This is a genomic window from Serratia sp. M24T3 (genome assembly GCF_000257645.1).
Lineage (GTDB): Bacteria > Pseudomonadota > Gammaproteobacteria > Enterobacterales > Enterobacteriaceae > Rouxiella.
The window spans coordinates 112,717-170,387 of sequence record NZ_AJHJ01000005.1; the positions used below are offsets into that span (position 1 = coordinate 112,717).

The following is a 57,671-nucleotide window of genomic DNA, read 5'->3' on the forward strand; positions in this document are numbered from 1 at the left end:
ACTCCGAGTGGATCGAGTATCACATCAAAAAATGTGACGTTGTGTTGCCGCTGGTGGCTATCGCCACGCCTATCGAATACACCCGCAATCCGCTGCGCGTGTTCGAGCTGGATTTTGAAGAGAATCTTAAAATCGTTCGCGATTGCGTGAAATACAAAAAACGCATTATTTTCCCTTCAACCTCTGAAGTTTACGGCATGTGTGATGACAAAGAGTTTGATGAAGATACTTCAAATCTGATCGTCGGCCCTATCAACAAACAGCGTTGGATCTATTCAGTTTCCAAGCAGCTGCTTGACCGCGTTATTTGGGCCTATGGTGCCAAAGAAGGGCTGCGTTTCACGTTATTCCGTCCGTTTAACTGGATGGGCCCGCGTCTGGACAACCTTGATGCTGCGCGCGTCGGCAGTTCTCGTGCCATTACCCAGCTGATCCTCAACCTGGTTGAAGGTTCGCCGATCAAGTTGATTGACGGCGGAGAGCAGAAACGCTGCTTTACCGATATCAACGATGGGATCGAAGCGCTGTTCCGCATCATTGAAAACCGTGACAATCTTTGCGATGGCGAGATTATCAATATCGGTAATCCAACCAACGAGGCAAGCATTCGCGAGCTGGCAGAAATGCTGCTCAAGAGCTTTGATGCACATCCGCTACGCGACCAGTTCCCACCGTTTGCCGGTATGAAGCTCATCGAAAGCAGCAGCTATTACGGTAAAGGCTATCAAGACGTTGCTCACCGTACGCCGAGCATCAAAAATGCCCGCAAGCTGCTGAACTGGACACCGGAAGTGAAAATGGACAAGACCATTGATGCGACTCTGGACTTCTTCCTGCGCTCGGTAGAATTGCCTGCTAACAAAGGATAATGCCTTGAGCGGAATGAAAAAAGTAGGCTTGAGAATTGATGTCGATACCTGGAGTGGCACCCGCAAGGGTGTCCCCGAGTTGTTAAGACTTTTGGATAAACACCAAATCAAGGGCAGTTTCTTTTTCAGCGTTGGGCCGGACAACATGGGGCGCCATTTATGGCGCCTTTTGCGTCCCAAATTTCTATGGAAAATGCTGCGATCCAACGCTGCTTCACTGTATGGGCTGGATATTCTGGTGGCCGGCACGGCGTGGCCAGGCAAGATAATCGCTAAAGATTTCGGCCCGCTGATGAGAAAAACCGCCGATGCCGGACACGAAATCGGTTTGCATGCCTGGGATCATCAGGGCTGGCAGGCGAAAGTTGAAAAATGGACCCCTGAACAGCTCGAACAGCAGGTGCGCAAAGGGTTAGTGGCGCTGGAAAACAGTATTGGTCGCCCGATTGATTGTTCTGCTGTTGCAGGCTGGCGCGGCGATCAGCGCGTCATCGATGTTAAAGAGAAATTCAATTTCCGCTACAACAGCGACTGCCGCGGGGTGGCAATCTTTCGTCCTCTGCTCAGCAGCGGTCAGCTTGGCACAGTGCAAATACCGGTGACCTTGCCGACCTACGACGAGGTTATTGGCACCGAGGTTAAGGTGGAAGGTTTTAACGATTTTATTCTTGATGCCATAGCCCAGGATAACGATCTGTCGGTTTACACCATACATGCCGAAGTGGAAGGTATGTCACTGTCCGCCATGTTTGATGAATTACTGACGCGCGCGGCAAAAGCGGGCATTGAGTTTTGCCCGCTGGGAAGCTTACTGCCCGCCGATCAGCAAACGCTGCCCGTGGGGCGAGTTGTCCGTGCGCCGTTCCCCGGTAGGGAAGGGTGGTTGGGTTGTCAGGAAATGGGATTGAATTAAATGCAAAACACCATTAAACGCGCCTGCGGCTTTATGCTGCTGGTGTTTTTTGCACTGGTTTATCTAATACCGTTAAATTTACGTGCGTTATGGATGCCCGATGAGACTCGCTATGCAGAAATCAGTCGTGAAATGCTGCAACGCGGAGACTGGATAGTTCCACATTTTTTAGGTTTAAGATATTTCGAAAAACCGGATGCAGGTTATTGGATCAACAATATTAGCCAGATGATATTTGGTCATTCAAACTTCGCAGTGCGATTTGGATCCGTATTTTCTACCGCTATGAGCGCACTGCTGGTGCTGTGGCTGGCTAACCTGATGTGGCGTAACCGCCAAAAGTCCTATACGGCCGTGCTGATTTACCTTTCATGCACCCTAGTATTCAGTATCGGCACCTACAGCGTTCTCGATCCGATGATTACGCTGTGGGTGAATGCTGCAATGCTGTGCTCTTATTTTTGTTTGCGAGTCAGTGGAAATCGTCAGAAAGCCTTGAGCTGGATTGCGCTGGGCCTTGCCTGCGGCATGGGTTTCATGACCAAAGGTTTTCTCGCGCTCGCCGTACCCGTGATTGCCGTTTTGCCGATAGTCTGGCAAGAGAAGCGTTTCAAGACCCTGCTAGGCTGGGGGCCATTGGCAATTGTCAGCGCATTGTTGCTGAGCCTGCCATGGGTGATTGCCATCGGCGAGCGGGAACCTGACTTTTGGCGCTACTTCTTCTGGGTTGAGCATATTCAGCGCTTTGCTGAAAAAAATGCGCAACACAGCGCGCCTTTTTGGTTTTACATACCGGTATTGTGTCTGGGCGTGTTGCCGTGGCTGGGATTATTGCCAGGTTCATTGGTTGCCGGATGGAAGAAAAGGGCACTGCGACCAGAGCTGTTCTTCCTGCTAAGCTGGGCCATTATGCCGCTGATTTTCTTTAGTATTGCCAAGGGAAAACTGCCAACTTATATTTTGCCATGCTTCGCACCATTGGCATTGCTGATGGCTGATTATTTCGAGCAGGTGCGTCAGTCAGCCAACCCGCGCGCGCTTAAAATAAATGGCGTAATCAATATCATTTTTGGATCGCTGGTGGTGATCGCATTGGTGGTGATTTCCGGTATTTTGCCTACTCATCTCAAACCGGTTTTTGCCCAGAATGAATTGTATAAGGTCCTGATTGCTATCGTCTGTTTCGCCGCCTGGGCACTGGCGGGAGCATTAAGCCTGACTCTGCCGCGTCGCTGGTATTGGTCCGCTGCGTGTCCGCTGGTCTTGGCACTTTTGGTCGGACAGGCGATTCCGCAAAAAATCATCGATTCAAAACAACCGCAGGAATTTATTCAGCAAAACTTTTCGCTGTTGAAACAAAGTCGATTTGTGCTCAGCGATGATGTGGGTATTGCCGCCGGATTGGGCTGGGAACTAAAACGCAGCGATATTATGATGTTTGATGAAAAAGGCGAGCTCGAATACGGGCTTGACTATCCCGATGCCGAGGGGCGTTTTATCAATACCCAAGGGTTCGCCAAATGGTTGAGCAACGCCCGTCAGCAAGGCGATGTCTCAATGGTATTGAAAGTCAGAAACGATGCACAAAGCTTTGCCGATCTCCCAGCGCCGGACAACCAGGTCAGGGGAAAACGCCTGATATTACTGTTCTATAAAAAACTGCCATGATGGGTTACTTATTGGTGCTGATAGTCAGCATTCTGACCTGCGCGGGGCAACTTTGCCAAAAAAAAGCCGCGCAGGCAGGCGCACACCAGGTTGCTGGTAATCTGGGGTCGATTTTACGCTGGATGATAGCAGCCGTGTTTTTTATGGGCTGTGGGCTGCTGCTCTGGCTGCGCGTATTGCAAATTTTACCTCTGAGTATTGCCTATCCCATGCTCAGCGTGAATTTTGTGTTAATCACCTTTAGCGCGCGCTGGTTTTTTGATGAGTTTATCGATCGCCGCCATTGGCTGGGCGTAGGGTTTATCATGTTAGGAATACTATTAATGGGAATTAGCCGTTGAAGGGCTATGCCTGGGGGGTTGCTAGCCTAATGCTGGTTAGCGCGGCGCAGCTGCTGATGAAATGGGGCATGAGTCAAATGCCGACGCTTTCACTGGATGCCCTGCTTTACTCTTTAATAATGAACCATTTAGTAGCGGTATTCATCGTCTGTTGTGGCATTGCCGGTTATGCACTGTCGATGGTGTGCTGGTTTTTCGCCTTACGTGAACTGCCGTTGAATCGTGCCTACAGTCTGCTAAGCCTGAGCTATGCAGTGGTTTATCTCGCCGCTGTGTGGTTACCGTGGTTCCACGAAAACATGCTTCCATTGAAGTCTTTAGGTGCTTTGTCGATCCTTTTGGGCGTGTGGCTTATCAACAGTAAGTCGGGAAAAGCGGCGATAAAATAGCCGCTGCGCTTGCCGTTTTTATTATTAACTTTCAATTTTCTTTCGTAAACCCAGTCGATTTTTGTTGGATGGCAGATAAAATAGCGCTAGATTCTTTTAATCCTTAGATAACGGCAAGTTATCCTATCCGGCGAGTTTTGCGCACGCGGGAACATTTCAGGATGTCAGCCAGGGAACGAAAGTAATGCAAAAATACTCCAGATTTTTTTATTCTCTGTTGGTATTAACAACATTGATCCTCAGCGGTTGTAGTAGCCATGCACCGATGCCAAGCGGAAACTTGTCAGATTCCCGTGTTGTTAAGGCACAGCTAAACTATCAGCTTAGTGAATGGCACGGCACGCCTTATCGCTACGGTGGCTTGGCACGCAGCGGTATAGACTGCTCTGGCTTTGTCTTCCGCACCTTCCGCGACAGATTTGGCGTTATTCTTCCTCGCTCAACCGCTGAACAGACTGAAATTGGTACCCGAGTTTCCCGCAAGGAGTTATTACCTGGAGATTTAGTGTTCTTCAAAACGGGTGCCGGTGAAAATGGCCTGCATGTCGGTATCTACGACAGTGGGGATGAGTTTATCCATGCTTCGACTTCTCGCGGTGTGATCCGCTCTTCTCTGGATAACGCTTATTGGCGTAAAACGTATTGGCAAGCACGACGAATCTAATTTCATTGTGATAAGTAAATAAAAATCAATGAGTTAAATTATTTTCAATAACAAATCATCAATGTTAAGTGATAATTATGTTAATAATAACTAAATGGAGTTTATTTATTTAGTTATTATTAACATTGTGCTTTGGCTCGATAAATAGCAGCCAAGTTATAGTAATTAATTGATAATAAATATATTTCAATAGTATCCCCCTCGGATGGATCTCACTGTTCCCCAAAGCTAGTTAAATAATTATTCTATTAATTTCAATATCCTGATTCGTATTCCTCGCCAAACGCGCCGAGTTTATCTTATTATCATACATTCCTATTTTTCTGATTTTACATTAAATTTTCAATCCCAATTTTAACTATTAACTATAATTTGATAATTATGAGCCTATTTATCTGGCCCGTTATTGGGAGGCGGTGTAAATCACCCTATTTATCTAAAGCAGTATCCACGAACAACAAAAAACAAAGTGCAGCATTGGAAAGCCGTACTTATACAGGCCGGGGGAGTAAGGCTAAAAATAAATAAACTTTAAGAGACTTTTTATGACTTTAATTTCAATGATTTACGCTACATCACAAGACAATGTTCTCGGCCTGAAAAATAGTATTCCCTGGCATGTTAAAGGTGAGCAGGAGCGTTTCAAGGCCGTCACCAATAACAAACTCGTTGTCGTGGGCCGCCAGACCTATGAAATCCTACCTTGCTCTATCCCTCAAAAAGACATTATCGTTTTAAGTTCCAATCCACTAAAAGATACTAATGTTCGCAGAGTCTCATCGTTGGAAGAGGCGATACAAATAGCTCAGCATGAGGAGCGATTAGAGCTGGTTATAGCTGGAGGGGCGAAACTTTTTGAGCAAGCAATAGATATTTGCCACGTGATATATAAATCGACGGTGCTGGTTAATGCAATCGGCGATGTTTTCGGCCCGAAAATACCCACGTCTCGATATAAGCTGGTGTGGGTCAAAAATATTAAAGAATCACCTTCTTATTCTTACCAAACCTTTGTGGTGAAAGAACTTGAAAATAAAAAAATCACCCCTGATTTTGGCTTACTCATCCTCTAGGCAGGGGAGTTTGTGAATCTTGATGGGTTGACGACTAAGAGAGTTCTCAGGACTCTTCGGAACAGGCAGGAGAGGGTTGCGGATTGTAGGAAACAGCCCAGAAAAGTGCAGCAATCCAACCAATGACTGTCCAGCCAAGAACCAGATTCAGCCCGAAAATGGCCGGTAAGTTTTTATGTTTTTTATGATCGGCAATCAAGAAAGGCAGGAAATATCCCGCACACGCCAAAATTACGGCAACCGGGATTAGCATTTGGCCAGTAGTCATGAGTAATTCACTGAAAATAATGTGGTAATGCGGCTACTTTAAAATTCTTATTGATGGATTTCAATGGCTAACGCATTTGCTGACAAAATTGTTTATTTTCAGCATGCTCACTGAATTAGCGGAAAATTTTGTACAATCAGGGTAAAACTAGTGTTTTACCCTGATGCCTATTTCAGTGTCTCAAGACTGCCAGCCGAGACCCAAACTTTTCTGTAATGCGACATAATCCAGCGCCAGATCGGTCTGTGACTGGATCCTGTTTTGACTGGCAGTCAGCTCGGTGCGCTGCGTATCCAGCACATCAATCAGGCTGGCAACCCCTGCGCCATAGCGCTGTTGCATCAACTTCTGGTCCCTGCCTGCCGTTTGTTCAACGTTAAGATAGTTAGCCAAGGTTTGCCGCTGTTCGCCGTAGCGTGACAGTGAGCTATTGGCATCGCGCAACGCATCCAGCACGGTTTTATGCCACTGAGCTTCCGCTTCATCGCGCTGCGCCTTGGCGACGTTGATTTGTGAACGAATGCGCCCAAAATCGAGAATATTCCACTGTAACATCGGGATCAGCAACCACGACTGATTGGCGTGATCGAATACCTGACTGCTGCTGTCACTGCTGAATCCAAGGATCCCGCGCAGGGTGACTTTAGGATAAAGGTCGGCTACGTGTTCGCCCACCGTTGCAGTACTGGCTGCCAGTTTCCGCTCAGCATTGCGGACATCTGGGCGACGGCGCAGTAAATCCAGCGGATCGCCTACATCGACCTTTTCAGGTTGTGCAGGCAGCTGAACGGCTCCTGACAATAGCTTATCCAGACTGCCCGGCGTTAAGCCGGATAAAAATGCCAACTGGTCTTTATAGCCATTGATTTCAGCCCGTTGATTAGGAATTTCCGCCTGACTGTTTTCGAATTGAGTTTCGAGTCGATTCACATCGCTATCGTTTGACGCACCACGAGCTTGACGCTGGCGTGTCAAGGTGAGCATCTGCTGCTGAAGCTCGAGGTTTTGTTGCAGATTGGCTAGCTTTTCCTGAGCACCGCAGAGCTGCAAATAATTATTTGCAACCTCTGCGGCTATGGCCACCTGAGTGTCTGCCAGGCTGGCCTCGCTCGCCTGTTGCTGTGCCTGTCCCGCCTCCGTGGTGCGTCGCTGCTGGCCAAATAAATCCAGCTCCCAGCTGGCGTCCAGGCCGCTACTGTAAAGATTTATTGGGTTATCCGTCGACAATCCGGCGCTGTCCGGCAATTTGGCGCGGACCAGAGCGCCGCTGGCATCCAGTTTTGGCAGCTGCTGCGCACGGTCACCGGCCAGAGAGGCCCGGGATTCCAGTAAACGAGCACGAGCGATATCCAGGTCGGGGTTGTGCTCCATCGCTTTCGTAATCAACTGATTAAGGCGATCGTCATTGAAAGCCAGCCACCAGTGCGATTGAACCTGCCCGGTGCTGACGCCAGTATTTGGCAGACGGGCAAATTTGGCGCTTACCGGAAGGGGCGGGGCACCGTGATAGTCTGGGCCAACGCTACAGCCCGCCAGCAGCAACGCCAGGCAGCTTAAAGGCGCGTAATGCATTAATTTGTTGTTCATTATCTGTCACTTATTAGTTAAACGTGGCGCGCGCAACAGCAGCGCCAGTGGAATACAACACACCAGCGCAAGTCCCAGGACATAAAAAGCTTCTGAATAGGTCATCACCAGTGCCTGCTGGGAGATTTCATTTGCCAATTGCCCCATGGCCTGCATTTTTGCATGTACCAGGTCGCCACTCTGACTGAAAAACTGCCCGGTACTGGCCGATATTCGGCTTTCTGCCAGCGGAGAATTGGCGGTCACCGATTCTCTGATCACGTCGTCATGCATTTTTCGCTGCCGATCGATAAAGATCCCCAGCACGGCCAGCCCAACCGAGCCTCCGAGGTTGCGCATCATGTTATAAATGCCCGCTGCATCGGCGACCTCATCGTCGTTGACCGCGGCCATCGACGCCTGATTCAGTGGCATCATCGCCATGATTTGGCCCGCGCCGCGCAGCAGCTGTGACCAGAAGAAATCGTCACCAGTACTTTGCGCCGTCAGTGAGATATCGAGGAAACAGCTGACGGCAAAAAGGACTACCCCGGCGATGACCAGAAAACGGGTGTCAACGCTGCGCAACATTCGCGGCAGGATCGGCATCATCAACAGGCTGGGGATGCCGGAAACCAGCAACACCATACCCGACTGCTGCGCGTTGTAACCGGCGACTCCGCTCAGGAACTGCGGCAGCAGATACAACACACAGTAAAGCCCCATGCCGACTACAAAGACGATCACCAATACGCTGACATATCGCGGGTTGCGCAGCAGTGAGAGTCTGATGACCGGTTTTTTTACGGTAATTTGCGCGATGCTAAGCAAGATAAATCCCATTACCATGGCGATGGTAAGCCAGATAATCAGTGTCGAATCAAACCAGTTGTCGCGCTGGCCTTCTTCCAGCACCACAGTCAGGCAGCTCAGACCCACGCTGAGCCCGATAATGCCCAGCCAGTCGGCTTCGCGGAAGCCTTCCCAATGAGGTTTCTCTTTCGGTAATCCAGTTAGCAGCAAAGTTATCAGGCCGATGCCGACCGGTAAATTGAGGAAGAAACACCAGTTCCAGCTGACGTTTTCGGCGAGCCACCCGCCCAGAACCGGGCCCATAACCGGCCCGAGGATCACGATAACGCCAAATATCGACATCCCGAGGGGGAGTTGTCGTCGCGGCAGACGAGTACGAATAATCATCTGAGCTGTAGGAATCATCGCGCCTCCGGCAAAACCTTGGCCGACGCGGCCAATAATCATCTGGGTCAGGCTGTCTGAAATACCGCAGATCACCGAAAATACGATAAACATCAAGGCGCACCACAGCAGGAAATTTCGCAGTCCCAGCAAGCGGCTAAGCCATGCTGCCAGCGGGATCATCACAATTTCCGACAGCAGATAGCCGGTTGAAATCCAGGTGCCTTCCGTACCCGTCGCGCCAATTTCCCCTTGAATTTGCGGCAGCGCCGAGTTGGTAATGGAAATATCCAGCGTTGCCATCAGCGCTCCCAGCGCGCCGGCAAATACCGCAATCCAGTCCGTTACCGAGGCACTGGCCTGAGTTTCGGGTACAGTTGTGGTGCTCATGGCTGTGCCTGAGTCTGATCAGGATGAGTGTTTACGTCTACCGTGACCGACATTCCTGCCAGCAGGCGTTTTACCTGATTGCTGTGATCGGTAATGCGGATTCGCACCGGGACGCGCTGCACGATTTTGGTAAAGTTGCCGGTGGCGTTATCAGGTGGCAGCAGGGCGAACAGTGAACCGGTGCCCGGCGCGAAGCTGTCTACCACGCCGCTGAAATCGTGGCCCGGGAATGCATCAACGTGCAGCGTCGCGCTCTGGCCGGGAAGCATGTGGGTCAGCTGTGTTTCTTTGAAATTGGCAACGAGATACAAGTCGTTTTCAGGGACTACGGTCAGTAATCGAGTGCCGGGCTGAACGTATTGACCCACGCGAACCGCGCGGTCGCCAACTCTGCCCTCCAGCGTGCTGTAAATCACGGTGCCGCGATAGTCGATAGCCGACTGCGCGCGATTGGCCTGTGCAGAAGCGAGCTGGGCTTTAGCCTGCTCAATTTGCGCATGCATTGAAAGGATTTGTGCCGAAGCTGATTTTACCGCAGCGACATTGGCGTCGAAATCGGCCTGAGCCTGATCGCGGCTGCGGCGCAGTTCGGCCAGTTTTTCCTGATTCTCTGCACCGCTGGCTGCCAGCGGCAGATAGCGTTGATATTCATGATTTGAATAATTGAGCTGCACCTGAGCCGATCGCTGCTGCGCCTGCGCCTGTTCAATCTGCGCATTCTGGCGGTTAATCTCGGCATTGGCCTGATCGATGGCTGCCTGGTCAGCCAAAATATTGGCCGTGGCCTGATTGACCCGAGCCTGATACTGGTCGTCTTCAAGCTGCACCACCGGCTCGCCGGCTTTTACCCACTGGTTGTCTTTAACCAGTACTTTTGTCACATAGCCCGAAACTTTTGGAGCCAGCGTCACACTATCGGCCTGAATGTAGGCATCATCTGTGGATTCGTTAAAGCGGGCGATAAAAAACCAATATAAAAAAGCCAGCAGTAATACCACAGCAACGCCGATGGCCAGTCGCACCAAAATGCGACGTTTTTTCCTGGACTGAGGTTGAACATTTACTGCGGGCGCGGCCTCTGAGGACGCCGTCATGGAGGCTAGTAGCACTGAGTGAACCTTGTGAGTGAAATTATTCCGATTGATATATTTATTCCGAATGAGACATTTATGTCAAGTGATATACTTTTATTATGCAATTTGACTGTTATAATTCGCATGTTTTGCTATTGGAAGAGAGCCATGACTGATAACGCCCTAACTAAACAGCTGCGCCATCCTGATTCCGGGGGCTATGCCCGTGGTGATGAAACGCGGCAACGTATTATCGACAGTGCGATTGTCCTGTTTGGCGAGTTGGGTTTTGAAGGCGCTTCAACCCGCGCTATTGCCAAACATGCAGGGGTCAACACTCCGGCATTGCAGTATTATTTTGAAAATAAAGAAGGGTTGTATGTCACTTGTGCAGAGTTTCTGGCGGATGAGAGCTATGAATGGTTTGAGCCGCTGCTGGAGCGGATGGCGCAAGTTAAAAATCCTGAACCAGAAGCCTGTATCGAGATGTTTTGCCTAATGCTGGATACCGTTCTTGAACGGGTATTGAACAATAATACTGCGCACCAACGTCGCCTGTTTCACGTGCGAATCAAGATGGGGCAGGGGCCGGAAAAAGCAGCCAGCCGTTTCAACGAAAAATTAATCTGCCACATCCATGATGCGGGTGCCAGACTGGTCGCTCGCATCTCGGACACCTCGGTCGATGATGAGCGCACGCAAATCAGATCGCTTTCTCTGTTTGGCCTGGCGACCACGTTTTATACAATGAAACATCCGGTCTACAGCCCAGCCGAAGATGCGAGCCAGTTTCCTGCCGCAAGAATGGCATTGATTAAAAGTACCGTCCGCGAACAGTGTCAGGTTTTGATGCGCAGTTGGATGGTCTAAAGAGGGCGCTATGCCGCAATTCGAACACCAGTATTTCGACCAGTTACCCGGTTTTTATACCGAACTTCAACCAACGCCGTTGCAGGGCGCACGTTTGCTGTATCACAGCGCGCCGCTGGCCGAAGAATTGGGACTTGAATCTTCTCTGTTTACCGTCGAAAACTCGGCTTACTGGAGCGGGGAAAAACTTTTCCCCGGTATGAGGCCGTTAGCGCAGGTCTACAGCGGCCATCAGTTTGGTCAATGGGCCGGGCAACTCGGTGACGGTCGCGGTTTATTATTGGGTGAGCAAAAACTGGCAGACGGCAGTTCTCTTGACTGGCATCTCAAGGGCGCCGGACTGACACCGTATTCGCGCATGGGCGATGGCCGAGCCGTATTACGTTCTGTAGTTCGTGAATTTCTGGCCTCTGAAGCCCTGCATTATCTCGGTGTGCCAACCACTCGTGCGCTGAGCATTGTGACCAGCAATGAGCCGGTTTATCGCGAGCAGGCTGAGCGCGGTGCCATGCTTGTTCGCGTCGCGCCGAGCCATATCCGTTTTGGTCATTTTGAGCATTTTTACTATCGCAAGCAGCCTGAACAGGTGGCGATGCTGGCTGACTATTGCATTGAACATTTTTGGCCGCAGCTGCGCGATGGCGCCGACCGCTATCTGCAATGGTTTACCGATGTCGTGGAACGCACTGCAAGGCTAATGGCTCAATGGCAAAGCGTGGGCTTTGCTCACGGGGTCATGAATACCGACAATATGTCGATTCTTGGCCTGACCATCGATTACGGCCCTTACGGTTTTCTCGATGACTATAAGCCGGATTTTATCTGTAATCATACCGACAGTCAGGGGCGCTACAGCTTTGATAATCAGCCTTCAGTGGCCTATTGGAATTTGCATCGGTTGGCACAATCGCTTTCCGGGCTGCTGTCTACAGAAGAATTACAACAGGCTCTGGCTGCCTATGAGCCGGCGCTAATGATCGAATACGGTAAACTGATGCGTGCCAAGCTGGGCTTCTTTACCGAGAACAAGCAAGACAATAGCGTGCTGACCGGGCTGTTGAGCCTGATGGCCAACGAAGGTCGTGATTACACCCGCACCTTCCGCCTGTTAAGCGAAATTAGGCTTGATGAAGAACGCAGTGCAATGCGCGATGAATTTATCGACCGCGAGGCGTTTGACCTTTGGTATCAAAGTTATCGCCAACGGTTGCTGTTGGAACAGCAGGATGATGCGACTCGCCAACAGGCGATGAAAAAGAGTAATCCGCGTATTATCCTGCGAAATTATTTGGCTCAGCAGGCGATTGAAGGGGCTGAGGCTGACGATATCACCCGTTTGCAGGCGTTGCATCAGGCGTTGCAAGATCCATACAGCGACGACAGCCGTTTTGATGAGTTTGCAGCGCTGCCGCCGGATTGGGGTAAACATCTCGAGGTTTCCTGTTCCAGCTAAGCTAGTTAGAGTCAGCCCAGTTGTTCTAATTCAGGGCAAAAGGGCTGATTGAAACCTGATTATTATCTGATTTTTTCCTGAACTTCTGCGTCTTAATGGCGTAAAAAAACCTGTGGGACGGGGCTTTCAGGATGGGTATTTACGCCAAGGTCGGCACGATACCAGCGCTGTAAAATATCCGCCCGCAGTACTTCTTTGGGCGTTCCCGCCGCAACCAGCTCACCTTGGTGCAACAGTAAGATCCGGTCGGCATAAAGCGCGGCAAGATTAAGGTCGTGCAACACACAGCAAACTGCAAGCGGCGACTGGCGTGTCAACTGATGTAGCAGGCGTAGACTGTGTTGCTGGTGGTAAAGGTCTAGAGCCGAAGTGGGTTCATCGAGAAACAGCCAGCGTGGTACAGGTTGAGTGCTCCACAGTTGAATCAACACGCGTGCAAGCTGCACCCGTTGTTGTTCACCGCCGGAGAGTTGGCGATAATCGCAGTCGGCCAACGTCAGGCAGTCAGTCTGTTCAAGTACCTGCTGCAACGCGTGTTGTAGCTGGGCATTGTTGTGCGCGGAACGACCCAGGCTGATAACTTCTTTGACGCTGTAACCAAAGGCCAGTTCACTGTTTTGCCTCATCACCGCCCTGGTGCGGGCCAGCTCAAGCGGTTCCCAGCTCTGCAATGGTCGCCCCTGCAGATGGCAGCCGCCTGACTCCGGGGTTAAATACCCGGTAAGTAGCCTGAGCAACGTTGATTTGCCTGCTCCGTTAGGGCCGATTAGCGCCACCAATTCACCGCTTTTAAGTTGAAGCGAAATATCATTAATCAGCTTTTTATTGCCCACCGAGTAACTGAGATTATTGGCCTGAAGCAAATTTTTTGTTTGTACTTCGGTGAAATCTGATGCGCTGTCAGTCACGGCGTTGCCCTCCAGCGCATAAAATCAACCACAGGAAGTAAGGTCCACCGAGTAAGGCAGTCAACAATCCCACAGGCATTTCCGCTGGCGCAACCAGCGTTCTCGCTAACGTATCGGCCAGCAGCAAAAGGCACGCACCGCCGAGAGCTGATCCGGGCAACAGCCAGCGGTGGTCGGCACCAATCTGCATCCGCAACAGGTGGGGGATAACCAGCCCAATGAAACCAATAATCCCGCAAACTGCCACACAAGCACCAACCAGCAGGGCACTCAGCAATAAAAGTATGCGCTGAGTCTGGCGAACGTTGACGCCAAGATAATGGGCATCTTCATCGCCAAGCTGCAACAGGTTAAGTTTACGGGCTAAAAACTGAGTCGCAATGCTGGCGGGAACGATAACCGATGCGGCTACCGTTACAGTCGGCCATTGTGCCTGACCCAATGTGCCCATGCTCCAGAGGGAAAACTGGCGCAGCTGGCTGTCGTTGCTGAGATAGGTCAGCACACCGACGGCGGCTCCGCAGATGGCGTTAATGGCAATACCGGCCAGCAATAGCCTCGAAAGTCCGTTATGCCCCATGCGACTAAGCAGGAAAACAATGAAAGAGATTGCCAGACTGCCACAGAACGCGCCAAGCATCTGGCTATACAGCATTAGAAAATTGGGAAGAGAAAACGGAAAGACAATCATCAGCGCGACGAACAATGCTGCGCCGCTGCTAATTCCAAGCAGGCCGGGATCGGCCAGCGGATTGCGAAAAACTCCCTGCATTACCGTGCCAGAGCAGGCCAGCCCACAGCCTACGATGACAGCCAGTAAAACTCGCGGCAAGCGAATGGTGAGCCAAATTTGCCATAATTGCCGATCAAAGGGCTGGTGTAGCAACGTTGTGATAGACAAGGAGACAGCGCCGCTATTGGCGGCCATCAGACTCAATATTACAAGCAGCGCCGTCAGAGCAAGCAAAGTCCAGACTTGAACCGGAATACGCTGATATGCGGGCGTGCTGAGGCTACTCATTTTACTTGTTCCGCTGCCTGACGAAGTTTTGCCAAAGCCATAGGCGTTTCCAGACCGAATCCCAGAAGCGCCATATCATCAACCACCAACACACGTTTGCTACGCCCGGCAGGAGTCATGGCAAGACCCGGAAGTTTCCAGACATTATCAATGCCGCCAAGCGTTTTAACGCCATCGGTTGTTAATAGCAAAAGATCCGGAGCCGCGGCCACGATGCCTTCCTGCGACAGTGGCCGATAGCGGCTAAATCCCTGCATCGCATTTTGCGTTCCTGCAGAGGTCATAATTGCATCGGCGGCGGTGTTTTGCCCCGCAGCCATCGAGCTCATACCGCCGTGACTCATGATAAACAGCACTTTGACATGCAGCAGCGGACCTTTTACTGCGCCAAGCTGGCTAAGATAATCGGCAATTAACTTTTCGCCCTGTGCCTGACGATTTAATGCTGTAGCGATGACTTCAATCTTTTGCACCACGGTATCAAGAGTAGGATTACCCGGCACGCGCACGACTTTGACATTCGTCTGCGCGACCTGTTGCAGCGCCAGAGAGGGCTGCGCTAAATCAGAACTCAGGACCAGCGTCGGTTTGGTAGATAAGATTCCCTCGGCATTCAGCATGCGCATATAGCCAATATCGGGTAATTTCATCGCCTGACTGGGATGAGTGCTGGTGCTATCGCGCGCCACTAACTCATCTCCTGCGCCGAGAGCGTAGACAATTTCGGTCACGTCACCGCCGATGCTGACCACTCGCTCGGCCGCCTGTGCCGAGAAAAATGTGGCCAGACAAAGAGCCGCAATCAGGGGCTTTAGACCGGTTTTCATGCAGCCACGCCTTGTGCAATCAAAGCAGAGATCTGTTCACGCCAGGTGCTTTGCTCAGGCTGGCCTTCAGTTCGTTGGCCAAATAATTGTGCAATTTGGCTGCCGTCAGCGGCAAAAAGCTCGAGGCTAGTGACGAAGCCGTCTTTAGTCGGTTTGCGAGTTACCCAACTTTCAGCAATGGCCGATTCGACCACATGCAGCGTGAAGCGTGAATTAAATACATTGATCCATTCGCCGTGCGGCAGCACCTTTTCAATTTGACCGGTAAAAATTTGTACACAGCCTTTGTTGCTGACAAAAATCATGATTTCATTTTTGTCTTCGCTGGCGGTATTCAAAATTTTGGCCAGCGCACCATTATCCACCCGATAGGCCAGATCATCATCCACCGCGCGAAACGCTTGCTGACGCGTCAGGTTGCGACGGCGCAAAATTTGAAAGAACTGATGAACGTCGGTCATTTTTCGCCATTCAGCGTCTAATCCCTCGGTATCGGCAACTGTCTGAGTGACCGCGTCAGCCGGTGTTATTTGCAGCGCGATAGGCGTTTTTGCCGAATATTGTTCAACCAGCGCCACCCATTTTTCGAGAATAGTTTCTTCAGTTGCGTAGATTTTATGCACCGCATAACCCTGCGCGTCAAAGAATTGCAGGCTGTGGCGAGGGCCTTTCGGTGACTGTTCAGTCAGGGCATAAACTGTTTGCCACTGACTAAGGAACAGGCGCAGATCGAGAGCTCGCGGATTGAGAATCAGTCCGGCATGGCCATTGAGATGCTGATTTTTGTACTCACCCTGCTGCTCGTGAACCGCGTATTCATTGCGGGTAATCGATTTAGTACCGCCCAGGTGTTCAAGCTGAGGGAGCAGGGTGCGCGCGTCAACATCCAGGCGAATCGCATCATGGGACAGGCGCGCTTCGGTCAATTCGGCTTCACTGACACCCAGAATACCGGCTAAATCCCGGGGATATTTTCCTGGGTTTTGTTGTTTAGCTTGCAGATAAGTTTCATAGCTGACTTGGGTCATGAGGGCTCTCGCGAAGAAATAATAGGCACAAAGCCTTTGATGTTAATGGTAATTAATATCACTTTGATAATCATTATCAAATGAATGTCGAGTTACGGCAAGCGATTTTTAATAACATTACGCACTGACAAGTCGCGGCAATAAATGCCCGTGACTCACAGTGACTAAATTATCAGAATATAAAAATACAAAAAGGGGCCACGAGGCCCCTTATATCCGAACGCTCTACGATGACCATAGAGGCTGCATTTATGCATCAGAAACGACTGCGCGTTGCCTCGTCCAGCATCGCCAGAAGAGTTTCAGTATCTTTCCAGCTCAGGCAAGGGTCAGTGATAGATTTACCGTAAACCAGAGGTTCTCCGCTGACAATCTTCTGCGTACCTTCTTCAATAAAGCTTTCCGCCATAATCCCGGCGATACCTGTGCCACCGTTGCGAATTTGCTGGCAAATATCTTCCGCGACCAGTAACTGGCGACGATGCTGCTTCTGACAGTTGCCGTGACTGAAATCCACCACCAGGCGCTGCGGCAAGTCAAACTCGGCAAGGTTTTCGCAAGCCTGAGTGATATCGGCAGCATGATAGTTAGGCGTTTTTCCGCCGCGCATAATTACGTGGCCATAAGGGTTACCGGAGGTGCGGTAAACCGTCATCTGACCGTCTTTGTCTGGTGACAGGAACATGTGGCTGACCCGCGAGGCTCGAATGGCATCGATAGCGATTTGGGTATTGCCGTCGGTGCCGTTTTTAAATCCAACTGGGCAGGAGAGTGCAGAAGCCATCTCACGGTGGATTTGGCTTTCTGTTGTCCGTGCACCAATCGCTCCCCAGCTAATCAAGTCGGCAAAATACTGGCCGATGACCATATCGAGGAACTCGGTTGCGGTTGGCAATCCGATTTCGTTGATAGCCAGCAGTACTTTACGAGCAAGCTCAATCCCGTGATTAACACGGTAGCTGCCATTGAGGTCCGGATCGGAGATTAGGCCTTTCCAGCCAACGACGGTGCGTGGCTTTTCAAAATAGGTGCGCATGACAATCTCGAGACTGTCTTTATACTTCTCGCGCAAAACGTTGAGCTTACCCGCATAATCGATAGCGGCTTCAATATCGTGAATCGAACATGGCCCGACGACAACCAGCAGGCGTTTATCTTCGCCGCTGATAATTTTCTCAATGCGTTGACGCGATTCGGTGACATTAGCTGCAACGGCTGCGGAAACCGGCAATTTTTCAGCCAGCGCCTTTGGTGTTATCAGACTGCTAACACGGGTGGTGCGCAGTTCATCTGTTTGTGACATGTGAATCTCTAAAATTTTGTTCTTCGCAACGGCAGGAGTACCGGGAAGTGATGAATGTCACAATAACGCAAAATCTGATCAATTCAACCGTCGTTGCGAGTTAATCTGGCTTATCTCAATAAATTCCCGCATAAATTGATAATGGTTAATCTATTCATCGCCTAAATAACCCTAGAACATGCGGCGACTCATGCCGAAACTGTCGAGGATTTTTGCTGAAATTTCTTCGACAGAGTAGTTAGTGCTGTTCAGATAGCGAATTTGGTTTTTACGAAACAGTGCTTCAACCTCTGACACCTCTACCCGGCACTGCCTTAATGATGCATAGCGGCTATTTTCAACCCGTTCCTGACGAATTGCCGCCAGTCGTTCAGGATCGATAGTCAGGCCAAAAAGCTTTTGCATGTGAGGCTTAAGTGCTGCAGGTAGCTGAATGTTGTCCATGTCGTCGGCAGTAAAAGGGTAGTTAGCCGCGCGAATGCCAAACTGTAATGCCAGATATAGGCTCGTCGGTGTTTTACCGCAGCGAGACACGCCAAGAAGTATCACCTGTGCCTGTTCAAGGTTTCGCAATGAAATACCGTCATCGTGGGCAAGGGTATAGTCGATAGCCGCAATTCGCGCGTCGTATTTACTGATGTTGCTGGCGGTCAGGCCGTGAGTGCGATTGGCAATCGGCGAGGGTTCGACCCCTAATTCGTTTTGCAGCGGGGCGACCAGTGCCTGAACAATGTCCTGACAAAATCCCTGACTGCTGGCGATGATGTCGCGCACCTCAATGGAGATAATCGAATAAAAGACCAGTGGCCGGACACCGGTCTTTTCATAAATATCATTAATTTGCTGGCACACTGCTTTTGCACGACCTTCATTTTCCACAAAAGGCAGTGAAAAAGTGGTGGCATTGACCGGAAACTGAGACAGCACGGCGTGGCCTAGCACCTCTGCGGTAATGGCGGTGCCGTCTGAAATATAAAATACGCATCTGTCCATGAAGCCCCCGAATGCTTGGTCTTTCACTATACTTTTATTCACCATCCTGGCCCTCACCTCTATTTAAAAAATGGAGTAGGTTAAATCTGCCGAATGTGAAATCTTGCGAATACTCTTTATCAGGATTTTATTATTAACGTGTTTACTCTTAATAAAAAAGCAATGTTAGACATTATTATTGTATTTTCGAGACCTGCCACAAATCCCGTGCAAGAAGTGAAATGATATTTCAAATTTTACGAGAATCCTCGAAGCGTTGGAGCTTGCTTCAGCAGGCTTTCAGCAAACAGTGTAGGGTTAATATGTTCGACGCTTTAACGTCACTGACAGGCTGATTTTCAACAAATTTTCATATTTTTGTGATCTGTATTTAAAATGGATGGGTGATTATTCCTAAAGCCAAAAATATTGATTGGCTGGATCGATTCACCCCTCTTATGGATATGGATCATTATGCTAGTCTGAATTGCTTGGGTAAATTTTGCCCTAAATTTAATGCATTTGTCTTATGACACTTACTCTCTAATTTACGCCCTAAAAAGAAAGGATTGTTTCATGGCCAATCTCGATTCTGATTTGCGCAATGTTATCTGGTATAACCAGTTGGGGATGCACGACGTTGATAAAGTTGGAGGTAAAAATGCCTCTCTGGGTGAAATGATTACCAACTTAACTGACTTGGGTGTTTCTGTGCCCAATGGTTTTGCTACTTCCTCCCAGGCATTCAACGATTTCCTTGATCAAAGTGGCGTTAACAAGCGCATCTATGACTTGCTGGATCAAACCGACGTCGATGACATTACTCAGCTGGCCAAGGCCGGTTCACAGATTAGACAATGGATTGTCGAAACACCTTTCCTGCCTGAAATGGAAAAAGATCTTCGTGCCGCCTATCAGCAGCTTTCTGAAGGTGAGCCCGATGCCTCTTTTGCCGTTCGCTCTTCCGCAACAGCAGAAGATATGCCAGATGCTTCCTTTGCCGGACAGCAAGAAACCTTCCTGAATGTGCACGGGTTTGAGGCGGTATTGACTGCGGTTAAACACGTTTACGCCTCCCTGTTTAACGATCGAGCTATTTCTTATCGTGTTCATCAGGGCTATGACCATCGCGGCGTGGCGCTATCGGCTGGTGTACAACGCATGGTGCGCTCTGACCTGGCCGCAGCGGGAGTAATGTTCACCATTGATACTGAATCAGGATTTGACCAGGTTGTATTTATAACCTCGGCTTATGGTCTTGGGGAAATGGTGGTGCAGGGCGCGGTGAATCCTGACGAGTTCTATGTGCATAAACCGACGCTGGCGAAAAATAAGCCATCAATCGTACGACGCACCATGGGATCGAAAAAAATCCGCATGGTCTATGCCGACAGCCAGGAGCATGGCGAACAGGTACAAATAGAAGACGTGCCTGAAGAGTTGAGCCAGAAATTCTCACTTACAGATCAGGAAATCCAGGATTTGGCCCGCCAGGCGCTGTTGATTGAACAACACTATCAGCGGCCAATGGATATCGAATGGGCGAAAGACGGCCATAATGGCAAGCTATACATTGTACAGGCGCGTCCTGAAACTGTTCGTTCCAACGGTCAGGTTATGGAACGCTACCAACTTAATGGCAAAAGCAAAGTGCTGGTGGAAGGTCGTGCAATTGGGCATCGCATCGGTGCCGGGCCGGTTAAAATTATCCACAACATCAGCGAAATGCATCATGTTAAAGCAGGCGATGTTTTAGTAACCGACATGACGGATCCTGATTGGGAGCCCATCATGAAAAAAGCGTCGGCCATTGTTACCAATCGCGGTGGGCGTACTTGCCATGCGGCAATTATTGCCCGTGAGCTGGGCATTCCTGCGGTAGTGGGCTGCGGTGATGCCACAGAGCGTCTGGCTGAAAATCAGAAAGTCACGGTCTCTTGTTCAGAGGGGGATACTGGCTACGTTTATCAAGACCAGCTCGATTTCAGCATCCAGAGCTCCGAAGTCAATGAGCTCCCTGAGTTGCCGTTAAAAATAATGATGAACATCGGTAACCCGGACCGGGCTTTCGATTTCGCCTGTCTGCCTAATGAAGGCGTGGGACTGGCACGTTTGGAATTTATTATCAATCGCATGATTGGTGTGCACCCGAAAGCTTTGCTGGAGTTCGACAAGCAGGAACCGGCGCTACAGCAAGAAATTAATAAACTTATTCAGGGCTATGACAGCCCGGTAGAATACTATATTGCTCGTTTGACTGAAGGGATCGCGACACTCGGAGCTGCATTCTGGCCGAAACGCGTGATTGTTCGTTTGTCAGACTTCAAGTCCAATGAATACGCCAATTTGGTCGGTGGAGAAAAATACGAGCCGCATGAGGAAAACCCGATGTTGGGCTTCCGTGGGGCTGGCCGCTATGTTTCCGAAAGCTTCCGGGACTGTTTTGCGCTCGAATGCGAAGCGGTGAAACGTGTGCGTAATGATATGGATCTGACCAACGTAGAAATTATGATTCCATTTGTGCGCACCGTTGCACAGGCTGAGGCTGTGGTGACCGAATTAGCGAACCAGGGTTTAAAACGTGGAGAAAATGGTCTTAAAGTCATTATGATGTGTGAAATTCCTTCAAACGCATTGTTGGCTGACCAGTTCCTTGAGCATTTCGACGGATTCTCCATTGGTTCTAATGATATGACTCAGCTCGCTCTCGGACTTGATCGCGATTCTGGCGTGGTTTCTGAACTGTTTGATGAGCGCAATGAGGCCGTTAAAATGCTGCTTTCCATGGCGATAAAATCAGCAAAACGTCAAGGGAAGTATGTGGGTATCTGTGGTCAGGGTCCATCTGATCATCAGGACTTTGCCCAATGGTTGATGGAGGAAGGCATTGATAGCCTGTCGCTTAATCCAGATACTGTAGTTCAAACCTGGTTAGCACTGGGCGAGAAATCTTAATCTCTTAATTATGCAATTTTAGAATTGTAAAGTAGAAATACTGGCCGCAATCATAAATACGATTGCGGCTTTTTTATTCTCTTTTAAATGGGAATGTTTAAATAAATTTATCAATATTATTTCTTCAAAATTCAGAAATCACTACTTAAAAGAGGGGGTTAATTAAAGTGTAACGATATTATTTTAAATTTTAAAATAATATTGTTTTTTCGCACTGTTAATGTGCAAACAACTAATTGTATAGAGAGTGGAAAGGCAGAGGTTAGAAAAAAAAGGCCCGTCTTAAAAGACAGGCAAAGACTACACACAGCAATTCTTTGGGATGTAAGCTTTATAAAAAAGCCTACATATAAATCATGAGGTTGAAATTACAACTGTCATCAATACTAAGATCCCATACTAACTTAGTCTCTAAGAATTATCTTAATAGGATGGTTCAAGTCACTCTGTCAGGAAGGTTTTTTAATTATTATGGCTGTATGTTGTTATATATAACGGATTAATTTATAGCTATAAAATTTAATTTGATAAAAATATTTCAAGCTATGGGTTTTCGGATTTTTATTATTACTGCCCGCTTTGGCGATTTAATTACCAGCGGGCAGGCTAAAAGAGAAAAAATTACTCCCCAAGCAGCTTATTTACTTCCTCTAAATCCTCTTCAGGTTCAGGTGCTTCATTAACCCACAGAGAAATCAGACGATATGACACGGCTAACACGACAGGTCCAATAAATAATCCAATCATGCCAAACGCCACTAACCCGCCGATAACGCCAGAAAGTATCAATAATATTGGCAGGTCTGCTCCCATGTGGATAAGCATTGGACGTAATACGCTATCAAGCGAGGCAACTACGCAGCTCCAAACCAGCAAAACGGTAGCCCAGGTGTTATCACCGGTCCAATAGAGCCAAATGATGGCCGGTATCAGCACCAATAGAGGACCAATCTGCGCCACGCAGCAGACAAACATCACCACGGTTAATAAAGTGGCATATTGAACGCCCACCACGGCCAAGCCAATTCCCCCAAGCACCGATTGTACAATGGCGGTGACAACTACCCCCAGAGCCACGGCGCGAATAGCCTGACCGGCTAAAATTACGGCCGCATCGCCTCGCCCACCTGCCAGGCGAATGGCAAAATGACGAATGCCCATGCCGACGTGTTCACCACGGCTATAAAGCAGGGCGCTGAACAGCAACATTAAAGAACAGTGCAAGAAGAAGCGGCCAATATTGGCGGCCTGTGAAACGAACCAACTGGCAGTCTGGCCGACATAAGGTTGTACTTTTGCTGCCAGCGCACTGCCGCCGCTGTTAATCAATGTGTGCCATCCGTTATAGGTACTTTTGCCGACAAACGGTATTTCGCGCAGCCAGGCAAAGTCGGGCAGGTGAAGTTGAGAAGGATTGCTCGCCAGTCTGGCCAAGGGGGCACTGTTTTCAACTGCGCTGGAAATCAGTAAGGCAATCGGCAAGACAAACAGCAGGATCAATAGGAGCGTCATCACAATGACTGCCAGAATGCGTTTTCCCCATAATAAATTCTGCAGGCGAATCATTACCGGCCAAGTGGCAATGACTATCATCCCGGCCCAGGCAAAACCAAGTATAAAAGGCTTTACCACCCATATACTGGCAATAGTCATCAAGGCTATAAAAAGCACGCCAAACATGATTTGCGGCAAATCATAATTTTTGTTCGGGAGATTCATCAATCATTCATTCTCGTATAAGAAAGCAAAGCAACATGGCCTGATTCAGGCATCAAAAGTTCCTTCTAAGCATGAGGTATTAGCCGAAAATTTCCTATAGGAGCAATGGAATTTTAATTGCACTACGTGCCAAAGTTTATGTTTTATGACAAGCAGACGGAGCGCAGGAAAACGAAGTATGTTAGTTTTTAGGTTGCTTTAGACAGGGTGGATGCGTTTTACGGATCCAGCGGCCGCCTACAGGCCTGCAAACAACAACAAAGACAGAGTCGTAATCAATGATCCCACAAATTTCTCAGGCACCCGGAGTCATTCAGCTGGTGCTCGACTTTTTGGAAGCGTTAAAGAAAGACGGTTTCACGGGCGACATGGCAACAAGCTACGCCGATCGTCTAACTATGGCGACTGACAACAGTGTTTACCAGCTTTTACCTGATGCCGTATTATTCCCGCGAGCCACCTCTGATGTTGCATTACTGGCAAGATTGGCCGGTCAGGAAAGATTCAAATCTCTGGTCTTTACTCCGCGCGGTGGTGGCACAGGAACGAATGGCCAGTCGCTTAATCGCGGGATAGTCGTTGATATGTCGCGACATATGAACCGCATTCTCGATATCGATACTGATGCTGGCTGGGTCAAAGTCGAAGCCGGCGTTATTAAAGACCAGCTTAACGACTTCCTGCGGCCGCTGGGGTATTTCTTCTCGCCAGAATTATCGACCAGTAACCGCGCAACCCTTGGCGGTATGATTAACACTGACGCCTCTGGGCAAGGTTCTCTGGTTTATGGCAAAACTTCCGATCACGTGTTGGGTATTCGCGCAGTGGTGTTGGGCGGCGAGCTGCTGGACACCAAGGCGATCCCGACAGGGCTTGCAGAACAGCTGGGGGAAGAGAACTCCATTATCGGACAAATTTATCGCACCGTGCTGGAAAGCTGTCGCGATAATCGCCAATTAGTGATTGACAAGTTCCCTAAACTCAACCGTTTCCTCACCGGTTATGACCTGCGCCACGTGCTTAGCGACGATCTCAATACTTTCGATTTAACCCGCATCCTGACCGGTTCCGAAGGGACATTAGCCTTTATAACCGAAGCGCGTCTGAATATTACACCAATCCCTAAAGTCAGACGTTTGGTCAATATAAAGTACGATTCGTTTAACTCGGCATTACGCAATGCGCCTTTGATGGTCGAAGCGAAAGCGCTGTCGGTAGAAACTGTCGATTCCAAGGTGCTAAATCTGGCGCGTGAAGACATCGTTTGGCACACCGTCAGTGAATACATTAACGACGTGCCAGGCAAAGACATGCAAGGGCTGAATATTGTCGAGTTTGCCGGTGATGATCAGGCTTTGATCGAAAAGCAGGTCGAATCTTTGTGCGAGCGCCTTGATGGCTTGATACACGAAGAGCAGGGCGGGGTAATTGGCTATCAGATTTGTGCTGACCTCGGCGGCATTGAACGTATCTATAATATGCGCAAGAAATCCGTTGGCCTGTTGGGTAATACCAAAGGCGCGGCAAAACCGTTGCCGTTTGCCGAAGATACCTGCGTGCCACCAGAGCATCTCGCCGACTATATTGTTGAGTTTCGCGCACTGCTTGATAGCCATAATCTCAGCTATGGCATGTTCGGCCACGTTGATGCTGGCGTTTTACATGTGCGCCCCGCGCTGGACATGTGTGACCCGCAACAGGAGATGCTGCTGAAGAAAATTTCCGATGAAGTTGTTGCTTTGACAGCGAAATACGGCGGATTGCTTTGGGGCGAGCATGGTAAAGGTTTCCGCGCCGAATACAGTCCGGCTTTCTTTGGTGAGACCTTGTTCCACGAGCTGCGTCGCATTAAAACCGCTTTTGATCCGGCAAACCGCCTTAATCCAGGTAAGATTTGTTCTGCACTCGACAGCGACGAGCCGATGATGAAGGTGGATGCTGCCAAGCGCGGCACCCTCGATCGTCGAATTCCGGTTGAAGTTCGCACCGCGTTTCGTGGCGCAATGGAGTGTAACGGTAACGGGCTATGCTTTAACTTTGATGTCAAAAGCCCGATGTGCCCGTCTTTTAAAATTACTGGCAGTCGCATTCATTCACCAAAAGGCCGTGCCGGAATGGTACGCGAATGGCTGAGATTACTTTCAGAGCAGGGCGTCGAACCTTTGGCGCTGGAGCAGGCGTTGCCGCAACAGGCGATGAGCTTCAGAACCCTGATTGAGAAAACGCGGAACAGCTGGTATGCCAGCAAAGGCGAGTACGATTTCTCACATGAAGTGAAAGACGCGATGTCGGGCTGTCTGGCCTGTAAGGCCTGTTCCACACAGTGTCCGATAAAAATTGATGTTCCCGGCTTCCGTTCGCGTTTCTTGCAGCTTTATCACACCCGCTATCTGCGCCCTGCCAGCGATTATGTTGTTGCCAGTGTCGAAAGCTATGCTCCGCTGATGTCACGCGCGCCAAAAGTGTTTAATTTCTTCTTTAAACAGCCTTGGGTGCGCGAGCTGAGCCGCAAAAGCGTTGGCATGGTGGATTTGCCGTTGCTGTCTTCCCCGTCTTTGCGTGAGCAACTTTCAGGGCACAGTGCCGCAACTATGACGCTGGAACAGCTTGAGAGCATTGCTCCGGCGGATCGCAGTCAGTACGTGTTAATCGTACAAGATCCGTTTACCAGCTATTACGATGCAAAAGTAGTGGCTGATTTCGTGCGGTTGGTCGAGAAGTTCAACCTCAAACCGGTGTTGCTGCCGTTTTCGCCAAACGGTAAAGCTCAGCATGTCAAAGGCTTCCTGCAACGTTTTGCTAATACCGCGAAAAAGACCTCTCTGTTTCTGAATCGGGTTTCACAGCTTGGCATGCCAATGGTCGGCGTTGATCCTGCGCTGGTTCTTTGTTATCGCGATGAATATAAAGAAATTCTTGGCGAGTCGCGCGGTTCTTTCCAGGTGCAGCTAGTTCATGAATGGTTGATAACTTTGCTGGCCGACAAACCGGAGATGCAGCAGAGCGGCGAATCCTGGTATCTGTTTGGACACTGTACGGAAAGCACCGCGCTGCCGACCAGCGGCAAACAGTGGGGCGACATCTTTGCTCGCTTTGGCGCAAAACTGGAGAGCGTCAGCGTCGGTTGCTGTGGGATGGCAGGAACTTATGGTCATGAAGCGAAAAATATTCAGAACTCATTGGGCATTTATGAGCTTTCCTGGCATCAGTCTTTGCAACGCCTTCCACGCCAACGCTGTCTGGCAACCGGTTATTCCTGCCGCAGTCAGGTCAAACGTATTGAAGGTAATGGATTGCGTCACCCGCTGCAGGCATTGGTTGAACTGATTTAATTTTACCAGAACAGGGGAGATTACCGTGGCACTCTGGAAACGCGAAACCACACTCGATGAACTCAATAAAACCAGCCAGGGATGCATGGTTGGACATATTGGCATCGAGTTTACCTTGCTGGCCGATGACCGGCTGGAGGCGACTATGCCAGTCGACTCACGTACCACACAGCCTTTCAAGCTATTGCACGGTGGCGCATCGGTGGTGTTGGCTGAATCTCTTGGCTCAATGGCGGGATATTTATGCACTCACGGTGACCAGCAAATCGTCGGTATCGAGGTAAATGCCAATCATCTTAAAGCCGCACACAGTGGTTATGTGACCGGAGTTTGCCGCCCCTTACACGTTGGACGACGTAATCAGGTATGGGAAATCAAAATATTCGATGAAAATGAGCAGCTTTGCTGTATTTCCCGGTTGACCACAGCGGTTATCGAACTTTAGAAGTGTTTTAGTGCTAAAATAATAACCAGGGGTGAAGGAAGTAAAGGCCTTCACCCTTATTGTTTATAAGGTTAATTGTTTATTTGTAATATCCACAAATAACCGCAGAGGTTATTTCAATTAGATTCATATAAATAATAACCTGATAAACAATAAGCCTATTCCTATGGGGAGGCTTATATGTCTCTCATAGTTGAAAGGGAACTCGCTTAACAAAGTCAGTTTGAAAGGCTGTGGCTTTTTCCCAGATGCCTAACATGGCATAATACTGGCAAATCAGCTTTAAGGTGTGACGGGCGAATTGATAGCTTTGTACGTGAAACAAATCATTGCGTTCTGGGTTATTAATTTCAAAAATCAAGCGGTTATGTAGTTTACTCAGCGCGTGAAGATAGCTGTGATCGTCGCCATTTTGCAGGCAGAGATTTGCCATGTCCAGGCACAGGCTGTTGTAGCTTTTTAGCTGACTAATATCGGCTTCAGGCCTGTTTAATGCCGCGTCAGCTAAATAAAAGTCAACGGTAGCATCGCGTACACTGAATTTATATTCGTCGATTTTAGATTGAAGCCATGCATTTACCGAGTGAGCCATGAGCACATTCCGATTTGAATGATAACTATTATCATAATTAAATTAATAATATTGGCAAAATTGCCACGAATCAATGTTTTCTGAGAGATTTTTTATCCCTGTTATTTGTAGGGCTATGAGGCAAAAAGAGCCTTATTTGGCGATAGGGCAGGGGAAATACATAAATAGGTATTTCCGATGAATGTTTTGTCGTAGTAAAACATATTGGTAAAAATGCCTGCAAGAAGTCGAAAGTTAGCGCTTTTTAACAAAAAATTGACAACTTATTCAATTAGTTGATGAGGTGCCTTTTAATAGGCCTAAAATGGCGGCATCTCAGTTATGGACGTGTAGACAGCAGTTTGTCGTCCAATATCGCTATACCCTCTTAAAACAAGAGGTTGAAGTGATAGATGTAATCACTAAAATAGAGACCATAGGGTTGTCTATTAATAACCAGTTATTTACGAGGTAGACATATGCAAACTGAAAATGTCGGCACGTTCTCACTTGATGACAACGTATGGCAAGGTGTGACGCTGACTGATTCCGCTGCCAGGCAGGTCAAGACATTAGTGACTCAGGACCCGGAAGTGAAAGGGTTGCAGCTTTCAGTTAAGCAGTCCGGCTGCGCCGGTTTTGCCTATGTGCTTGATTTAACAAAGAAACCAGCCAGCGATGACTTGGTCTTTGAGCGCGATGGCGCACAGATTTTCATTCCGCTGAAAGCCATGCCTTTCATCGATGGAACTGAAGTTGATTTTGTCCGTGAAGGACTGAACCAGATCTTCAAGTTCAACAATCCAAAAGCTCAGCATGCCTGCGGGTGTGGCGAAAGTTTTGGCCTGTAATTTTCATGTAATCAAAGCGATGTAACTATTATGTCAAGAAGCAACGTAGAAGTTCCAGACAACGTGCAGTCTTGGGCTGGCGAAAAAAATAACTACAAAGAAGGTTTTTTCACCGCGCTTGAAACCGATGAACTCGCATCCGGCATCAACGAAGATGTCGTCCGTGCCATTTCCGCTAAGCGTGATGAGCCAGAGTGGATGCTTGAGTTCCGTCTGAAGGCTTTCCGTGCTTGGCTCAAAATGGATGAACCACACTGGCTTAAAGGCAAGTACACGCCTCTGGATTATCAGGATTACAGCTACTATTCTGCGCCTTCCTGTGGCAGCTGTGATGATGCCTGCGGATCTCAACCAGGAGCGACTCAGCAGTCTACTGCCGATGCATTGGCAATGCCTGCGCTCGATAAAAACTACCTGACCAGTGAAGTTGAAAAAGCCTTTGACCAGCTAGGTATCCCGGTACGTGAAGGCAAAGAAGTGGCGGTTGATGCCATTTTTGACTCCGTTTCGGTTTCTACAACCTATCGTGACAAGCTGGCGGAATCGGGTGTTATTTTCTGTTCGTTTGGTGAAGCCATTCACGACTATCCAGAGCTGGTTCAACAGTACCTTGGTACCGTAGTTCCGCCAGAAGATAACTTCTTCGCAGCGTTGAACGCGGCGGTTGCCTCTGACGGCACCTTTGTGTACATCCCGAAAGGCGTTCGCTGCCCGATGGAGCTGTCCACTTATTTCCGTATCAACGCGGCAAAAACCGGTCAGTTCGAACGTACCATTCTGATTGCCGATGAAGGCAGCTACGTGAGCTACATCGAAGGCTGTTCCGCTCCCGTACGTGACACCTATCAGCTGCACGCCGCGGTGGTTGAAGTCATTATCCTCAAAGATGCAGAAGTGAAATATTCCACCGTACAAAACTGGTTCTCAGGCAGTGAAGAGAGCAGCGGCGGTATTCTGAACTTCGTGACCAAACGCGCTATCTGCGAAGGGTCTGGCTCCAAAATGTCCTGGACCCAGTCTGAAACCGGCTCGGCGATTACCTGGAAGTATCCGAGCGTTATCCTCAAAGGTGATAACTCTGTGGGTGAATTCTTCTCTGTAGCGTTGACCAGCGGTAAGCAGCAGGCGGATACCGGCACCAAAATGATTCACATTGGTAAAAATACCAAGTCGACCATCATTGCCAAAGGTATCTCTGCCGGGCGCAGTCAAAACAGTTATCGCGGCCTGGTGAAAATTCTGCCATCCGCCGAGAATGCCCGTAACTTCACCCAATGTGACTCCATGCTGATTGGTGCAGAATGCGGTGCACACACTTTCCCGTATATCGAAGTGCGCAACAACTCTGCCCAGCTGGAACACGAAGCGACAACCTCGAAAATCGGTGAAGATCAGCTGTTCTACTGCCTGCAACGCGGGATCAGCGAAGACGATGCTATCTCAATGATCGTCAATGGTTTCTGTAAAGATGTCTTCTCAGAGCTGCCACTGGAATTCGCAGTTGAAGCGCAGAAGCTGCTGGCCATCAGTCTGGAACACAGTGTGGGTTAAAAACCTTTCCGTAGTTAAGGTTATATAAATCCTGTACTTGAAGAACAACAGAATTAGTAGAAACACGAGCGCACAGACGCACAATCAAGGATACACATGTTAAGCATTAAGAATTTGAAGGTCCGTGTTGAAGAAAAGGAAATTCTTAAAGGGCTCGATCTCGAGATCAAGCCTGGGGAAGTGCACGCGATTATGGGACCAAACGGTTCGGGTAAAAGTACACTTTCCGCTACACTTGCTGGCCGTGAAGATTATGAAGTGACTGACGGTACTGTCGAGTTCAACGGTAAAGATCTTCTGGAGCTGGATCCTGAAGACCGCGCTGGCGAAGGCGTATTTATGGCGTTTCAATACCCGGTTGAAATCCCTGGCGTCACCAACAACTTTTTCCTGCAAACTGCGGTAAACGCAGTGCGTAAATATCGTGAACAGCCTCCGATGGACCGTTTTGATTTCGCCGATTTCATGGACGAAAAAATCGAGTTGCTGAAAATGCCTGCCGACTTGCTTACTCGTTCTGTGAACGTTGGCTTCTCCGGTGGTGAGAAAAAGCGTAACGATATTCTGCAGATGGCGGCTCTGGAGCCAAGCCTGTGTATTCTGGATGAAACAGACTCCGGTCTGGACATCGATGCTTTGAAAACCGTTGCCAACGGCGTTAACGCTCTGCGCGATGGCAAACGTGCATTTATCATTGTGACCCACTACCAGCGTATTCTCGACTATATCAAACCTGATTTCGTCCATGTGCTGTCTCAGGGCCGCATCGTAAAATCTGGCGATTTCAGTTTGGTTAAACAGTTAGAGGAGCAGGGCTATGGCTGGCTTACCGACGAAGAGTAATGCACCCGCAGCCGGTAGCTCGCATGCTATGCAGCAGTTTTACCGTCTGTTTGAAAGCCTGGGTGGCGAGCAGTCTTCCCATGCCCACAACCACTGGCAGCAAGTTTTGCGCCTCGGTTTTCCGCATGCGAAAATGGAAGACTGGAAATACACACCGGTTGCTCCGTTATTAGGCAATCAGTTCTTCTTACCGGAAGAACAGGACCTGTCCGCCGAGGCTCTGAAAGAGCTGGCATTGCCGATTGATGCCTATCGACTGGTGTTTATTGACGGACGTTTCAGCCCGCAGCTGAGTGACTCTGCTACTGGCGATTTCGAGATTGAAAAGCTGACACCGGCTATTCAGCAAACGCTTCCAGAAGCTATCGAATCAGAAGTTTTCCTGCATCTGACCGAAAGTCTGGCCCAGCACGGTCTTAAGATCCGCCTGCCGAAAGGCAAGCAGGCCGAGAAGGCGCTATATTTGCTGCACATCAGCAGCGGTCGCGATAAGTCTCGTGAAATCAATACCGTACATCACCGTTATCATCTTGAAATTGAGAGCGGTGCCAACGCTGAAGTTATTGAGCATTACGTTAGCCTGAACGAGCTGGGGCATTTTACCGGTGCACGTTTGACGGCGAACATTGGCGATAACGCCACACTAAGCCACTACAAGCTGTCATTCGAAAGTCAGGCAAGTTATCACTTTGCCCACAATGACCTGACTATCGGTCGTGATGCCAATGTGACCAGCAACAGCTTCCTGTTGGGCGCCGGGCTAACTCGTCATCACACCAGTGCTCGTCACAATGGTGAAGGCAGTAACCTGAACATGAACAGCCTGCTGCTGCCAATGGATTCAGAACTGGCTGACACCCGTACTTATCTCGAGCACAACAAAGGCTATTGCAACAGTCATCAGTTGCACAAGGTTATCGTTAACGATAAAGCCAAAGCGGTGTTCAACGGTATGATTTACGTCGCGAAAGACGCAATCAAGACCGATGGCAAGATGACTAACAACAATTTGCTGCTCAGTGACAAGGCAGAAGTTGACACCAAGCCGCAGCTGGTTATCTGGGCTGACGATGTCAAATGCGGTCACGGTGCGACTATCGGTCGTATGGATGAAGAGCAACTGTTCTATCTGCGCGCCCGTGGGATTAACGCTTTTGACGCACGTAACATGATCATTTTCGCTTTTGCTGCAGAACTTACAGAAGCGATTGAAAATGAAACATTGCGCAAAATCGTCATTGCACGCATTGCAGGCCGATTGAATCGAGGTGAGTAATGAGTTTTCCACTGGAACGAGTGCGTAAAGATTTCCCTCTGCTGAGCCGTGAAGTTAACGGCCAGCCTCTGGCTTACCTGGACAGCGCCGCTAGCGCGCAAAAACCACGTCAAGTCATTGAGCGCGAGAGCGAATTCTATCAGCACGACTATGCCGCAGTGCACCGTGGAATTCATACTCTCAGCGTTGAAGCCACCGAGCAGATGGAAAACGTTCGCAAGCAGGCCGCCGCATTTATTAATGCGGCATCTGCCGAAGAAATCGTGTTTGTGAAAGGCACGACGGAAGCGATCAATCTGGTTGCCAACACTTTTGGCCGCACCAAGCTTTCTGCGGGCGATCGCATCATCATTACCGAGATGGAGCATCACGCCAACATCGTGCCATGGCAGATGATCGCCCAGGAGCGCGGGCTGCATATCGATATCTGGCACCTGACGCCGGAAGGCGAGCTGGATATGGCTCAGTTCGCGTCACTGTTGACTCCACAAACCAAGCTATTGGCGTTGGCGCACGTTTCCAATGTTTTAGGCACGCGCAACCCTATTGAAACAATTATTCCTCAGGCGAAAGCCGCTGGTTTATATGTGCTGGTAGATGGCGCGCAGGCGGTAATGCATCACAAGGTTGATGTGCAGGCGCTGGATTGCGACTTTTATGTCTTCTCGGGCCATAAGCTTTATGGACCAACCGGAATCGGCATTCTCTACGGCAAAGCTGCACTGCTTGATGAAATGCCACCGTGGGAAGGCGGCGGTTCGATGATCAAGCATGTTAGCCTGACCGAAGGCACCACCTATGTGAAAGCGCCTTGGCGTTTTGAAGCGGGTTCACCGAACACGGGTGGCATGATTGGTCTGGGCGCGGCGTTTGACTATGTCAACGAGCTGGGTCTGGATGCCATTCATGAATACGAGTCGGCGCTAATGAGCTACGCGCTTGAGGCGATGGCCGATATCCCGGATATCCATATCTATGGTCCGGCCATTCGTTCTGGCGTAATTGCGTTTAATCTCGGCAAGCATCACGCTTATGATGTAGGCAGCTTTCTCGACCAGTATGGCATTGCTATCCGCACCGGACACCACTGCGCTATGCCACTGATGTCATTCTTTGGCGTACCGGCAATGTGCCGTGCTTCTCTTGCTATGTATAACACTCGCGAAGAAGTTGACCGCTTGGTTGCAGGGCTAAAACGTATTAGTCTGCTGCTGGGTTAACGATACGCAAAAAGCAGGATGGTTTTTTATGGCAAATTTGCCAGACAAGCAAAAGTTAGTGAAAAATTTTTCCCGGTGCCCGAACTGGGAAGAGAAATATCTATACGTGATCGAGCTTGGCGCGCTGTTAGCGCCGTTAAGCGATGAAAATCGACAGGCGCAGAATCTGATCTCTGGCTGTCAAAGCCAGGTATGGATTGTGATGCACGCCGCTGAAAATGGCCAGGTGGAGTTTGCCGGTGACAGCGATGCTGCAATCGTTAAAGGCTTGCTGGCGATAGTGTTTAGCCTGTATCACGGCTTGACGGCTGAAGAAATTGTTGCGCTCGACGTTCGTCCATTCTTTGGCGAGCTTGAGCTTAGCCAGCATCTGACTCCATCCCGTTCGCAGGGACTGGAAGCGATGATCCGCGCTATCCGTGCCAAAGCAACGGTCATGGGCTAAGCCTGTCTGACCTCTGTGATAGCTCGGTTCATTAGGAATGTTCTGCTAATGAGTCGGGCTAGTTCTTGATGCTTTCCTATTCTCGCAAAATAAACGACCCTTGAGATGATAACTTTGGGTTAATAATCGAGAAGAACAGGAACTAGCATGAAACTAACTTTGTCCCTGATGGGAATACTTTTCGCTACTACGCTTACTGCCGGAATCAGCGCCGCTCACGCCGCCGAATACCCTCTCCCGCCTGACGATAGCCGCCTGATTGGCGAAAATACCACATATGTTGTGCCTAATGATGGCAAGCCGCTCGAAGCCGTTGCCGCCAAATATCAAATTGGACTGATTGCCATGCTTGAGGCAAATCCGGGCGTCGATCCGCTGTTACCAAAGCCTGGTACCGTATTAACTATCCCCAGCCAGATGCTTTTGCCCGCGACAAAACGCGAGGGTATTGTGATTAATCTGGCTGAATTACGCCTTTACTATTACCCGAAGGGGGAAAATAAGGTGGTGGTTTACCCTATTGGTATTGGCCAGTTGGGGCGTAGTACGCCGGAAATGGTAACCTCAGTCAGCCAGAAAATTCCAAATCCAACGTGGACACCGACGCCGAATATACGCAAAATCTACCTTAAAGAGCAGGGCATTACCTTACCTGGCGTTGTCCCTGCCGGGCCGGAAAATCCAATGGGTCTTTTCGCGATGCGTCTCGCTGCGGGTCAGGGGCATTACTTGATCCATGGCACAAATGCCAATTTCGGGATTGGTATGCGCGTTAGCTCTGGCTGCATTCGCCTGCGTCCTGATGATATCGAAGCGCTGTTTAAAAGCGTACCGAAAGGCACCCGTGTTCAGGTGATCAATCAGCCGATTAAGTTTGATGTTGAGCCCGACGGCAAACGCTATGTCGAGGTACATCAGCCGTTATCTCACACCGAGAAAGACGATCCGCAGACCATGCCGATTGCGTTGAACGCGGCATTAAAAAAATTTAAAGCCGATCACGCAACCAATAAAGATGTGCTGACTGACGCGATTACGCGCCGTTCTGGAATGCCGGTGATTGTGAACCAGGGTTCAGCGGATGTGAACAAGCCGCCTGTAGCTGAGTCGATCTCATCTCTTTAAGGCTTTTAGCGTGTTTTTATAAACCAGTAAGACGCTGATAAGCGATTTATAAGACATTAATGCCCTCTAAACGCCACCAAAACGATTTGGTGGCGTTTTTATTTGAAAGTGCAAGCGACAGTGAAGGTGGGATTTAAGTGGTTTAAGAAGCGATATAGAGACGTTAAGGCGTTTTAATGAAAACGGGAAGGCAGAATAAATCGGGGAATGTACAAGTAAAAAAAATGGCGCACAATGTGCGCCATTTCACTATGAGAAGTAATATTACTTCTTGTAAGCGTGAGCTTGGTTGTCAAGACGTTGGTTAGCGCGTGCTGCGTCGTCTTTGGCTGCTTGGGTGTCAGCTTTAACTGCTGCAACGTCGTTGCTCAACTGATCAACTTTAGAGTTCAAAGTTGAAACGTCAGAAGACAGTTGGTCGATTTTTGCATTGCTTGAACAACCAGCCAGCAAAGTAGAACCCAGGATTACTGCGCCCAGTACCAGTTTAGTGCGATTCATTATAAAACCCTCTAGATTAAGTTAATCTCCATGTAGCGATACAAGTATTACACAAACCTTTTTCTAATGAGAATAAATTTTTACCCCCAAATGCTTTATTTTGTTCATTCGCTCAAAGAAGCATCTTTTTTTACATAAAAGTTGAAAAACGTTATCTAAAACAGGCTGATTCCATGAGACTTGTCCCATTTTCAGAACATCGTATTTGACAAGGTTTTCTTAAAATTTCTGAAAAAAGATAAAAAAAAACGCCACATCAGGTGGCGTTTTTTAATTGCTTAACGATATATCTGTTACAGCGTATGCACAGAAGAGGTGTTTGTGGTGCCGCTTGGAACCAAAGCACCAGAAACCATAACCACTTTGTCGCCTTTTTGCGCCAGGCCACTTTCGAGTGCAGCTTCTTTACCAATGCGGTAGAAATCGTCAGTTGACGCGATTTCTTTAACCAGTTGGGTGATTACACCCTTGGTCAAGATCAACTGACGAGCAGTCACTTCATTGGTGGTCAGTGCGAGGATCAGCGCGTTAGGGAAGTACTTACGCACGGCAATGGCTGATTTACCGCCATTGGTCGCTACGACGATCAGTGGAGCGTCCAGCTTTTCGGCCATTTCTACTGCACCGCGGCAAACAGCTTCGGTGATGCGCAGTTTACGGCTGTCGTTCTGACCATCGATACGGCTCGGCATTACGCGATCGGTACGTTCGCAAATGGTTGCCATGATAGTGACGGCTTCCAGCGGATACTTACCTTTGGCGCTTTCACCTGACAGCATCACGGCGTCAGTGCCGTCGATGATGGCGTTAGCCACGTCACCAGCTTCTGCACGGGTAGGGCGCGGGTTTTTGATCATAGAATCGAGCATTTGCGTCGCGGTAATAACCACTTTGCGCGCACGGTTACATTTCTCGATCATCATTTTCTGCGCGAAAATAACTTCTTCAACCGGGATTTCAACGCCCAGGTCGCCACGAGCAACCATGATGCCGTCTGAAGCTTCGAGGATTTCATCGAAGTTGTTCAGACCTTCCTGGTTTTCGATTTTAGAGATAATCTGAATGTGCTCGCCGCCGTGCGTTTTCAGATGCTCACGAATTTCGATAACGTCAGAACGTTTGCGAATGAAAGAAGCAGCAACGAAATCGACGCCCTGTTCACAACCGAAAATCAGGTCGCGTTTGTCTTTCTCGGCCAGTGCAGGCAGAGCGATAGAAACGCCCGGCAGGTTAACGCCTTTGTTTTCGCCCAGGTCGCCGTTGTTCAGGACTTTACAGGTTACTTCATTATCAGTGACGTGGGTGACTTCCATACCGATTAGACCATCGTCTACCAGTACGGTATTGCCAACTTTCAGGTCGGCTGCAAAACCACTGTAGGTAACGGCAACGCGTTCGTTATTACCGATTACGCTCTGGTCAGTGGTGAAAACGAAAGTCTGACCGGCAACCAGAGAGGCGTCTTTGCCGCCTTCAAGCTTGATAGTGCGGATTTCCGGGCCTTTGGTATCCAGCAGGATGCCTGCTTTCTTGCCGGTTTTTTCCATGACGTTGCGGATATTCTTGATGCGCTGACCGTGCTCTTCATAATCACCGTGAGAAAAGTTTAAACGCATGACGTTCATACCTGCATCAAGCAGTTTAGTCAGCATCTCTTCGGATTCAGTTTTTGGTCCGATAGTACAAACAATTTTAGTCTTTTTCATGACGATTTTTTCTACAAGTTGTGATGGATAGGATAAGAGTGCGCATGGCGGCAAGGCGGTCACCGTCCGCGCTGAATGGATTTACGACCTGGTTTTGGAAACGCTTCAGTTTGAATAAAACATTACTAAGAATAGGCGAGTACGGCAGAAATGTTGTGTAAAGTTCGACGGGCACAAAGATATCTGGACGAGTTTTAATCGTTTCAGTAGTTAAAACACTTGTTTTATGACGATATCGATAGATCAAGGGGCTGAATCCATTCAATCTAAGAAACTGTGCCAGTTTTTGTTACTGCTAGTATAGAGGGTAGGAGGGGGGTAAACCAAACAAAAATTCGCAGGATGCGCAATAAAGCGAGTTTGACTGCGCCTTTGTTGCGCAATTAATCAGAAATAATAGGCGTTCGCTTATAAGGTGTTTTCAGGCATTAACAAATGGAAATTGGCGGTAACATTGGGCGCGAATTTAAACCAGGTAAGGATCTGAAAATTATTAAACGAAAGGCTGAAAGTTTCGGTTGGGGTGATAAGAGAGACGAGTGACTTGGAAAAGTGATGAAGAACTGCCTGGAAGTTTGCTTTGGTGCGTCCGAGTGAACTCGAATCACCGACCCCCACCATGTCAAGGTGGTGCTCTAACCAACTGAGCTACGGACGCACATCAAAATGCAAATTACAACGTAGATTCAAGACTGCGATAGCCTGGATTCTGCAGATTTGGTGCGTCCGAGTGAACTCGAATCACCGACCCCCACCATGTCAAGGTGGTGCTCTAACCAACTGAGCTACGGACGCATCGTTATCTCTGCCTGCCAGTGTGGCAGCGGGGACGAATATTAACGACCTACCGGATTACTGGCAAGGGAAAAAATGCATTTTATTGACATAATGCGTTTGATTGGTGAGCTAACGCTCATTGCGTTGATTTTTTGCACATTAACGGCGGCGCGCTGCCTAAAAACAGCGCACCGTGTTGAATTGAAAACTAGCGCCCTGCGCGTTGTAATATCGAAAACGATGACTGTTTTTGTATCCAGCGCATCCGTAATGACATCATGGTGGCGGCAAAAGTCAGGCCGATAATAAATCCGCACCAAAATCCGCTTGGCCCCATGGCGGGAACCAGATAATCCGTTAATGCCAACAGGTAGCCAATCGGCAAGCCCAGAATCCAGTAGGCGGTGAAAGTAATATAGAAAATAGAACGCGTGTCTTTATAGCCGCGCAACACGCCGCTGCTTATCACCTGTACTGCATCTGAAATCTGGAAGATGGCTGCAAACAGCATCAGGTGAGAGGCTAAGCTGATTACTTCGGGGTTATCGTTGTACAGCCGCGCGATGTGGACGCGAAACACTACGGCGGCGCTGGCAATGAAACACGCCATCACAATACCCGTGGCGATGCTGGTGTAAGCCGAAACTTTTGCCGCTGCAGGATTGGACTCCCCAAGCCGTGATCCGACGCGAATAGTTGCTGACACTCCCAACGATAGCGGCACGACAAACATCAGCGAGCCGACATTGAGCGCAATTTGATGGCTTGCCACCGCTACAATGCCCAGTGGGGAAACCAGCAGGGCAACTACGGCAAATAGCGTCACCTCGAAAAATAGCGCCAACGCTACCGGTAAACCCAGCTGTGCCAGACGTTTTAACACCGTCCAGTCAGGTTTGGCGAAAGATTTTGTGGCGACGATATCTTTCATCCAATAGGCGCGTTTGGTGTAGATGCGCATCATGATAAACATCACCCAATACACCGTCCCCGTTGCCACACCACAGCCTACTCCACCGAGTGCAGGGGCACCAAACTTGCCGTAAATAAAAATATAGTTAACAGGAATATTAACCAGCAGTCCGATAAACCCGAACACCATGCCCGGTTTGGTTTTTGACAGACCTTCGCACTGATCGCGCAACACCTGAAAGAACAGGTAGCCTGGCGCGCCCCACATAATGGCGCGCAGATAGCCGATGGCTTTTTCTTTCAGCAGCGGATCGATATTGTGCATCAGGCCAATAATGTGGTCACAGTGATAAATGACTACCATGACCAGCAGTGAAACGGCGGCGGCCAGCCAAAAGCCCTGCTGCACCTGATCGCCAATCTTGTCACGACGGCCCGCGCCGTTCAGATGTGCCACGGTTGGGGTTAAAGATAATAAAAGTCCGTGACCAAACAATATGGCAGGAAGCCATATTGATGTGCCGACGGCAACTGCAGCCATATCGGTTGCGCTGACCGAGCCTGCCATGATGGTGTCGACAACACCCATCGAGGTTTGTGCAATTTGAGCCAGGATAACGGGGATCGCGAGAGCCAATAAACTACGCGCTTCTGTAAGGTACTTCTGCACGCATTACACCTTTTTATAATGTTGAATAAACCAAAAACGCCACCCGAGGGTGACGATAATATAGTGAGAAATTGCTGAAAGATTGTACCTTGTCAGGTTTTTTTAGCAAATTGCATGGTTATATTTTGAGAACTATCAATCAGCTGAGATAAGTCTCTATTGATTTTTTATGAACGCCGCGGCAGTGCCGAAGGTGTGCAGATGTGCTGTGAGGCCTGATTAGAGTTTGGTTTTCCTAAGGATCTACGGCAAACTTATCAATATTATGAATTGCGATAATTTTTAAATTTGCGAGGCGCGCCTAATGTTTACCGGAATAGTGCAGGGCAGAGGCACAGTTGTGTCAATTGATGAAAAACCTAATTTCAGAACTCACGTGGTGCAAATGCCCGTGGAAATGCTGCCTAACCTGGCGTTGGGGGCTTCAGTAGCTCATAACGGCTGCTGCCTGACGGTAACAAAAGTAGAGGGCTCCCTGGTAAGTTTTGATCTGATTAAAGAAACCCTGCGCTTGACCAATCTCGGCGATCTGAAAGAGGGGGACGAGGTCAATCTGGAGCGCGCTGCCAGCTTTAATGATGAAATTGGCGGCCATTTGATGTCCGGCCATATTGTTTGTACTGCAGAAGTGCAAAAGATCCTGTTGTCGGAAAATAATCGCCAAATCTGGTTCCGCATGCCTCACCCGGAATACATGAAATATATTCTGCACAAAGGTTATATCGGCATCGACGGCATCAGCCTGACGGTGGGCGAGGTGACACCTACTCGCTTCTGCGTGCACCTGATCCCCGAGACGCTGGAGCGCACTACGCTGGGCACCAAACGCTTGGGCGATAAAATCAATATTGAGATTGACCCTCAAACCCAGGCGATCGTCGACACCGTTGAGCGCGTACTTGCCAGCCGTGAAGCTGCACAGGCAGCCGCTGCGGCATTAGCTGAACAGCAGCCGAAAGAAGATTTTCTCTGAGATAAGCTACCTGAACAGCAGTGAAATATAGCGATTAAAAAAAGCCGGAAACAGTTCACCTGTTTTCGGCTTTTTAGCATATAAACTTTGTCGTCACAGCGCTTATCGCGGCACGCGAATACCGCCGTCAACGCCATTCGGGCTAAGAACCACTTGCCACAGCTGAATATCACGCGCGCGGAATGCACCGGCGCAAGCATTCAGATAATAGCTGAACATACGGTGGAAACGGCCGGTATAGTTATCGGCAATAGTCGGCCAAGCCTGCAGGAAACGTTCATACCACGCCATCAGAGTGCGATCATAGTCCGCCCCGATATTGTGCCAGTCTTCCATCACGAACAGCCCTTCAGTGTGTTGGGCAATATGTTTTACCGATGGCAGGCAGCCATTCGGGAAAATATATTTATCAATCCACGGATCGACGTTCAGATCAGTTTTATTGGCACCGATGGTGTGCAGCAGGAAGAGACCTTCCGGTTTGAGATTACGTTTTACCACGTTGAAATAGGTCTGGTAGTTTTTAGGCCCAACGTGTTCGAACATCCCGACCGAGACAATGCGGTCAAACTGGTCATTGAGATCACGATAGTCTTGCAGCAAAATGGTCACGTCAAGGCCTTCGCAACGCTGCTGAGCCATCTTTTGCTGTTCTGCCGAGATAGTGACGCCAAATACGCTAACGCCATAATGCCGGGCAGCATATTCCGCCAGCCCCCCCCATCCACAGCCAATATCAAGCAGGCGTTGCCCGGGCTGAAGCTGAAGTTTATCGCAGATCATTTTCAATTTGGCTTCTTGAGCCTGTTCAAGCGTCGTGGCGTCTTTCCAGTATCCGCAAGAATATTGCATATACGGGTCAAGCATTTTGCTGAACAGGTCGTTGCCGAGGTCATAATGTTCTTTACCGACGATCCAGGCGCGTTTTCTGGATTGCAGGTTAGTCAGTCTTGCCGCAGCGATGCGCAGCGTGTCCTTCAAATGATGCGGAAGCTTGCTTTCCAGCCCGGCGGCGACAACACGCTGGAAGAAAATGTCGAGTCTTTCACATTCCCACCAACCGTCCATGTAACTTTCGCCGAGACCGAGAGAACCTTCCTGCAGGACGCGCTTAAAGAAATCGGGATTTTTAACGGTAATGTCAAAAGGGCGGGTTCCATTAACCTCAATGCCAGCCATAGTTAACATTTCGCTCGCGATTCGGTACCACTGATTATCTTGAATACTCAGGTCTTCTACACACGATGAACTCATAGCTTCTCCATCACTTTCTCTTCTGACTTATTAACCTGCTTAAAAAGCGTCGGCTATCGGCAGGTCTAATGAGAACAGACGGGTAACCCGCCTTATCTGATATATGACTATGAACAGAGGAAAATACAGAGGACACCTGACGAATATTCGCCGCGGTGAAACATCCTTGCACTATTAAATGTGACGCGTTACCCGCGCCCAAAAGTTACTTGTGATAAAAGTTTTGTAAAAGTGTTATTTTGTTATGTTGAATTGAGTATAAGCTCGACAGCGCCCATTCTCAATATTAAATCGTAACAGGCGCATATATTGTTCAAGTTATTGTAACGCAGGGTATTATTTCAATCAGTTAGCATGCTTTGCTTCTGGATGTCCAGACTTCTGTTCTTTGGCTGAACGCGCCACCAACCAATAACCTATTCCAACCAAAATTACCGTTGTCAGCATTACCGTGACTGTGGAAACCAATGGCTGTTCGATAAAAGTCGAAACCAGCATGCTCGATAAAAAACACAATCCCAACTGCATGGTATTCTGCAACGCAGCTGCCTTTCCTGTATTGGCAGGAAATGTCATTAATGCATTGGCAACGACAATTGGGTAACTGGCACCATTAACCAATGCCATAAAGCAGAATGGAATAAGTAATCCCGTTAGCGTCGCCTGCGTTAAGGTTGCAATTAAATATAGTGAAATAACGCTAAAAGCATAGCCGAATAAAAGCCAGGGTAGCAGTCGAGAGCCATCAATTTTGGCGATCAACATACGGCAGCCGTAACCACCGAATAAAAATGCAATGGTTTGAGGCACATAGCTGAGCCCTATTGCCGATGGGCCATACCCCATATTGCTTAAAATAAACGGCGAACCGGTGAGCCAGGCAAAAAATCCAGCCGAACTTGCTGCATAAATCAGTACGTTACCGCTATACACTGGCGATGTGAGCATTGCCGCAAGCCCGCTTTGTGGCTGAGATTGCTGTGCAGCCGTTTTGCGCGATTCTTTTAATGTCAAAGTAAAGAACAGCAGCAGCGCGCCGATCACTAGCAGCAAGGCAAATATAACCCGCCAATTGAAATGATTAAGCACATAGGCGCCGACTAGCGGGGCTAGAGCTGGAGAGAGCGCCACCAGCGGCATGATACTGGCAAAGGTGCGCTTGGCTACCTCAGAAGAGTAGCGATCTACGACGAGAGCCTGCCAGCTCACCGCCGCTGCACAAACGCCGACTGCCTGTAAAAAACGCAGCACCAGTAACAGTTCGCTACTCTGTACCCAAATCATCCCCAGACAGCTCATTGAGAACAGGCCCAGCCCGCTCAGCAAGATCGGGCGGCGGCCAAAACGATCCGACAACGGGCCCCAAAACAGCTGAGCGACGGCAAAACCGCCAAGGAAAATGCTCAGGCTTGAGCTTATGGCGCTGGCTGAGGTTGCCAGGCTTTCCTGCATGCTGCCAAATGCGGGCAAATACATATCGGTGGCTAAAAAGCCAAGCATGCTCAAGCCGGCAAGATAAAGTAAAAATCCAAATGAGGGTTTCATGATGTTCTCTTATTAATCTAAAAAGCAGTCAAAAGTATCGTAGGGTACTTGAAGCACGGGAGTGTATCTGCTTGGCTTAGTGGTTGTGAAACGTTAATATTTGCACCATGCGATTAAAAAATTTGAAAGCAGAAGAGTGGAATGATGTGCAAGCTGAAAGGAGGGCGGCATGTGGTCTGAATATTCACTGGAAGTGGTGGACGCCGTTGCCAGAAATGGCAGCTTTACTGGCGCCGCGCAGGAGCTTAACCGCGTTCCATCGGCCATTAGTTATCAAGTGCGGCAGTTGGAGGAATGGCTGGCCGTGCCTCTGTTTCACAGACGCCATCGTGATGTAGAGTTGACACCTGCGGGTCGGCTTTTTGTTGATGAAGCTCGCATACTTATCAAAAAAATGCTATCCACCAGGCGTCAATGCCAGCAGGTGGCCAATGGCTGGAGCGGGCAGCTGCGGGTTGCCGTTGACCGTATCGTCAAGCCGCGCCGAGTCAGGCAGCTGGTGGTCGATTTCTATCGCGCTTTTCCCGATACAGAACTGCAGATTCAGGGCGAAGTATTTAACGGGGTTTGGGACGCGCTGGCAGACGATCGTGCGGACGTCGCTATTGGAGCCACTAGCGCAGTGCCGGTTGGCGGCCGTTTCAGTTTCCGCGACATGGGGACGCTGCCGTGGCACTGTGTGGTCAGCGCAAAACATCCTTTGGCCGAGCAGCAGCAGGCCCTGGACGACGATGCATTAAGACCTTACCCTGCGCTATGTATTGAAGATACCTCAAGAAACTTGCCTAAACGCGATACCTGGACACTGGACAATCAGCGGCGGCTAGTGGTGCCTGACTGGACCTGTGCGATTGACTGCCTATGCGAGGGGCTGTGTGTCGGCATGCTGCCAGTGCACATGGTGGAAAAGGAAATCAGCGAGAACAAGCTGGCGGTGTTGAAATTGGCTAACAGTTTCCCCGAGAGTCCCTGCTGCCTGACTTGGGACCAGAAAAATCACTCGCCTGCGCTGGACTGGCTGCTCAATTATTTAGGTGACAGTGAAACGTTGAATCAGGAGTGGTTGAGGTAAAAACACGCCTGTAAGAACAGACGTGTTTTATGGCAGGGCAGAAATTAACGGCGATAGTCGCGGAATGGACCATCGGCAACCGAGCGCCTTTCAACCAGTTTCGGTTTGACTTCGATAGTCTGCTGAACTTCGCGTTTGCTGATAATGCGGTCGAGCAGCATAGTAAAGGCCATTTCGCCCAGACGCTCTTTCGGCTGATGAACCGTAGTCAGTGCCGGAGAGAAATAACGCGCGTTTCGCAGGTTATCGTAACCCATCACCGAGATATCTTGCGGAACACGCAGGCCCATTTCATCGGCAGCGCAGATTGCGCCCATCGCCATTACGTCACCGCCGCAGAATACGGCAGTAGGTCGCTGTTTCTGATTGAGAATCTGTTGCATTGCCTGATAGCCAGATTCTGGTTCAAAATCACCCTGAACGACCCATTCATCGCGAACTGGAATATTCGCTTCGCTCAATGCTTTCAAGAAACCACGATAACGACCGCCGCCGGTGTTGCGGTTCAGTTGTCCCGGGATCGCGCCAATGTCACGATGACCGCGTTCGATAAGATAACGGCCAGCAAGATAACCCCCCGCAAAGGCGTTATCGATAATTGAGTCAGTAAAGTCATTCTGTGCTTCGCCCCAGTCCATAACGACCATCGGGATCGAGCGGTACTCTTCTAGCATTGCCAGCAGTTCATCCGGGTATTCAGCACACATTACCAGCAGGCCATCGACGCGCTTTTGCGCCAGCATCTGTAGATAGGCTTTCTGTTTTTCCAGATCATTGTGCGAATTACATAAGATAAGCGTATAGCCTTTGGCGAAGCAGCTGTTCTCTACAGCCTCAATCACTTCTGCAAAGTAGGGCGCTTCGCTTGAGGTCGCCAGCAGTCCAATGGTTTTTGTATTATTAACCTTCAGACTGCGCGCTACGGCACTCGGGGAATAGTGCAAATCTTTAATGGCTGCGCGGACTGCAGCTTTGGTTTCTTCGGCGACGAAACGGGTTTTATTGATGACGTGCGACACGGTTGTAGTCGAAACACCTGCGCGCTTAGCGACATCTTTGATCGTGGCCATGTAAAAATCACTCCTGAACTAACCCTTTCCAGCACGTTAGTTTTTTGTTAATCGTTTGCCTGCGTGCATTCAACTGCGTAAATCATTTTATGCAGTCAAATCGTTGGATGGTTCCAGGAGGGCCTGAAAGAAGCGTCGGTCAACTACGGCCGGGCACACAGCGTGGTAACCGCTAATTTTCTCTTATATCTTAAAAAAGGGGAAGCCAAATTTGTGTTTTCGCCTTAACTCAGCGCATTGAATGGCTTAAATGAGGGAATGAGGAAACAAAAAGGGCGATTTCTTATCGCAGAAATCGCCCTTGACTATTTTATCTATTTCGCCGACGGCGTTAAATTTAAACCATTCGTTAAATGCTATTCACAGGTGTTAAGCGAGAAATCATTATTTAACGAATCGTTTTTGGCGTCATTACGCGGCGTGCACCTACATAGTGATCTTGCCAGTAGTTATCTGCCAGATAACTGATTTTGATGTCTTCTCCGGTACGCGGTGACTGAATAAACTTACCGTTTCCGAGATAAACACCTACGTGATCTGCTGCGCCGCGTTTGGTAATTCTGAAGAACACCAGATCGCCTGACTCAAGCTCACCACGTTGTATCGGGGCCGCGTCGCGCAAATGGTACATTTCATTGGCGGTGCGAGGCATTTTAATGCGCATCAAATCTTTGTAGGCATAATAAACCAGGCCACTACAGTCGAAACCGGTACTCGGTGAGGTTCCACCCCAGCGATAAGGTTTGCCAACCTGGTGCATCAGCTTGTTCATCGCGGTTTCTTTGGCATGTAGATACTTTTTCTTGTGTGCCGCGCTTAGTGTAAGGGGGGCGCAAGTATCGGATTTTACCTGGTGCTTACGATGTCGCCCGTAAGTTTTTTTTCCGTCTTTCGCACAAACCACATTAGATGTGGTGGCAAGAGAACGGGTAATTGATGTTATTTCTTTTTTCGGCTTTTCAGTTTTGTGACTTGCCAGTCGTGCTGCTACCGGTTTTTCGTTCTTTCGTCGCACCAACTTAGTGCTGGTAGGGTGCTTGTGCTCAACCGCGGCTTTGGCATGAACAGGTTCTTTGGTCTTGCTATGTTCTTTGGCTTTTGATTGTTCTTTGACCGGAACAATTTTTGACTTTTTATTGCTTCTGGCTACAACTTTTCGCTTTCGTCGCTCATCAGGTTTTGCCTGACTAACGTGCTTTTCTGCCTGTTGAGCAGAAACACGATTCGTTGGCGAAGCATGCGCCAAATTCAAAAAAAGCTGGGTAAACAGCAGCACAAAAAGCGTAAACATTAAACGCATGGCGTCGCTACCAATATTAGGCCGAAGTTAAACATCTAAAGATGTCCCAGTATTCCCCAAAAGCGGGAGACAAAACAGCACGAATTGCTTCGATTCTAATTCATATTGTGAGTAAAAGTTAATAACTTTTTTTCAGCGCGTTTTTTAAGCTATGACGCTGTAAAATTAACCAATATTCATAGGGTTAAACTCACATCATTCAAAAGATCCTTAAATGATCGAGTGGGTTAAAGTCACAGAACAAAAATGTTATTCTATATGCATCTTTATTTTTGCACTGTTTTAACAATCAGGGATACTATCACTGACATTAGAGCGATGCATCCGTTTAAGACATAAAAACCCTATAAAAATTGGTGTTTTTATTAAATAAGTAATGACCGTGACAGCCAATTACTGGCTTGAGGAAGCAATAAAATGACCACTACTATTGAAAAGATCCAACAGCAAGTTTCCGAGAACCCAATTCTTCTTTATATGAAGGGCTCTCCAAAACTGCCAAGCTGCGGTTTCTCTGCTCAGGCCGTGCAGGCACTTTCTGCCTGTGGTGAGCGTTTTGCTTATGTTGATATTCTGCTAAATCCGGATATCCGTGCCGAGATGCCAAAATTTGCCAACTGGCCTACTTTCCCACAGCTGTGGGTTGACGGAGAGCTGGTCGGCGGTTGTGATATCGTGATTGAAATGTATCAGCGTGGCGAATTGCAGCAGCTGATCAAAGAAACGGCTGAAAAGTATAAATCTCAGGAAGAACAGCCTGAGTAATGGCTTGATTATACGTCGAGGTTAGTTCTACCCTGCGTAGATTCTCTCCGGGCTAAAGTAGTTTACATCGGCGTATAAAGATAAATAGAAAGAGCGGCTCAGTTAGCCGCTCTTTTTTTATGTCAGTTGCCTGCTAAAACGGCAGTAATGCTTATTTTGACTCTTCGTTCTCATCTTCGGCAATAGGCAAAGGCCAGCCGCCCAGACGTTTCCAACGATTCACCAATTCACAAAATAGATGTGCCGTTTGCTCGGTATCATACAGTGCCGAGTGCGCCTGTGAGCTGTCAAAGGTCATCCCGGCGCTGATACACGCTTTCGCCAACACCGTTTGACCAAGCACCAGCCCGCTCAGCGCGGCAGTATCGAACGTGGCGAATGGATGGAACGGGTTACGCTTGAGACCTGCACGCTCTGCCGCCGCCATCATAAAACTGTGATCGAAATTAGCATTATGCGCAACGATAATGGCTCGGTTGCAATCCTGTTCTTTCATCCCCTTGCGAATCGCCTTAAAAATGGCATGTAGCGCGTCATATTCGCTGACAGCGCCGCGCAGCGGGTTGGTCGGATCAATACCGTTGAAGGCCAGCGCTTCCGGATGAAGTATCGATCCTTCAAACGGTTCGACGTGAAAATGCAGCGTTTCATCGTTTTGCAGCCAACCATCTTCATCCATTTTCAATGTCACGGCTGCGATTTCAAGCAGGGCGTCGGTCTGGGCATTAAATCCGGCGGTTTCTACATCTATTACCACGGGGTAAAACCCACGGAAACGACCTTTCAGGGCGTTAATGTCACTTTTGTCAGCCATTGGTATCTTATCTTTAAACGAATTCAGCGCGCATTATGGCAAATTTTCAGGCCAGATGCAGGAAAGGAGTATGAAATGAAAAAAGGGCGCAACCTTCGCGCCCTTGATAGCTGTCTCCGGCGGGATTAATTACCCAGGCCCTGACCAGCGTGTTTTGATTCGATTAACTCGATTTTATAACCATCTGGATCTTCAACGAAGGCAATAATAGTCGTGCCGCCTTTAACCGGGCCAGCTTCGCGCACTACGCTACCACCGGCTTTGCGGATGTCTTCGCAAGTTTGTGCCACGTTATCGACGCCCAGCGCCAGATGACCAAAAGCGGTGCCGTGGTCATAACTGTCAACGCCGTAGTTATAGGTCAGTTCAATAACAGCGCCTTTGCTTTCATCTTCATAGCCAACGAAAGCCAGATCGTATTTGTACTCAGTATTTTGGCTGGTACGCAGCACTCGCATGCCCAGTACTTCAGTATAAAATTTAATGGAGCGCTGCATATCGCCAACGCGGATCATGGTATGGAGTAAACGCATAATTCCCTCTGATTGCCAGTTAAATACTATTGCCAGTTAAATACTATCGAACAAGTAGACTAACGTAATACAGCCGTTTTGTCTGTAATAGACGCCACGACTGTACAGTCTGTAAACACTGTCTAATTCAAAGTCTGGATTAACGATAATTTACAGTGTTGGGTAATCGGTATAGCCCTTGGCACCGCCGCCGTAGAAGGTTTCTGGCTGTGGGGCGTTTAGTGGCGCGTGGCTTTTCAGGCGCTCGACCAGATCCGGGTTGGCAATGTAGCTACGACCAAAAGCGACGGCATCAATGTAGCCTTTGGCAATCAATTCTTCGCCTTTCTCGGCACTGTAAGCGCCTGCGCCAACTATCACGCCCTGATAATGCTGGCGAATAATTTTACGGAATTTTTCGCTGTAAGGCTGGCCGCCGGCCCAGTCTGGCTCGGAGATGTGCAGGTATGCCAGATTGCGTTTGTTCAATTCATCGAGTAGATAAACCGCTGCAGCTTCCTGATCTTCACCGTTGTCCAGACCATTGAACGGACCAAGCGGAGAGATGCGGATACCCACACGATCGGCACCAATTTCTGACACCGTCGCATCTACCACTTCAAGTGTCAGGCGAGTCCGATTTTCAACAGTGCCGCCGTACTGGTCGTCACGCACGTTTGATGCCGGAGACATGAACTGGTGTAGCAAGTATCCGTGCGCGGCATGCAACTCAATGTAGTCAAAGTCTGCTTCGCGGGAATGGGCAGCCGCCAGGCGGAAATCGTTAACGATGCCCGAAATTTCATGAGTTTCCAGCGCGCGAGGCGTTGAAGTTTCTTCACGAATGGCATTGCCGTTTTCGTCACGCAGGCTAGTACGAGTGCCTGCAGCAATGGCTGAAGGAGCCACTGGCGCCAGATTGTCAGGCTGCAAACTGGAGTGTGAGATACGGCCAGTGTGCCACAGTTGAACGGCGATATGACCTTCTTTGGCGTGAACACCGGCAACGATTTTTTTCCAGGCTGCGGTTTGCTCTGGCGTATGCAGTCCCGGCGCACCGGCGTAGCCTTTTGCCTGGAAGGAGATTTGCGTCGCCTCAGTGATAATCAGGCCTGAACTGTGGCGCTGTGCATAATATTCGCCCATCAGCGGAGTAGGAATATCGCCAGGTTCAATGCTGCGCAGGCGAGTCAACGGAGCCATAAAAACGCGGTTTGGTAAGGTTTTTTTACCTACGACGATGGGTGTAAAAAGTTTTGACATGTTCGGCGATCCCTAATGATTAATGGACTAATTGTTCGTCAATTTCTGTCACTACGGTAATAGACCGATCAGTCTAGGTCAACCGGCCCAAGATACTGAAAGCTCATTCTGCTTAGTTAAAAGGCGGGGTTATTGAATTTTTAGTCTAAAATATCACCAGATTTGGCCGGTGCAGGCAGATAACCTGATTTATGTGGAGTGGATGTGGCAGAGCAACTCGAGTTTTTTGATATTCCCAGCCCTTGCCGAGGGGTTTGTGAATCAGGCCCTAACGGCTTTTGTCGTGGTTGCTTTCGCAGCCGCGAGGAACGCTTCGGCTGGATAAACATGAGCGACGTTGAAAAACGCCACGTTCTGCGTTTGTGCCATCAACGCTTCCTGCGGCTAAAACGAGCGGGCCCCTCCATTGACGATCCCGCTCCGGAACAACCTTCGCTGTTTTAACTTCAGGCCGGTTTACCTTGCGTTGGCGTTGCTGCAGCATCTTCAATATTAATAGAAGACTGCAACTGAGATAGCGAACAGTACAGTCGCCAAATAACCCCGGCCAGCTCTCGGGCCGATTCGTCAGGGTGGTGCGAAAGCGCTTCACTGATGCGCTGCAACTCGGTCAGGCTAGCTTCCAGTCTAGGATGACTGACTCCGCGTTCGGTCATAATTCCTTTCAGGCAGTGGATGCATACATCACGCACCTTCGACAGCGGATTTGACCGCGATTCCCATTGGCGCAGCTGCCAGACAATATGACTACAGTTCAGCAATACCACGCCCCAGCGCAGTAGCCAGTTGCGCGAAGTTTGATCTTTACTCTGGTTTAGCTGATTGACGCGATAGTAAATCAGCGATTCAAACTGCAAATGTGAAAGCTGTGGTTTACGGCTCAGCTGGTCGATAAACTCGCGGCGCAGCGCGCGAATCTGGCGTCGGCTTTTACGGCTGTCGGAGCTGGGCCGCAGTACCTGGAAGAACAGGCCTGCCAGCATCACGCCAGCAATCTTGCCGAGTCCATCATTGAAAAAAGATTGATAGTCATAGCTCGGTGGGTTGGTTACCGCTAAAAAAGATCCACTAAAGACGATCAGTTGCCCCCAAAGCGCGGCATAGCGTTTGTACTGCAGTTTAGACAGTTGCATGGTACAAAGCAGCGGCAGCAGGAATGAGCAAAATAGCCAGAAGTCATTAATCTGCACCATCACGCCAAACTTGATGATAAAGCAGCCAAAAAACAGCCAAATCAGCGACTTTGTCAGCAGTGTGACGCTGTTGATAGGGGAGGGTGTCGATGAGTAAAGTACGCAACCAATCGCGGCTAATGTCACCCCGGCAGCGCCGGAATCCCACTGTGTGCTGATCCAGTAAGCACAGGCAATCACGATGCATAAAAAAGTACGCACTCCGCTGTAAACTGCCTCGGTGTTATCGGCATGGCGAGTCAATCGGCTAACGCGCGGTGCCTCGATCCGGTCGACCGCCACGAGATTGGCGTTTTCGACCTTTTGCAAAAGCCGTTCATTACGCAGGTACAACCAGCAAAAATCGCGCATTCGTAGCCAAAATGCCTGCTGCCGATAATCGCTGGTATCAGCCGGTTTAAGCATCAACAACGTTTTTGCCAACCGGTATTTATTCATTTCCGGGTCACGTAATTGTTCTAGCAGAGTGGCAAGTTGCTGATTGAGATTTTCAGGCTGATTAGGCCAGTTGAGCATCATTCTTCGCAGGCTGGAGATGTAACTGGTCAACTGTAATTGCTGATGCAACAGATAGTTAAGCAAATTATTTTGCTGACGCAGGCGGTAATGGCTCCAGAAGGCCTGAATGCGCAGCAGGTTCAATGTCAGGATCTGGTTGATCACCCCTTCATGCGAGACGCGGATCTGGTTGGTGACTTCGCTGCGCCACAGCAATTGCGCATGCTCCAACAACTGAGTGTGCATTTTTCGCAGCGAAGTAAGCAGCGCATCGCCGTCAGAAGTGCTGGGCAACACCATCATCATAAACGCACCACACAAAATTCCGGTGATCACCTCGCAAACCCTGGCCTGCGCGATATCAAAGATACTCGTGGTATCGGTAATGTTAACGGTCGAAAAAACAATAATTGCCGCAGTGTAGCCTGCCAGCGCAAAGGCGTAAGAAACGTTGTTTTGATAAAGGTTGGAGGCGTAAGTACACAATCCCAGCCAGGCGGCGATAGACAATGTGAACAACCACGGGTCGTTCAGCGTGTGCCCGGCAATCAGTACTGCGGCGGTGGCGCCGAGCAGGCTGCCAAATACGCGACCAATACTTTTGCTGATGACTCCACCAACGGTCGGAAAACTGACCACCGCCGCCGAAGTCAGCGCCCAATAGGGCTCGTCAAGCTCCAGTACAAAGGCAATCCACAGTGCCAGACACATCGCGATGGAGTTACGCAGCGCATAACGCCACTGGGCCGCGCTAGACTTCCCCCAAAGAGTGTTTTTCCATTCCAGCCATGAGAAATTCACACGCTGTCCTTAATAATGAATGGAGATCGTGCAGGTTGTGCCAGCGACCAGCACCAGCTGGTCAGGCACGTTTTCAATTTTGATCCTCACCGGCACGCGCTGCGCCAGCCTTACCCAAGGTACATTGGGTTTCACGTCGAGCAGCAGACCATTGGAACTTTCCACGCTTTGGTCATAAATGGCCCTGCCAATGCTTTCTACCTGGCCTTTCAGTGGCACATTGCCGTCATACAGCACGATATCAGCCTGGTTTCCGACGTTGATATGTTTCAGCTTGGTTTCTTCAAAATATCCCAGCACGTAGAAGGAGTGCGCGTCAACCAGCGCCACCAATGGTGTTCCGCTGGTGGCATAGTTGCCTTTTCGCGCCGAGAGGTTGGTGATGTAACCGTCGGTTGGGGCGAAGACTTTTGTCTTGCTTAAATTCCAGCGTGCCTGCTCCAGGTTAGCCTGATTGGCTTCGAGCGTGGCTTTCATGGATTTTGCCTCGAGGTTGGCCTGATCCAGTGATTCGGTGGAAATTACATCACGCCCCAGTTTTTGCCTGCGCTCGGCTTCGTGATTGGCCTTTTCAAGGTCTGCCTCAGCTTTGTCGACCGAGGCTTTGGCATTATCAACCGCAATCTGGAACGGCACCGGATCCAAAGTAAACAAAACCTCTCCCGCATGGACATACTGGTTGTCATGAACCGTAATATCGGTGATTCTGCCTGACACCTCCGGCGTAATATCGACTAATTCTGCGCGGACTTTGCCATCGCGGGTCCATGGGGACTGCATATAATAGTTCCACATCCACCAACCTGCACATAATGCGACCGCTAATACTGCCAGGGTTGAAAAATATTTAAGTGTTTTAAATGTCATCTTTTTTACTCATTCACAATCAGCAGCAGTGCAGCGCATATGGATATGACAAATATAGATAAATCCATCAAAGTTGGATGCCAGATTTCACCAGAGTAAATCCAGTCACGCACCAGGCGATGAATAATCAGCCAAATTAGGAGTCCAAGTAAAAATGCTTTAAAAATAGGAGGGAAATAAAGGGAAGCCCCCAGCACAAGATCTGGGAGAAAAGGACCAGAATGGAACATTTGGGCAATCACAATATTAATCTCTGCATCCGGTTGTGTTATAAATAATCGGGCTTCTGGGTGCGTTTTGCATTTGGGGCAACAGACTCAGATTAATTGTATTAGAGCTTACGCGTTTAGATTTATAATTTTAAGATTAAATTCACGAGAACTAAGCTAAACTCTGGGGAGTTATCTTAGCATGCTAATTATAAGGAGAGTGCATTGGAATCGAACCTAGGGTCAGATCTCGCACGATTAGTTCGCGTCTGGCGTGCGTTAATCGACGATCGTCTCAAGCCGCTGGAGCTGACGCAAACGCATTGGGTGACATTGCACAACATCAATATTTTGCCGCCTGAGCAGTCGCAAATCCAGCTGGCAAAAGCAATCGGTATTGAGCAACCTTCTCTGGTCAGGACGCTGGATCAGCTGGAAGAGAAAAAGTTGATCACCCGCCAGACTTGCGCCAGCGATCGTCGCGCCAAACGCATCAAACTGACCGAAGAAGCGGCCCCGATCATTAATCAGATGGAAACAGTGATTGATGATACCCGCAAAGAAATTTTATCGGGGATGTCTTCTACCGACATCAATCTGCTGCTGGAAATGCTGGCCAGATTAGAAAAGAACATCGCTTCGTTACAAAACAAACCATAACGACAACGCGCTTTACCTATTATTTTTTGTTGCCAGGAAAAAAAATCGGAACCGCTGCTAACAGGGATTCCGATTTTTTTATGCCAGCAGTTTAGGGCCGGCAGTTTTTATAGCAGTAATCGTAATTTGGCCGGGCGAGATTAGACGCCCGGAGAAACGGTGATATTGCTGCCGCTGCTCGCCAGGCTTACGCGTTGGCCCACATAGAATCTGGTTTTGCTGTCAACTTTCTGCACTACCTGAATCGTGTTGCCATCGTCTTTACGGATTTGCAGTTCGACACCGTTCGCCTTGTTCAAGCCGTTGGTTACTGCATTACCCGCAAGTCCACCCGCCACAGCGCCACCCGCAGTTGCCAGGCTACGACCCGCGCCGCCACCGATAGTATTACCCAGGAAACCACCCAGCACAGCACCACCGATTGCGCCAATGACGTTATTACCGTCATCACCCTGAATTTGCACCGGGCGGACTGAGACCAAAGTACCGTAAGTCACATTCTGGACCTGTTTGGCCTGCGAGGAAGAGTAAACATCGCCTGACAGTGAATCGTTTACACAGCCTGCAAGGGTAGAACCCATCATTGCGACGAGGAGAATACGCTTAATCATAAAAAGCTCCTGTTAATTACACATCGACGCCAAAGCGATTCGACGCTTGAAATCGGGACACAGTTCAACATCATTGTGGATAGTGTCAGCTACTATCATAACTCAAACTAGTGATTATCTTATAGACACGGTCATCAACTAATAATAAACGTTGGTTTATTTTTTAAAGATTAGCAAAAAAAATCCTAATCTGAATGACTGCTTTAGCCCAAATTCACTGCGAGTTGGGCTTATAAACAGGTTACTTGGCCTTTGGGCTGATAAAAGAGAATGTAAAACATAGCGTTGGCTGGATAATTCTGTTTTATTTAGCTTTTCCTTTTTGTATTTACGAGGGAGTTCAAAAGATGCGTTCAATCAAGTCAGGCCGCTATATCGGCGTAATGTCGGGTACTAGCCTTGATGGGGTGGATGTTGTTCTTGCTGCCATAGACGACAGGATGGTGGCGCAACAGGCCAGCTATCTGCATCCTATGCCTGCGGAAATAAGGCAGGCGGTACTAGGAATGTGTCAGGGGCAAGCCGTAACTCTGGCGCAGGTTGGTGAATTGGACGCACAGCTGGGTAATCTTTTTGCCGAGGCGGTACTCGGCCTGCTTGAGAAAGCGGGTATTGAGGCTGAAGAGGTCACTGCTATTGGTTGCCACGGCCAGACGGTTTGGCATCAGCCCAAGGGCGATACTCCTTTTTCGATGCAGCTCGGTGATAACAATCGCATTGCTGCCATGACCGGTATCACGACCATTGGCGATTTCCGCCGTCGTGATATGGCATGGGGAGGACAGGGCGCACCGCTGGTTCCTGCTTTTCACCAGGCGTTGCTGGCACATCCTACCGAACAGCGGATGATCCTCAATATTGGCGGCATCGCCAACCTCTCTCTGTTGCTGCCCGGTCAGGCCATTCGCGGCTATGATACTGGCCCGGGTAACATGCTGATGGACGCCTGGATAAGTCAGCATCAAGGGCTTGCCTATGACAAAGACGCTGCTTTTGCCAGTCAGGGGCGGGTAGACCTGACGCTATTACAGCACATGTTGTCCGATGCTTATTTTTCCGAACCCGCGCCAAAAAGCACCGGGCGCGAATATTTTAATCTGGCATGGCTGGAGCAGCAGTTGGCAAGCGTGCAGCCGCTGTTGGCCGAAGACGTGCAGGCAACGCTGGCGGAGCTCACGGCCACCACTATCGCGGATCAGGTTCAGTTGGCGGGCGGATGTGACCGCTTGCTGGTGTGCGGCGGCGGTGCGCGTAACCCGCTAGTCATGGCACGTCTGTCAGCCATGCTCGCCGGCACCGAAGTCAGCACCACTGATGCCTTTGGTGTTAGCGGTGACGACATGGAAGCTCTAGCATTTGCCTGGCTGGCATTTCGTACTTTATCAGGCCAGCCCGGCAATTTACCTTCAGTCACTGGTGCCAGTCGCGAAACGGTGCTCGGTGCCATTTATCCTGTTTTTTCGACCAATGACCGTCTCTAAGCCAAGATACTGAGTATTAAAAGAATGAGGATGATAACAATGAAAAAAGCGATCATGATTCTGGCAGGCATCGCGCTGTCAGGCTGTAGCATGACTACTCCCCCATTGACCAAAACTGCCAATACTCAGCTCCACTATGAATGCGGTACGACGCCACTGACAGTGACCCTCGATAAACCGGCGCATCAGGTAGATTTGATCCTCGATGGTATTCAACTGCATCTGCCGCAGGTTGAAGCCGCCTCTGGCACCAAATACAGCGATGGTCACTACACTTTCTGGTCGAAGGGTAATGCTGCTCTGGTGCAGCGCGGCGATGATGTCATCATTGACGATTGCCAACTTTCTCCTTCGTACCAGACACAATAGCTGCGTTGCCTTCTTTCGCTCACCCCAGTCACTTACTTGTGTAAGCTCCTGGGGATTCTCTCATTTGCCGCCTTGCTCTAGCGTCTACTACTTTGGAGAAAGTGTGCTTAGTTGGGATTCTCCTTCGTACCAGACACAATAGCTGCGTTGCCTTCACTCGTTCACCTCAATCTCTCACTCGGCACTTTGTTGTGGCTCAATGGCTTTGGAGATAGGGAGTTGTGAATTGACCGAGTCTGGCGCAAAATAACGTCATCTTTCAAATAAACTATGTTGGTCCTATATGGCTGAAAATAATGAGTTTGATGTTGCAGACTTGCGACGCGAATATATTCGTGGCGGTCTGCGTCGCAAGGATTTAAGCGCAGAGCCGCTACCGTTGTTCGAGCAATGGCTCAAGCAGGCGTGCGAGGCTAAATTACCTGACCCAACGGCCATGTGTGTCGCGACAGTGGATGAAAACGGTCAACCGTTCCAGCGCATTGTATTGCTCAAACATTTTGATGATAAAGGCATGGTTTTCTTTACCAACCTTGGCAGCCGCAAAGCGCAGCAGCTGGCGGTAAATCCGCGTATTAGCCTGCTGTTTCCTTGGCACATGCTTGATCGTCAGGTGATTTTCCTCGGTCAGGCCGAGCGTCTGCCGACGTTGGACGTGATGAAATACTTTACCAGCCGCCCAAAAGACAGTCAGATTGGAGCCTGGGTTTCCCAGCAATCCT

53 protein-coding genes, 2 tRNA genes and 1 other RNA gene (2 of these 56 only partly in view) are annotated in these 57,671 nt (G+C 49.2%); 27 read left to right on the top strand and 29 right to left on the bottom strand.

The window, feature by feature from the left end:
* From arnA to SPM24T3_RS24270, 7 genes are all read left to right on the top strand, one after another.
* Window positions 1-869 carry the end of a bifunctional UDP-4-amino-4-deoxy-L-arabinose formyltransferase/UDP-glucuronic acid oxidase ArnA gene (gene arnA / locus SPM24T3_RS06300; protein ID WP_009635888.1) on the top strand. The gene continues 1,114 nt to the left of window position 1, outside the view, so the window shows 869 of its 1,983 coding nt (coding positions 1,115-1,983); its start codon lies off the left edge, out of view; its stop codon occupies window positions 867-869.
* Window positions 870-882: 13 nt separating this feature from the next.
* Entirely contained in the window at window positions 883-1,782 is a 900-nt protein-coding gene (gene arnD, locus SPM24T3_RS06305; protein WP_009635889.1) for a 4-deoxy-4-formamido-L-arabinose-phosphoundecaprenol deformylase, read from the top strand.
* Complete coding sequence (gene arnT, locus SPM24T3_RS06310; protein WP_009635890.1) at window positions 1,783-3,450, top strand: lipid IV(A) 4-amino-4-deoxy-L-arabinosyltransferase; 1,668 nt, start codon at window positions 1,783-1,785, stop codon at window positions 3,448-3,450. It begins immediately after the preceding gene.
* The gene (arnE, locus tag SPM24T3_RS06315) at window positions 3,447-3,791 is read left to right on the top strand and encodes a 4-amino-4-deoxy-L-arabinose-phosphoundecaprenol flippase subunit ArnE (protein WP_037377756.1); all 345 of its coding nucleotides are present in this window, start codon (window positions 3,447-3,449) and stop codon (window positions 3,789-3,791) included. The genes arnT and arnE overlap by 4 nt, the downstream gene beginning before the upstream one ends.
* Window positions 3,788-4,180, top strand: a complete 393-nt coding sequence (gene arnF, locus SPM24T3_RS06320) for a 4-amino-4-deoxy-L-arabinose-phosphoundecaprenol flippase subunit ArnF (RefSeq protein ID WP_009635892.1) — start codon at window positions 3,788-3,790, stop codon at window positions 4,178-4,180. Before arnE ends, arnF begins: the two co-directional genes overlap by 4 nt.
* 184 nt (window positions 4,181-4,364) lie before the next feature.
* A complete protein-coding gene (locus SPM24T3_RS06325) occupies window positions 4,365-4,844 on the top strand; it encodes an NlpC/P60 family protein (protein WP_009635893.1) in 480 nt (159 codons plus the stop codon).
* A 545-nt stretch (window positions 4,845-5,389) separates the two neighbouring features.
* Complete coding sequence (locus tag SPM24T3_RS24270) at window positions 5,390-5,917, top strand: dihydrofolate reductase (protein ID WP_009635894.1); 528 nt, start codon at window positions 5,390-5,392, stop codon at window positions 5,915-5,917.
* A 46-nt stretch (window positions 5,918-5,963) separates the two neighbouring features.
* Here the strand turns inward: SPM24T3_RS24270 and SPM24T3_RS06335 are convergent, their stop codons facing one another.
* The 4 genes from SPM24T3_RS06335 to SPM24T3_RS06350 form a co-directional block, all read right to left on the bottom strand.
* Window positions 5,964-6,185, bottom strand: a complete 222-nt coding sequence (locus SPM24T3_RS06335) for a superinfection immunity protein (RefSeq protein ID WP_009635895.1) — start codon at window positions 6,183-6,185, stop codon at window positions 5,964-5,966.
* A gap of 180 nt (window positions 6,186-6,365) precedes the next feature.
* A complete protein-coding gene (locus SPM24T3_RS06340; RefSeq protein ID WP_009635896.1) occupies window positions 6,366-7,772 on the bottom strand; it encodes an efflux transporter outer membrane subunit in 1,407 nt (468 codons plus the stop codon).
* 6 nt (window positions 7,773-7,778) lie between these two features.
* A complete protein-coding gene (locus SPM24T3_RS06345) occupies window positions 7,779-9,338 on the bottom strand; it encodes a DHA2 family efflux MFS transporter permease subunit (protein WP_009635897.1) in 1,560 nt (519 codons plus the stop codon).
* The gene (locus tag SPM24T3_RS06350) at window positions 9,335-10,432 is read right to left on the bottom strand and encodes an HlyD family secretion protein (protein WP_009635898.1); all 1,098 of its coding nucleotides are present in this window, start codon (window positions 10,430-10,432) and stop codon (window positions 9,335-9,337) included. The genes SPM24T3_RS06345 and SPM24T3_RS06350 overlap by 4 nt, the downstream gene beginning before the upstream one ends.
* A gap of 147 nt (window positions 10,433-10,579) precedes the next feature.
* Here SPM24T3_RS06350 and SPM24T3_RS06355 point away from each other — a divergent pair, with 147 nt between their 5' ends.
* Together SPM24T3_RS06355 and SPM24T3_RS06360 are read left to right on the top strand one after the other, a co-directional pair.
* Entirely contained in the window at window positions 10,580-11,281 is a 702-nt protein-coding gene (locus SPM24T3_RS06355) for a CerR family C-terminal domain-containing protein (RefSeq protein ID WP_009635899.1), read from the top strand.
* Window positions 11,282-11,291: 10 nt separating this feature from the next.
* A complete protein-coding gene (locus SPM24T3_RS06360; protein WP_009635900.1) occupies window positions 11,292-12,734 on the top strand; it encodes a protein adenylyltransferase SelO in 1,443 nt (480 codons plus the stop codon).
* Window positions 12,735-12,826: 92 nt separating this feature from the next.
* On the opposite strand, the gene SPM24T3_RS06365 is transcribed toward SPM24T3_RS06360, so the two are convergent.
* The 6 genes from SPM24T3_RS06365 to SPM24T3_RS06390 all read right to left on the bottom strand — a co-directional run bounded on the left by SPM24T3_RS06365 (window position 12,827) and on the right by SPM24T3_RS06390 (window position 18,814).
* Window positions 12,827-13,642 carry a heme ABC transporter ATP-binding protein gene (locus SPM24T3_RS06365; protein ID WP_009635901.1) on the bottom strand — a complete coding sequence of 272 codons (816 nt, stop codon included), beginning with the start codon at window positions 13,640-13,642 and terminating at the stop codon, window positions 12,827-12,829.
* The gene (locus tag SPM24T3_RS06370; protein WP_009635902.1) at window positions 13,635-14,663 is read right to left on the bottom strand and encodes an iron ABC transporter permease; all 1,029 of its coding nucleotides are present in this window, start codon (window positions 14,661-14,663) and stop codon (window positions 13,635-13,637) included. Before SPM24T3_RS06370 ends, SPM24T3_RS06365 begins: the two co-directional genes overlap by 8 nt.
* Window positions 14,660-15,490 (bottom strand): hemin ABC transporter substrate-binding protein, encoded by an 831-nt coding sequence (locus SPM24T3_RS06375; RefSeq protein ID WP_009635903.1) that lies wholly within the window; start codon window positions 15,488-15,490, stop codon window positions 14,660-14,662. The genes SPM24T3_RS06370 and SPM24T3_RS06375 overlap by 4 nt, the downstream gene beginning before the upstream one ends.
* Window positions 15,487-16,518, bottom strand: coding sequence for a hemin-degrading factor (locus SPM24T3_RS06380; protein WP_009635904.1), 1,032 nt, complete (start codon window positions 16,516-16,518; stop codon window positions 15,487-15,489). Before SPM24T3_RS06380 ends, SPM24T3_RS06375 begins: the two co-directional genes overlap by 4 nt.
* 256 nt (window positions 16,519-16,774) lie before the next feature.
* A complete protein-coding gene (locus tag SPM24T3_RS06385) occupies window positions 16,775-17,821 on the bottom strand; it encodes a 3-deoxy-7-phosphoheptulonate synthase (RefSeq protein ID WP_009635905.1) in 1,047 nt (348 codons plus the stop codon).
* A 171-nt stretch (window positions 17,822-17,992) separates the two neighbouring features.
* Window positions 17,993-18,814: a pyruvate, water dikinase regulatory protein gene (locus SPM24T3_RS06390; RefSeq protein WP_009635906.1), complete on the bottom strand. Its 822-nt coding sequence runs from the start codon at window positions 18,812-18,814 to the stop codon at window positions 17,993-17,995.
* A 555-nt stretch (window positions 18,815-19,369) separates the two neighbouring features.
* Here SPM24T3_RS06390 and ppsA point away from each other — a divergent pair.
* Window positions 19,370-21,748, top strand: a complete 2,379-nt coding sequence (ppsA, locus tag SPM24T3_RS06395; protein ID WP_009635907.1) for a phosphoenolpyruvate synthase — start codon at window positions 19,370-19,372, stop codon at window positions 21,746-21,748.
* A 265-nt stretch (window positions 21,749-22,013) separates the two neighbouring features.
* Here ppsA and rprA read toward each other — a convergent pair.
* Both rprA and ydiK read right to left on the bottom strand, forming a co-directional pair.
* Window positions 22,014-22,122, bottom strand: an RNA gene (gene rprA, locus SPM24T3_RS24575) — antisense sRNA RprA.
* Window positions 22,123-22,369: 247 nt separating this feature from the next.
* Window positions 22,370-23,467 (bottom strand): AI-2E family transporter YdiK, encoded by a 1,098-nt coding sequence (gene ydiK / locus SPM24T3_RS06400; RefSeq protein ID WP_009635908.1) that lies wholly within the window; start codon window positions 23,465-23,467, stop codon window positions 22,370-22,372.
* Window positions 23,468-23,745: 278 nt separating this feature from the next.
* Here ydiK and SPM24T3_RS06405 point away from each other — a divergent pair, with 278 nt between their 5' ends.
* Both SPM24T3_RS06405 and SPM24T3_RS06410 read left to right on the top strand, forming a co-directional pair.
* Entirely contained in the window at window positions 23,746-26,799 is a 3,054-nt protein-coding gene (locus SPM24T3_RS06405) for an FAD-binding and (Fe-S)-binding domain-containing protein (protein ID WP_009635909.1), read from the top strand.
* A gap of 85 nt (window positions 26,800-26,884) precedes the next feature.
* Window positions 26,885-27,244, top strand: coding sequence for a hotdog fold thioesterase (locus tag SPM24T3_RS06410; RefSeq protein ID WP_192807934.1), 360 nt, complete (start codon window positions 26,885-26,887; stop codon window positions 27,242-27,244).
* 187 nt (window positions 27,245-27,431) lie between these two features.
* Here SPM24T3_RS06410 and SPM24T3_RS06415 read toward each other — a convergent pair whose 3' ends face one another.
* Window positions 27,432-27,836 (bottom strand): hypothetical protein, encoded by a 405-nt coding sequence (locus SPM24T3_RS06415; protein ID WP_009635911.1) that lies wholly within the window; start codon window positions 27,834-27,836, stop codon window positions 27,432-27,434.
* Window positions 27,837-28,294: 458 nt separating this feature from the next.
* On the opposite strand from SPM24T3_RS06415, the gene sufA reads away from it, so the two are divergent.
* The 7 genes from sufA (at window position 28,295) to SPM24T3_RS06450 (ending at window position 35,126) form a co-directional block, all read left to right on the top strand.
* Window positions 28,295-28,666 carry a Fe-S cluster assembly scaffold SufA gene (gene sufA, locus SPM24T3_RS06420; protein WP_009635912.1) on the top strand — a complete coding sequence of 124 codons (372 nt, stop codon included), beginning with the start codon at window positions 28,295-28,297 and terminating at the stop codon, window positions 28,664-28,666.
* 30 nt (window positions 28,667-28,696) lie between these two features.
* The gene (sufB, locus tag SPM24T3_RS06425) at window positions 28,697-30,217 is read left to right on the top strand and encodes a Fe-S cluster assembly protein SufB (protein WP_009635913.1); all 1,521 of its coding nucleotides are present in this window, start codon (window positions 28,697-28,699) and stop codon (window positions 30,215-30,217) included.
* Between the two features lie 96 nt (window positions 30,218-30,313).
* Window positions 30,314-31,060 carry a Fe-S cluster assembly ATPase SufC gene (gene sufC / locus SPM24T3_RS06430; RefSeq protein ID WP_009635914.1) on the top strand — a complete coding sequence of 249 codons (747 nt, stop codon included), beginning with the start codon at window positions 30,314-30,316 and terminating at the stop codon, window positions 31,058-31,060.
* The gene (sufD, locus tag SPM24T3_RS06435; protein WP_009635915.1) at window positions 31,035-32,336 is read left to right on the top strand and encodes a Fe-S cluster assembly protein SufD; all 1,302 of its coding nucleotides are present in this window, start codon (window positions 31,035-31,037) and stop codon (window positions 32,334-32,336) included. Before sufC ends, sufD begins: the two co-directional genes overlap by 26 nt.
* Window positions 32,336-33,556, top strand: a complete 1,221-nt coding sequence (gene sufS / locus SPM24T3_RS06440) for a cysteine desulfurase SufS (protein ID WP_009635916.1) — start codon at window positions 32,336-32,338, stop codon at window positions 33,554-33,556. Before sufD ends, sufS begins: the two co-directional genes overlap by 1 nt.
* A gap of 28 nt (window positions 33,557-33,584) precedes the next feature.
* Window positions 33,585-34,001, top strand: a complete 417-nt coding sequence (gene sufE / locus SPM24T3_RS06445; RefSeq protein ID WP_009635917.1) for a cysteine desulfuration protein SufE — start codon at window positions 33,585-33,587, stop codon at window positions 33,999-34,001.
* 147 nt (window positions 34,002-34,148) lie between these two features.
* Window positions 34,149-35,126, top strand: coding sequence for a L,D-transpeptidase family protein (locus SPM24T3_RS06450; protein ID WP_009635918.1), 978 nt, complete (start codon window positions 34,149-34,151; stop codon window positions 35,124-35,126).
* Window positions 35,127-35,390: 264 nt separating this feature from the next.
* On the opposite strand, the gene SPM24T3_RS06455 is transcribed toward SPM24T3_RS06450, so the two are convergent.
* The 5 genes from SPM24T3_RS06455 to SPM24T3_RS06475 form a co-directional block, all read right to left on the bottom strand.
* Complete coding sequence (locus tag SPM24T3_RS06455; protein WP_009635919.1) at window positions 35,391-35,627, bottom strand: major outer membrane lipoprotein; 237 nt, start codon at window positions 35,625-35,627, stop codon at window positions 35,391-35,393.
* 293 nt (window positions 35,628-35,920) lie between these two features.
* A complete protein-coding gene (pykF, locus tag SPM24T3_RS06460) occupies window positions 35,921-37,333 on the bottom strand; it encodes a pyruvate kinase PykF (RefSeq protein ID WP_009635920.1) in 1,413 nt (470 codons plus the stop codon).
* Between the two features lie 581 nt (window positions 37,334-37,914).
* Window positions 37,915-37,991: transfer RNA gene (locus SPM24T3_RS06465), tRNA-Val, on the bottom strand.
* Window positions 37,992-38,051: 60 nt separating this feature from the next.
* Window positions 38,052-38,128 (bottom strand) — tRNA-Val (locus SPM24T3_RS06470).
* Between the two features lie 190 nt (window positions 38,129-38,318).
* Complete coding sequence (locus SPM24T3_RS06475; protein ID WP_009635921.1) at window positions 38,319-39,692, bottom strand: MATE family efflux transporter; 1,374 nt, start codon at window positions 39,690-39,692, stop codon at window positions 38,319-38,321.
* A 304-nt stretch (window positions 39,693-39,996) separates the two neighbouring features.
* Between SPM24T3_RS06475 and SPM24T3_RS06480 the strand changes: the two genes are divergently transcribed.
* Window positions 39,997-40,665: a riboflavin synthase gene (locus SPM24T3_RS06480; protein ID WP_009635922.1), complete on the top strand. Its 669-nt coding sequence runs from the start codon at window positions 39,997-39,999 to the stop codon at window positions 40,663-40,665.
* A 102-nt stretch (window positions 40,666-40,767) separates the two neighbouring features.
* Here SPM24T3_RS06480 and cfa read toward each other — a convergent pair whose 3' ends face one another.
* Together cfa and punC are read right to left on the bottom strand one after the other, a co-directional pair.
* Window positions 40,768-41,919, bottom strand: coding sequence for a cyclopropane fatty acyl phospholipid synthase (cfa, locus tag SPM24T3_RS06485; RefSeq protein ID WP_009635923.1), 1,152 nt, complete (start codon window positions 41,917-41,919; stop codon window positions 40,768-40,770).
* A 345-nt stretch (window positions 41,920-42,264) separates the two neighbouring features.
* Entirely contained in the window at window positions 42,265-43,464 is a 1,200-nt protein-coding gene (punC, locus tag SPM24T3_RS06490; protein ID WP_009635924.1) for a purine nucleoside transporter PunC, read from the bottom strand.
* A 169-nt stretch (window positions 43,465-43,633) separates the two neighbouring features.
* Between punC and punR the strand changes: the two genes are divergently transcribed.
* Window positions 43,634-44,536, top strand: a complete 903-nt coding sequence (gene punR / locus SPM24T3_RS06495) for a DNA-binding transcriptional activator PunR (protein ID WP_009635925.1) — start codon at window positions 43,634-43,636, stop codon at window positions 44,534-44,536.
* A gap of 44 nt (window positions 44,537-44,580) precedes the next feature.
* Here punR and purR read toward each other — a convergent pair whose 3' ends face one another.
* Both purR and SPM24T3_RS06505 read right to left on the bottom strand, forming a co-directional pair.
* A complete protein-coding gene (gene purR / locus SPM24T3_RS06500) occupies window positions 44,581-45,606 on the bottom strand; it encodes an HTH-type transcriptional repressor PurR (RefSeq protein ID WP_009635926.1) in 1,026 nt (341 codons plus the stop codon).
* 388 nt (window positions 45,607-45,994) lie between these two features.
* Complete coding sequence (locus tag SPM24T3_RS06505; protein WP_009635927.1) at window positions 45,995-46,906, bottom strand: C40 family peptidase; 912 nt, start codon at window positions 46,904-46,906, stop codon at window positions 45,995-45,997.
* 417 nt (window positions 46,907-47,323) lie between these two features.
* Here SPM24T3_RS06505 and SPM24T3_RS06510 point away from each other — a divergent pair, with 417 nt between their 5' ends.
* Window positions 47,324-47,671, top strand: coding sequence for a Grx4 family monothiol glutaredoxin (locus tag SPM24T3_RS06510; protein WP_009635928.1), 348 nt, complete (start codon window positions 47,324-47,326; stop codon window positions 47,669-47,671).
* Between the two features lie 151 nt (window positions 47,672-47,822).
* Here SPM24T3_RS06510 and rnt read toward each other — a convergent pair whose 3' ends face one another.
* The 3 genes from rnt to SPM24T3_RS06525 form a co-directional block, all read right to left on the bottom strand.
* Complete coding sequence (gene rnt / locus SPM24T3_RS06515) at window positions 47,823-48,485, bottom strand: ribonuclease T (protein WP_009635929.1); 663 nt, start codon at window positions 48,483-48,485, stop codon at window positions 47,823-47,825.
* Between the two features lie 125 nt (window positions 48,486-48,610).
* Complete coding sequence (gene gloA / locus SPM24T3_RS06520) at window positions 48,611-49,018, bottom strand: lactoylglutathione lyase (protein ID WP_009635930.1); 408 nt, start codon at window positions 49,016-49,018, stop codon at window positions 48,611-48,613.
* 150 nt (window positions 49,019-49,168) lie between these two features.
* Window positions 49,169-50,260 (bottom strand): alkene reductase, encoded by a 1,092-nt coding sequence (locus SPM24T3_RS06525; protein ID WP_009635931.1) that lies wholly within the window; start codon window positions 50,258-50,260, stop codon window positions 49,169-49,171.
* Between the two features lie 204 nt (window positions 50,261-50,464).
* Here SPM24T3_RS06525 and SPM24T3_RS24580 point away from each other — a divergent pair, with 204 nt between their 5' ends.
* On the top strand, window positions 50,465-50,704 hold the full coding sequence (locus tag SPM24T3_RS24580) for a DUF1289 domain-containing protein (RefSeq protein WP_009635932.1): 240 nt from the start codon (window positions 50,465-50,467) through the stop codon (window positions 50,702-50,704).
* A 2-nt stretch (window positions 50,705-50,706) separates the two neighbouring features.
* Here the strand turns inward: SPM24T3_RS24580 and SPM24T3_RS06530 are convergent, their stop codons facing one another.
* The 3 genes from SPM24T3_RS06530 to SPM24T3_RS06540 are packed head-to-tail and all read right to left on the bottom strand — an operon-like array spanning window position 50,707 to window position 53,861.
* Window positions 50,707-52,752, bottom strand: a complete 2,046-nt coding sequence (locus SPM24T3_RS06530; RefSeq protein ID WP_009635933.1) for an FUSC family protein — start codon at window positions 52,750-52,752, stop codon at window positions 50,707-50,709.
* Between the two features lie 9 nt (window positions 52,753-52,761).
* Complete coding sequence (locus SPM24T3_RS06535) at window positions 52,762-53,619, bottom strand: HlyD family secretion protein (RefSeq protein WP_009635934.1); 858 nt, start codon at window positions 53,617-53,619, stop codon at window positions 52,762-52,764.
* 5 nt (window positions 53,620-53,624) lie between these two features.
* A complete protein-coding gene (locus SPM24T3_RS06540; protein WP_009635935.1) occupies window positions 53,625-53,861 on the bottom strand; it encodes a DUF1656 domain-containing protein in 237 nt (78 codons plus the stop codon).
* Window positions 53,862-54,053: 192 nt separating this feature from the next.
* Here SPM24T3_RS06540 and slyA point away from each other — a divergent pair, with 192 nt between their 5' ends.
* A complete protein-coding gene (gene slyA, locus SPM24T3_RS06545) occupies window positions 54,054-54,488 on the top strand; it encodes a transcriptional regulator SlyA (protein WP_009635936.1) in 435 nt (144 codons plus the stop codon).
* Window positions 54,489-54,628: 140 nt separating this feature from the next.
* On the opposite strand, the gene SPM24T3_RS06550 is transcribed toward slyA, so the two are convergent.
* Window positions 54,629-55,099 (bottom strand): glycine zipper 2TM domain-containing protein, encoded by a 471-nt coding sequence (locus SPM24T3_RS06550; RefSeq protein ID WP_009635937.1) that lies wholly within the window; start codon window positions 55,097-55,099, stop codon window positions 54,629-54,631.
* 356 nt (window positions 55,100-55,455) lie between these two features.
* On the opposite strand from SPM24T3_RS06550, the gene anmK reads away from it, so the two are divergent.
* The 3 genes from anmK to pdxH form a co-directional block, all read left to right on the top strand.
* Window positions 55,456-56,580 (top strand): anhydro-N-acetylmuramic acid kinase, encoded by a 1,125-nt coding sequence (anmK, locus tag SPM24T3_RS06555; protein ID WP_037377813.1) that lies wholly within the window; start codon window positions 55,456-55,458, stop codon window positions 56,578-56,580.
* Between the two features lie 39 nt (window positions 56,581-56,619).
* Entirely contained in the window at window positions 56,620-56,949 is a 330-nt protein-coding gene (locus SPM24T3_RS06560; protein ID WP_009635939.1) for an MliC family protein, read from the top strand.
* 283 nt (window positions 56,950-57,232) lie between these two features.
* On the top strand, window positions 57,233-57,671 hold the 5' portion of the coding sequence (pdxH, locus tag SPM24T3_RS06565; protein ID WP_009635940.1) for a pyridoxamine 5'-phosphate oxidase. It continues 239 nt past the right edge of the window; only the first 439 of its 678 coding nucleotides appear in the window; it begins with the start codon at window positions 57,233-57,235; its stop codon lies off the right edge, out of view.

Coding starts and splice junctions, on each gene's coding strand:
- arnD (WP_009635889.1), top strand. CDS start 883: ATGAAAAAAGTAGGCTTGAGAATTGATGTCGATACCTGGAGTGGCACC.
- arnT (WP_009635890.1), top strand. CDS start 1,783: ATGCAAAACACCATTAAACGCGCCTGCGGCTTTATGCTGCTGGTGTTT.
- arnE (WP_037377756.1), top strand. CDS start 3,447: ATGATGGGTTACTTATTGGTGCTGATAGTCAGCATTCTGACCTGCGCG.
- SPM24T3_RS06325 (WP_009635893.1), top strand. CDS start 4,365: ATGCAAAAATACTCCAGATTTTTTTATTCTCTGTTGGTATTAACAACA.
- SPM24T3_RS24270 (WP_009635894.1), top strand. CDS start 5,390: ATGACTTTAATTTCAATGATTTACGCTACATCACAAGACAATGTTCTC.
- SPM24T3_RS06335 (WP_009635895.1), bottom strand. CDS start 6,185: ATGACTACTGGCCAAATGCTAATCCCGGTTGCCGTAATTTTGGCGTGT.
- SPM24T3_RS06340 (WP_009635896.1), bottom strand. CDS start 7,772: ATGAACAACAAATTAATGCATTACGCGCCTTTAAGCTGCCTGGCGTTG.
- SPM24T3_RS06345 (WP_009635897.1), bottom strand. CDS start 9,338: ATGAGCACCACAACTGTACCCGAAACTCAGGCCAGTGCCTCGGTAACG.
- SPM24T3_RS06350 (WP_009635898.1), bottom strand. CDS start 10,432: ATGACGGCGTCCTCAGAGGCCGCGCCCGCAGTAAATGTTCAACCTCAG.
- SPM24T3_RS06355 (WP_009635899.1), top strand. CDS start 10,580: ATGACTGATAACGCCCTAACTAAACAGCTGCGCCATCCTGATTCCGGG.
- SPM24T3_RS06360 (WP_009635900.1), top strand. CDS start 11,292: ATGCCGCAATTCGAACACCAGTATTTCGACCAGTTACCCGGTTTTTAT.
- SPM24T3_RS06370 (WP_009635902.1), bottom strand. CDS start 14,663: ATGAGTAGCCTCAGCACGCCCGCATATCAGCGTATTCCGGTTCAAGTC.
- SPM24T3_RS06375 (WP_009635903.1), bottom strand. CDS start 15,490: ATGAAAACCGGTCTAAAGCCCCTGATTGCGGCTCTTTGTCTGGCCACA.
- SPM24T3_RS06380 (WP_009635904.1), bottom strand. CDS start 16,518: ATGACCCAAGTCAGCTATGAAACTTATCTGCAAGCTAAACAACAAAAC.
- SPM24T3_RS06385 (WP_009635905.1), bottom strand. CDS start 17,821: ATGTCACAAACAGATGAACTGCGCACCACCCGTGTTAGCAGTCTGATA.
- SPM24T3_RS06390 (WP_009635906.1), bottom strand. CDS start 18,814: ATGGACAGATGCGTATTTTATATTTCAGACGGCACCGCCATTACCGCA.
- ppsA (WP_009635907.1), top strand. CDS start 19,370: ATGGCCAATCTCGATTCTGATTTGCGCAATGTTATCTGGTATAACCAG.
- ydiK (WP_009635908.1), bottom strand. CDS start 23,467: ATGAATCTCCCGAACAAAAATTATGATTTGCCGCAAATCATGTTTGGC.
- SPM24T3_RS06405 (WP_009635909.1), top strand. CDS start 23,746: ATGATCCCACAAATTTCTCAGGCACCCGGAGTCATTCAGCTGGTGCTC.
- SPM24T3_RS06410 (WP_192807934.1), top strand. CDS start 26,885: ATGGTTGGACATATTGGCATCGAGTTTACCTTGCTGGCCGATGACCGG.
- SPM24T3_RS06415 (WP_009635911.1), bottom strand. CDS start 27,836: ATGGCTCACTCGGTAAATGCATGGCTTCAATCTAAAATCGACGAATAT.
- sufA (WP_009635912.1), top strand. CDS start 28,295: ATGCAAACTGAAAATGTCGGCACGTTCTCACTTGATGACAACGTATGG.
- sufB (WP_009635913.1), top strand. CDS start 28,697: ATGTCAAGAAGCAACGTAGAAGTTCCAGACAACGTGCAGTCTTGGGCT.
- sufC (WP_009635914.1), top strand. CDS start 30,314: ATGTTAAGCATTAAGAATTTGAAGGTCCGTGTTGAAGAAAAGGAAATT.
- sufD (WP_009635915.1), top strand. CDS start 31,035: ATGGCTGGCTTACCGACGAAGAGTAATGCACCCGCAGCCGGTAGCTCG.
- sufS (WP_009635916.1), top strand. CDS start 32,336: ATGAGTTTTCCACTGGAACGAGTGCGTAAAGATTTCCCTCTGCTGAGC.
- sufE (WP_009635917.1), top strand. CDS start 33,585: ATGGCAAATTTGCCAGACAAGCAAAAGTTAGTGAAAAATTTTTCCCGG.
- SPM24T3_RS06450 (WP_009635918.1), top strand. CDS start 34,149: ATGAAACTAACTTTGTCCCTGATGGGAATACTTTTCGCTACTACGCTT.
- SPM24T3_RS06455 (WP_009635919.1), bottom strand. CDS start 35,627: ATGAATCGCACTAAACTGGTACTGGGCGCAGTAATCCTGGGTTCTACT.
- pykF (WP_009635920.1), bottom strand. CDS start 37,333: ATGAAAAAGACTAAAATTGTTTGTACTATCGGACCAAAAACTGAATCC.
- SPM24T3_RS06480 (WP_009635922.1), top strand. CDS start 39,997: ATGTTTACCGGAATAGTGCAGGGCAGAGGCACAGTTGTGTCAATTGAT.
- cfa (WP_009635923.1), bottom strand. CDS start 41,919: ATGAGTTCATCGTGTGTAGAAGACCTGAGTATTCAAGATAATCAGTGG.
- punC (WP_009635924.1), bottom strand. CDS start 43,464: ATGAAACCCTCATTTGGATTTTTACTTTATCTTGCCGGCTTGAGCATG.
- punR (WP_009635925.1), top strand. CDS start 43,634: ATGTGGTCTGAATATTCACTGGAAGTGGTGGACGCCGTTGCCAGAAAT.
- purR (WP_009635926.1), bottom strand. CDS start 45,606: ATGGCCACGATCAAAGATGTCGCTAAGCGCGCAGGTGTTTCGACTACA.
- SPM24T3_RS06505 (WP_009635927.1), bottom strand. CDS start 46,906: ATGCGTTTAATGTTTACGCTTTTTGTGCTGCTGTTTACCCAGCTTTTT.
- SPM24T3_RS06510 (WP_009635928.1), top strand. CDS start 47,324: ATGACCACTACTATTGAAAAGATCCAACAGCAAGTTTCCGAGAACCCA.
- rnt (WP_009635929.1), bottom strand. CDS start 48,485: ATGGCTGACAAAAGTGACATTAACGCCCTGAAAGGTCGTTTCCGTGGG.
- gloA (WP_009635930.1), bottom strand. CDS start 49,018: ATGCGTTTACTCCATACCATGATCCGCGTTGGCGATATGCAGCGCTCC.
- SPM24T3_RS06525 (WP_009635931.1), bottom strand. CDS start 50,260: ATGTCAAAACTTTTTACACCCATCGTCGTAGGTAAAAAAACCTTACCA.
- SPM24T3_RS06535 (WP_009635934.1), bottom strand. CDS start 53,619: ATGACATTTAAAACACTTAAATATTTTTCAACCCTGGCAGTATTAGCG.
- SPM24T3_RS06550 (WP_009635937.1), bottom strand. CDS start 55,099: ATGATTAAGCGTATTCTCCTCGTCGCAATGATGGGTTCTACCCTTGCA.
- SPM24T3_RS06560 (WP_009635939.1), top strand. CDS start 56,620: ATGAAAAAAGCGATCATGATTCTGGCAGGCATCGCGCTGTCAGGCTGT.